Source organism: Sphingomonas sp. GW821-FHT10C01, assembly GCF_059415525.1.
The window spans coordinates 1,013,364-1,067,170 of sequence record NZ_JBWKNK010000001.1 but is presented as its reverse complement, the minus strand read 5'-3'; the positions used below and the strand labels follow the sequence as shown (position 1 = coordinate 1,067,170).

Annotated in this window: 54 protein-coding genes (1 of these 54 only partly in view); 34 read left to right on the top strand and 20 right to left on the bottom strand. The window is 66.4% G+C overall.

Annotated features, from left to right (window positions below; genetic code table 11):
- Nucleotides 1-34: 34 nt before the first annotated feature.
- The gene (locus AC07M1_RS05200; protein ID WP_495161502.1) at nt 35-1,849 is read right to left on the bottom strand and encodes a DUF885 domain-containing protein; all 1,815 of its coding nucleotides are present in this window, start codon (nt 1,847-1,849) and stop codon (nt 35-37) included.
- A gap of 306 nt (nt 1,850-2,155) precedes the next feature.
- Here AC07M1_RS05200 and AC07M1_RS05195 point away from each other — a divergent pair, with 306 nt between their 5' ends.
- Nucleotides 2,156-2,494, top strand: a complete 339-nt coding sequence (locus AC07M1_RS05195; protein WP_495161501.1) for a P-II family nitrogen regulator — start codon at nt 2,156-2,158, stop codon at nt 2,492-2,494.
- Nucleotides 2,495-2,565: 71 nt separating this feature from the next.
- Nucleotides 2,566-3,978 carry a type I glutamate--ammonia ligase gene (glnA, locus tag AC07M1_RS05190; protein ID WP_495161500.1) on the top strand — a complete coding sequence of 471 codons (1,413 nt, stop codon included), beginning with the start codon at nt 2,566-2,568 and terminating at the stop codon, nt 3,976-3,978.
- 134 nt (nt 3,979-4,112) lie between these two features.
- On the opposite strand, the gene AC07M1_RS05185 is transcribed toward glnA, so the two are convergent.
- Nucleotides 4,113-4,739: a TetR/AcrR family transcriptional regulator gene (locus AC07M1_RS05185; protein ID WP_495161499.1), complete on the bottom strand. Its 627-nt coding sequence runs from the start codon at nt 4,737-4,739 to the stop codon at nt 4,113-4,115.
- 97 nt (nt 4,740-4,836) lie between these two features.
- Here AC07M1_RS05185 and AC07M1_RS05180 point away from each other — a divergent pair, with 97 nt between their 5' ends.
- The 7 genes from AC07M1_RS05180 to AC07M1_RS05150 all read left to right on the top strand — a co-directional run bounded on the left by AC07M1_RS05180 (nt 4,837) and on the right by AC07M1_RS05150 (nt 14,198).
- Nucleotides 4,837-5,574, top strand: a complete 738-nt coding sequence (locus AC07M1_RS05180) for an SDR family oxidoreductase (RefSeq protein WP_495161498.1) — start codon at nt 4,837-4,839, stop codon at nt 5,572-5,574.
- Nucleotides 5,571-6,716 carry an MFS transporter gene (locus tag AC07M1_RS05175; RefSeq protein ID WP_495161497.1) on the top strand — a complete coding sequence of 382 codons (1,146 nt, stop codon included), beginning with the start codon at nt 5,571-5,573 and terminating at the stop codon, nt 6,714-6,716. Before AC07M1_RS05180 ends, AC07M1_RS05175 begins: the two co-directional genes overlap by 4 nt.
- A gap of 93 nt (nt 6,717-6,809) precedes the next feature.
- Entirely contained in the window at nt 6,810-7,343 is a 534-nt protein-coding gene (locus tag AC07M1_RS05170) for a contractile injection system tape measure protein (protein ID WP_495161496.1), read from the top strand.
- Nucleotides 7,344-7,491: 148 nt separating this feature from the next.
- Nucleotides 7,492-10,278 carry a TonB-dependent receptor gene (locus tag AC07M1_RS05165; protein ID WP_495161495.1) on the top strand — a complete coding sequence of 929 codons (2,787 nt, stop codon included), beginning with the start codon at nt 7,492-7,494 and terminating at the stop codon, nt 10,276-10,278.
- Nucleotides 10,278-11,327, top strand: coding sequence for a phytase (locus AC07M1_RS05160; RefSeq protein ID WP_495161494.1), 1,050 nt, complete (start codon nt 10,278-10,280; stop codon nt 11,325-11,327). Before AC07M1_RS05165 ends, AC07M1_RS05160 begins: the two co-directional genes overlap by 1 nt.
- A gap of 73 nt (nt 11,328-11,400) precedes the next feature.
- The gene (locus AC07M1_RS05155; RefSeq protein ID WP_495161493.1) at nt 11,401-12,867 is read left to right on the top strand and encodes a PQQ-dependent sugar dehydrogenase; all 1,467 of its coding nucleotides are present in this window, start codon (nt 11,401-11,403) and stop codon (nt 12,865-12,867) included.
- 38 nt (nt 12,868-12,905) lie between these two features.
- Nucleotides 12,906-14,198: a M20/M25/M40 family metallo-hydrolase gene (locus AC07M1_RS05150; protein ID WP_495161492.1), complete on the top strand. Its 1,293-nt coding sequence runs from the start codon at nt 12,906-12,908 to the stop codon at nt 14,196-14,198.
- Here AC07M1_RS05150 and AC07M1_RS05145 read toward each other — a convergent pair.
- A complete protein-coding gene (locus tag AC07M1_RS05145; RefSeq protein WP_495161491.1) occupies nt 14,195-15,169 on the bottom strand; it encodes a quinone oxidoreductase family protein in 975 nt (324 codons plus the stop codon). The genes AC07M1_RS05150 and AC07M1_RS05145 overlap by 4 nt on opposite strands.
- Nucleotides 15,170-15,257: 88 nt before the next feature.
- Between AC07M1_RS05145 and AC07M1_RS05140 the strand changes: the two genes are divergently transcribed.
- Nucleotides 15,258-16,682, top strand: a complete 1,425-nt coding sequence (locus tag AC07M1_RS05140; protein ID WP_495161490.1) for an aldehyde dehydrogenase family protein — start codon at nt 15,258-15,260, stop codon at nt 16,680-16,682.
- Between the two features lie 39 nt (nt 16,683-16,721).
- On the opposite strand, the gene AC07M1_RS05135 is transcribed toward AC07M1_RS05140, so the two are convergent.
- From AC07M1_RS05135 to AC07M1_RS05125, 3 genes are read right to left on the bottom strand one after another with little or no spacing between them, the layout of a single operon-like run.
- Nucleotides 16,722-17,084, bottom strand: coding sequence for a TFIIB-type zinc ribbon-containing protein (locus AC07M1_RS05135; RefSeq protein WP_495161489.1), 363 nt, complete (start codon nt 17,082-17,084; stop codon nt 16,722-16,724).
- A gap of 50 nt (nt 17,085-17,134) precedes the next feature.
- Nucleotides 17,135-18,907, bottom strand: coding sequence for an SLC13 family permease (locus AC07M1_RS05130; RefSeq protein WP_495161488.1), 1,773 nt, complete (start codon nt 18,905-18,907; stop codon nt 17,135-17,137).
- A gap of 59 nt (nt 18,908-18,966) precedes the next feature.
- Nucleotides 18,967-19,191 (bottom strand): hypothetical protein, encoded by a 225-nt coding sequence (locus AC07M1_RS05125; RefSeq protein ID WP_495161487.1) that lies wholly within the window; start codon nt 19,189-19,191, stop codon nt 18,967-18,969.
- Between the two features lie 180 nt (nt 19,192-19,371).
- Here AC07M1_RS05125 and AC07M1_RS05120 point away from each other — a divergent pair, with 180 nt between their 5' ends.
- Nucleotides 19,372-19,569, top strand: coding sequence for a hypothetical protein (locus tag AC07M1_RS05120; protein ID WP_495161486.1), 198 nt, complete (start codon nt 19,372-19,374; stop codon nt 19,567-19,569).
- A 4-nt stretch (nt 19,570-19,573) separates the two neighbouring features.
- Here AC07M1_RS05120 and AC07M1_RS05115 read toward each other — a convergent pair whose 3' ends face one another.
- Both AC07M1_RS05115 and AC07M1_RS05110 read right to left on the bottom strand, forming a co-directional pair.
- Nucleotides 19,574-20,710 (bottom strand): alpha/beta fold hydrolase, encoded by a 1,137-nt coding sequence (locus AC07M1_RS05115; RefSeq protein WP_495161485.1) that lies wholly within the window; start codon nt 20,708-20,710, stop codon nt 19,574-19,576.
- 59 nt (nt 20,711-20,769) lie between these two features.
- Nucleotides 20,770-21,390: a S24 family peptidase gene (locus tag AC07M1_RS05110; RefSeq protein ID WP_495161484.1), complete on the bottom strand. Its 621-nt coding sequence runs from the start codon at nt 21,388-21,390 to the stop codon at nt 20,770-20,772.
- Nucleotides 21,391-21,489: 99 nt separating this feature from the next.
- Here AC07M1_RS05110 and AC07M1_RS05105 point away from each other — a divergent pair, with 99 nt between their 5' ends.
- Both AC07M1_RS05105 and AC07M1_RS05100 read left to right on the top strand, forming a co-directional pair.
- The gene (locus AC07M1_RS05105; RefSeq protein WP_495161483.1) at nt 21,490-21,684 is read left to right on the top strand and encodes a hypothetical protein; all 195 of its coding nucleotides are present in this window, start codon (nt 21,490-21,492) and stop codon (nt 21,682-21,684) included.
- Complete coding sequence (locus tag AC07M1_RS05100) at nt 21,681-21,995, top strand: hypothetical protein (RefSeq protein ID WP_495161482.1); 315 nt, start codon at nt 21,681-21,683, stop codon at nt 21,993-21,995. Before AC07M1_RS05105 ends, AC07M1_RS05100 begins: the two co-directional genes overlap by 4 nt.
- Here the strand turns inward: AC07M1_RS05100 and AC07M1_RS05095 are convergent.
- Together AC07M1_RS05095 and AC07M1_RS05090 are read right to left on the bottom strand one after the other, a co-directional pair.
- Entirely contained in the window at nt 21,992-23,050 is a 1,059-nt protein-coding gene (locus AC07M1_RS05095) for a hypothetical protein (RefSeq protein WP_495161481.1), read from the bottom strand. The genes AC07M1_RS05100 and AC07M1_RS05095 overlap by 4 nt on opposite strands.
- Complete coding sequence (locus AC07M1_RS05090; RefSeq protein WP_495161480.1) at nt 23,047-24,261, bottom strand: TIGR04063 family PEP-CTERM/XrtA system glycosyltransferase; 1,215 nt, start codon at nt 24,259-24,261, stop codon at nt 23,047-23,049. Before AC07M1_RS05090 ends, AC07M1_RS05095 begins: the two co-directional genes overlap by 4 nt.
- A 105-nt stretch (nt 24,262-24,366) precedes the next feature.
- On the opposite strand from AC07M1_RS05090, the gene AC07M1_RS05085 reads away from it, so the two are divergent.
- Genes AC07M1_RS05085 through AC07M1_RS05075 form a run of 3 tightly spaced genes read left to right on the top strand, consistent with a single transcriptional unit; the run spans nt 24,367 to nt 27,627 of the window.
- Nucleotides 24,367-24,513 carry a hypothetical protein gene (locus AC07M1_RS05085; protein WP_495161479.1) on the top strand — a complete coding sequence of 49 codons (147 nt, stop codon included), beginning with the start codon at nt 24,367-24,369 and terminating at the stop codon, nt 24,511-24,513.
- On the top strand, nt 24,506-25,867 hold the full coding sequence (locus tag AC07M1_RS05080) for a DUF5935 domain-containing protein (protein ID WP_495161478.1): 1,362 nt from the start codon (nt 24,506-24,508) through the stop codon (nt 25,865-25,867). Before AC07M1_RS05085 ends, AC07M1_RS05080 begins: the two co-directional genes overlap by 8 nt.
- 17 nt (nt 25,868-25,884) lie before the next feature.
- Complete coding sequence (locus tag AC07M1_RS05075) at nt 25,885-27,627, top strand: asparagine synthetase B family protein (protein WP_495161477.1); 1,743 nt, start codon at nt 25,885-25,887, stop codon at nt 27,625-27,627.
- On the opposite strand, the gene AC07M1_RS05070 is transcribed toward AC07M1_RS05075, so the two are convergent.
- The 3 genes from AC07M1_RS05070 to AC07M1_RS05060 all read right to left on the bottom strand — a co-directional run bounded on the left by AC07M1_RS05070 (nt 27,624) and on the right by AC07M1_RS05060 (nt 30,403).
- Nucleotides 27,624-28,493, bottom strand: coding sequence for a dienelactone hydrolase family protein (locus tag AC07M1_RS05070; RefSeq protein WP_495161476.1), 870 nt, complete (start codon nt 28,491-28,493; stop codon nt 27,624-27,626). The genes AC07M1_RS05075 and AC07M1_RS05070 overlap by 4 nt on opposite strands.
- 85 nt (nt 28,494-28,578) lie before the next feature.
- On the bottom strand, nt 28,579-29,673 hold the full coding sequence (locus tag AC07M1_RS05065) for an MBL fold metallo-hydrolase (protein ID WP_495161475.1): 1,095 nt from the start codon (nt 29,671-29,673) through the stop codon (nt 28,579-28,581).
- 76 nt (nt 29,674-29,749) lie between these two features.
- Entirely contained in the window at nt 29,750-30,403 is a 654-nt protein-coding gene (locus AC07M1_RS05060; protein WP_495161474.1) for a DUF1013 domain-containing protein, read from the bottom strand.
- Nucleotides 30,404-30,607: 204 nt separating this feature from the next.
- Here AC07M1_RS05060 and AC07M1_RS05055 point away from each other — a divergent pair, with 204 nt between their 5' ends.
- The 4 genes from AC07M1_RS05055 (at nt 30,608) to AC07M1_RS05040 (ending at nt 32,873) form a co-directional block, all read left to right on the top strand.
- A complete protein-coding gene (locus AC07M1_RS05055) occupies nt 30,608-30,883 on the top strand; it encodes a hypothetical protein (protein ID WP_495161473.1) in 276 nt (91 codons plus the stop codon).
- Between the two features lie 61 nt (nt 30,884-30,944).
- Nucleotides 30,945-31,109, top strand: a complete 165-nt coding sequence (locus AC07M1_RS05050; RefSeq protein WP_495161472.1) for a hypothetical protein — start codon at nt 30,945-30,947, stop codon at nt 31,107-31,109.
- Nucleotides 31,106-32,047, top strand: a complete 942-nt coding sequence (locus AC07M1_RS05045; RefSeq protein ID WP_495161471.1) for an aldo/keto reductase — start codon at nt 31,106-31,108, stop codon at nt 32,045-32,047. Before AC07M1_RS05050 ends, AC07M1_RS05045 begins: the two co-directional genes overlap by 4 nt.
- 1 nt (nt 32,048) lies before the next feature.
- Complete coding sequence (locus AC07M1_RS05040) at nt 32,049-32,873, top strand: phytanoyl-CoA dioxygenase family protein (protein WP_495161470.1); 825 nt, start codon at nt 32,049-32,051, stop codon at nt 32,871-32,873.
- Nucleotides 32,874-32,896: 23 nt separating this feature from the next.
- Here the strand turns inward: AC07M1_RS05040 and AC07M1_RS05035 are convergent, their stop codons facing one another.
- Nucleotides 32,897-34,015: a GGDEF domain-containing protein gene (locus AC07M1_RS05035; protein ID WP_495161469.1), complete on the bottom strand. Its 1,119-nt coding sequence runs from the start codon at nt 34,013-34,015 to the stop codon at nt 32,897-32,899.
- A gap of 119 nt (nt 34,016-34,134) precedes the next feature.
- Between AC07M1_RS05035 and AC07M1_RS05030 the strand changes: the two genes are divergently transcribed.
- The 4 genes from AC07M1_RS05030 (at nt 34,135) to AC07M1_RS05015 (ending at nt 39,897) form a co-directional block, all read left to right on the top strand.
- A complete protein-coding gene (locus tag AC07M1_RS05030; RefSeq protein ID WP_495161468.1) occupies nt 34,135-35,031 on the top strand; it encodes a LysR family transcriptional regulator in 897 nt (298 codons plus the stop codon).
- A 142-nt stretch (nt 35,032-35,173) separates the two neighbouring features.
- On the top strand, nt 35,174-36,391 hold the full coding sequence (locus AC07M1_RS05025) for an FAD-dependent oxidoreductase (RefSeq protein ID WP_495161467.1): 1,218 nt from the start codon (nt 35,174-35,176) through the stop codon (nt 36,389-36,391).
- Between the two features lie 211 nt (nt 36,392-36,602).
- The gene (locus tag AC07M1_RS05020) at nt 36,603-38,333 is read left to right on the top strand and encodes a gamma-glutamyltransferase family protein (RefSeq protein WP_495161466.1); all 1,731 of its coding nucleotides are present in this window, start codon (nt 36,603-36,605) and stop codon (nt 38,331-38,333) included.
- Nucleotides 38,334-38,394: 61 nt separating this feature from the next.
- Complete coding sequence (locus AC07M1_RS05015; RefSeq protein ID WP_495161465.1) at nt 38,395-39,897, top strand: helicase HerA domain-containing protein; 1,503 nt, start codon at nt 38,395-38,397, stop codon at nt 39,895-39,897.
- A gap of 181 nt (nt 39,898-40,078) precedes the next feature.
- Here AC07M1_RS05015 and AC07M1_RS05010 read toward each other — a convergent pair whose 3' ends face one another.
- Both AC07M1_RS05010 and AC07M1_RS05005 read right to left on the bottom strand, forming a co-directional pair.
- Nucleotides 40,079-40,225 (bottom strand): hypothetical protein, encoded by a 147-nt coding sequence (locus AC07M1_RS05010; RefSeq protein ID WP_495161464.1) that lies wholly within the window; start codon nt 40,223-40,225, stop codon nt 40,079-40,081.
- A gap of 111 nt (nt 40,226-40,336) precedes the next feature.
- Nucleotides 40,337-41,098 carry a TlyA family RNA methyltransferase gene (locus tag AC07M1_RS05005; protein ID WP_495161463.1) on the bottom strand — a complete coding sequence of 254 codons (762 nt, stop codon included), beginning with the start codon at nt 41,096-41,098 and terminating at the stop codon, nt 40,337-40,339.
- 82 nt (nt 41,099-41,180) lie between these two features.
- Between AC07M1_RS05005 and AC07M1_RS05000 the strand changes: the two genes are divergently transcribed.
- Both AC07M1_RS05000 and AC07M1_RS04995 read left to right on the top strand, forming a co-directional pair.
- Nucleotides 41,181-41,723, top strand: a complete 543-nt coding sequence (locus tag AC07M1_RS05000; protein ID WP_495161462.1) for a glycoside hydrolase family 108 protein — start codon at nt 41,181-41,183, stop codon at nt 41,721-41,723.
- A 45-nt stretch (nt 41,724-41,768) separates the two neighbouring features.
- Nucleotides 41,769-42,182 (top strand): holin family protein, encoded by a 414-nt coding sequence (locus tag AC07M1_RS04995; RefSeq protein ID WP_495161461.1) that lies wholly within the window; start codon nt 41,769-41,771, stop codon nt 42,180-42,182.
- Between the two features lie 84 nt (nt 42,183-42,266).
- Here the strand turns inward: AC07M1_RS04995 and AC07M1_RS04990 are convergent, their stop codons facing one another.
- Entirely contained in the window at nt 42,267-43,421 is a 1,155-nt protein-coding gene (locus AC07M1_RS04990) for a Yip1 family protein (protein ID WP_495161460.1), read from the bottom strand.
- A gap of 87 nt (nt 43,422-43,508) precedes the next feature.
- On the opposite strand from AC07M1_RS04990, the gene hslV reads away from it, so the two are divergent.
- From hslV to AC07M1_RS04965, 5 genes are read left to right on the top strand one after another with little or no spacing between them, the layout of a single operon-like run.
- Nucleotides 43,509-44,060, top strand: coding sequence for an ATP-dependent protease subunit HslV (gene hslV, locus AC07M1_RS04985; protein WP_495161459.1), 552 nt, complete (start codon nt 43,509-43,511; stop codon nt 44,058-44,060).
- Entirely contained in the window at nt 44,057-44,440 is a 384-nt protein-coding gene (locus AC07M1_RS04980; protein WP_495161458.1) for a hypothetical protein, read from the top strand. Before hslV ends, AC07M1_RS04980 begins: the two co-directional genes overlap by 4 nt.
- 9 nt (nt 44,441-44,449) lie before the next feature.
- A complete protein-coding gene (locus AC07M1_RS04975; RefSeq protein WP_495161457.1) occupies nt 44,450-45,499 on the top strand; it encodes an aldo/keto reductase in 1,050 nt (349 codons plus the stop codon).
- 23 nt (nt 45,500-45,522) lie between these two features.
- Nucleotides 45,523-46,815, top strand: a complete 1,293-nt coding sequence (gene hslU, locus AC07M1_RS04970) for an ATP-dependent protease ATPase subunit HslU (protein ID WP_495161456.1) — start codon at nt 45,523-45,525, stop codon at nt 46,813-46,815.
- Nucleotides 46,816-46,856: 41 nt separating this feature from the next.
- Complete coding sequence (locus AC07M1_RS04965) at nt 46,857-47,876, top strand: hypothetical protein (RefSeq protein WP_495161455.1); 1,020 nt, start codon at nt 46,857-46,859, stop codon at nt 47,874-47,876.
- Between the two features lie 34 nt (nt 47,877-47,910).
- Here AC07M1_RS04965 and AC07M1_RS04960 read toward each other — a convergent pair whose 3' ends face one another.
- Both AC07M1_RS04960 and AC07M1_RS04955 read right to left on the bottom strand, forming a co-directional pair.
- Entirely contained in the window at nt 47,911-49,950 is a 2,040-nt protein-coding gene (locus AC07M1_RS04960) for a TonB-dependent receptor family protein (RefSeq protein WP_495161454.1), read from the bottom strand.
- Between the two features lie 65 nt (nt 49,951-50,015).
- On the bottom strand, nt 50,016-50,405 hold the full coding sequence (locus tag AC07M1_RS04955) for a hypothetical protein (RefSeq protein ID WP_495161453.1): 390 nt from the start codon (nt 50,403-50,405) through the stop codon (nt 50,016-50,018).
- 77 nt (nt 50,406-50,482) lie between these two features.
- On the opposite strand from AC07M1_RS04955, the gene AC07M1_RS04950 reads away from it, so the two are divergent.
- Nucleotides 50,483-52,006 (top strand): fumarate hydratase, encoded by a 1,524-nt coding sequence (locus AC07M1_RS04950; protein ID WP_495161452.1) that lies wholly within the window; start codon nt 50,483-50,485, stop codon nt 52,004-52,006.
- Nucleotides 52,007-52,008: 2 nt separating this feature from the next.
- Here the strand turns inward: AC07M1_RS04950 and AC07M1_RS04945 are convergent, their stop codons facing one another.
- Nucleotides 52,009-52,677: a TetR/AcrR family transcriptional regulator gene (locus tag AC07M1_RS04945; protein WP_495161451.1), complete on the bottom strand. Its 669-nt coding sequence runs from the start codon at nt 52,675-52,677 to the stop codon at nt 52,009-52,011.
- 127 nt (nt 52,678-52,804) lie between these two features.
- Between AC07M1_RS04945 and AC07M1_RS04940 the strand changes: the two genes are divergently transcribed.
- Together AC07M1_RS04940 and AC07M1_RS04935 are read left to right on the top strand one after the other, a co-directional pair.
- A complete protein-coding gene (locus tag AC07M1_RS04940; RefSeq protein ID WP_495161450.1) occupies nt 52,805-53,527 on the top strand; it encodes a sterol desaturase family protein in 723 nt (240 codons plus the stop codon).
- 38 nt (nt 53,528-53,565) lie between these two features.
- On the top strand, nt 53,566-53,807 hold the beginning of the coding sequence (locus AC07M1_RS04935; protein ID WP_495161449.1) for a DMT family transporter. 679 nt of this gene lie beyond the right edge of the window; 242 of the gene's 921 nt are visible here — the first part of the coding sequence; the start codon lies at nt 53,566-53,568; the stop codon falls past the right edge of the window.

Genomic DNA, 53,807 nt, shown 5'->3' with positions numbered 1-53,807 from the left:
GCCGGTGCCGCCGGTTCAGCTTCGCTGAACCGAACTATTTTGACGCCGCGATCCAGTCGTCGACCTTCTTCTCCAGCACCGGCATCGGCAGCGCGCCGGTGTCGAGCACCACGGCATGGAAGGCGCGCGGGTCGAACTTGGCGCCCAGCGCCGCCTTCGCTTTGGCCTTGGCCTTGAGGATGGTCAGCTGGCCCACCTTGTACGCCAGCGCCTGCCCCGGCATCGCGATATAGCGCTCGACCTCGGCGATCGCGTCGGTCTTGGGCATCGGCGAGTTGGCGAGCATGTAATCGATCGCCCGCTCGCGGCTCCAGCCCTTGGCGTGGAGGCCGCTATCGACCACCAGCCGCATCGCGCGCAGCATCTCGTCGCTCAGGCCGCCCATCCGCTGGTACGGCTCAACCGCGACGTCGAGTTCCTTGTACAGCGTCTCGGCATAGAGCGCCCAGCCTTCGACAAAGGCGGTGTTGCCGCCGAAGCGCATGAAGGCGGGAAGCTTGTCATTCTCTTGCGCCAAGCTGATCTGGAAATGATGCCCCGGCACCGCTTCGTGCAGGTAGAGCGTCTCCATGCCCCAGGTGTAGCGCACGGGCAGATCATGAGTGTTGTAGAAGAACACGCCCGGCCGCGAGCCGTCGGGCGTGCCCTGAACATAGCTGCCCGCCGCGTCGCCCTCGGCGCGGTAATCCGGGACCGGGCGGATCTCGAGCGGGGTCTTGGGGATTAGCGAGAATTGCTCGCGCACGCGCAGGTCCACGCGCTTGCCGATCGCCTCATAACCCTCGCGCAGCGCCTCGGCGCTCTTGGGCTGGAAGCGCGTATCGGTGCGCAGGAAGGTGAAGAATTCGGACAAGGTTCCGGTGAAGCCGACCGCTTTCTTCTGCGCCTCCATCTCGGCGAGGATGCGCTTGACCTCGGACAGCCCCAGATTGTGGACATAGTCGGCGGTCAGCGGCAGCGTCGTGTTGCTCTCGATCGCGTAGTTGTACACCGCCGCGCCACCGGGCAGCGCCGAAGTGCCGACGCTGTCGCGCGCGGCCGGGAGGTACTCGTTGGCCAGGAAGTCGCGCATCTTCTTGTGCGCCGGGATGATCACGTCCCTGATCTGCGCCGCATAGGCCGCGCGCAGCCGCGCCTGATCAGTGTCGCCGACACCGTCCGGGAACTTCTTGACCGGCGCGTAGAAGACCGAGTCCTCAACGCCCTGCGCGATCAGCTTGTCAAACTGCCCGACCATGTTGCGCACGACCAGCTTGGGTTGGACAATCCTGCGCTTGATGCCCTCACGGAACAGGTCGATTACCCGAACATAGGTCGCCGCATATTCCACGTTGCGCTTGAGGTTGTTGTCATAGTCCGCAACCGTCTTGAACGGCGCCGCTCCCTGCCCCGACGCAAAGTCGGGATAGAAGGTCTGGAAACCGGTGAAATGATCCATCGGCAGGTATTTGCTGACACCCATGATCGCAGGGGCGAAGCCCTTGAGGCTGCGCTCCTGATCCGCCTTGAACACGTCATAGGCGATCTTGTTCACCGCGTTCAGCTTCGTACGATCGATCCGCCTTAGCGCGGCGAGATCCGCCTCCGTCGCCGCTTTCTCCGCCGCGGTATAGGCATCGGTATAGTAATTGCCGAGGCGGTCGGCGTAGCGCAGGTCACCGCGGAAGATCGCCATCAGCGGCTGGCGCTTCAGCATCGCCTCGTCGCTCGCGTGGAACAGCGCCTTGAGCTTGGCATCCTCGGCGCTTTCGCCCGGCTGAGCCGCCGGAGCCTGCTGCGCGAACGCGGGAGCGGAAACAACGGCACTGCCGGCAAGCAGGCCGGCGAGCATCAGGCGAGCGTAACGCATATGGAGAAGTCCCCCGAACAGGTGTGATAGCAAACCGCTACACCTGCCCCATTCGCGCTGCAAGACTGCCCCGCAATCGCGCAGAATTTGGCCACACCTGCTCAATAATCAGGCAGCGGCGAACACTTCTTCGACGCCGCACAGCGGAATCTCTCGCCCGGGATTCTGGCACGCCTCGTGCAACCCGCGCGATAAGGGGCGTTTCGCTTGATCCCAATCCCTGCCTTCGCCAAGCATCGGCGCGGGACCAGGTGGAGTCGGGGCGAAGGAGAACAAGCCCCGCTTGAAACGAAGGAATGACAGGCCGTGAAAAAGATCGAAGCCATCATCAAGCCGTTCAAGCTGGATGAGGTAAAGGAAGCGCTGCACGAGGTTGGAGTTTCGGGGATCACCGTCACCGAAGCCAAGGGGTTCGGGCGCCAGAAAGGCCATACCGAGCTGTACCGCGGCGCCGAATATGTCGTCGACTTCCTGCCCAAGGTGAAGCTGGAGGTCGTGGTCGAGGACGCCCTGACCGACCGCGTGGTCGAGGCAATCGCCACCGCCGCGCAGACCGGTCGTATCGGGGACGGCAAGATCTTTGTCACCGCGATCGAGACCGCGCTGCGCATCCGCACCGGGGAGCGTGACGACAACGCGATTTGAGGCGCGTCATCCGGACGTGACGTACCGCAGTTATTTTCAGAAGACTTGAGTTGAGAAAGGGCTTGGTTCCAATGGCTAACACCGCCGCCGACATTCTGCAGATGGTCAAGGATCAGGAGATCGAGTGGATCGACCTGCGCTTCACCGACCCCAAGGGCAAGTGGCAGCATCTGACCATGGTCGCCAGCATCCTGGGCGAGGACGAATTGACCGACGGCCTGATGTTCGACGGTTCGTCGATCGAGGGCTGGAAGGCGATCAACGAGTCCGACATGATCCTGAAGCCGGATCTGGACGCCGTCTGGACCGATCCGTTCAGCGCCACCCCGATGTTGATCCTGGTCTGCGACATCGTCGAGCCCTCGACCGGTGAGCTCTACGCCCGCGACCCGCGCTCGACCGCCAAGCGCTCGGAGGCGTACCTCCAGTCGCTCGGCATTGGCGACACCGTCTATGTCGGCCCGGAAGCCGAATTCTTCATGTTCGACGACGTCCGCTTCGAGAACACCTATTCCTCGAGCTATTATCAGCTCGACGATATCGAGCTGCCGGGCAACTCGTCCAAGCAGTATGAGAGCGGCAATATGGGCCACCGCCCGCGCGCCAAGGGCGGCTACTTCCCCTGCGCGCCGGTCGACAGCGCCGTCGACATCCGCGGCGAGATGGTTTCGACCATGCTTGAAATGGGTCTGCCCTGCGACAAGCACCACCATGAGGTCGCTGCCGCGCAGCACGAACTGGGCCTGACCTATGGCACGCTGGTCCAGACCGCCGACCGCATGCAGATCTACAAGTATGTCGTGCATCAGGTCGCCCATGCCTATGGCAAGACCGCGACCTTCATGCCCAAGCCGATCAAGGAAGATAACGGCTCGGGCATGCACACCCACTTCTCGATCTGGGATGGCGGCAAGCCGTTGTTCGCGGGCAATGGCTATGCCGGCCTCAGCGAGATGTGCCTCTACTTCATCGGCGGCGTGATCAAGCACGCGAAGGCACTCAACGCTTTCACCAACCCGTCGACCAACAGCTACAAGCGTCTGGTCCCGGGCTATGAGGCACCGGTGCTGCTCGCCTATTCGTCGCGCAACCGTTCGGCCTCGTGCCGCATCCCTTACGGCGCCGGCACCAAGTCGAAGCGCGTCGAGTTCCGCTTCCCCGACGCGCTGGCCAACCCGTATCTTTGCTATGCGGCGCTGCTGATGGCCGGTCTCGACGGCATCCAGAACAAGATCCATCCGGGCGACCCAATGGACAAGAACCTCTACGACCTGCCGCCCGAGGAACTGGCCGAAGTGCCGACCGTGTGCGGTTCGCTCCGCGAGGCGCTCGACAGCCTGGAAGCGGACATGGACTTCCTGCTCAAGGGCGACGTGTTCTCGAAGGACCAGATCGAGGCCTATATCGAGATCAAGCGTGCCGACGTCGCGCGCTGGGAAATGACCCCCAGCCCGGTCGAGTTCGACATGTACTATTCGTCGTAAGACGACACCCCTTCCAAGCGCCCCCTCCACCGGACGGGGCGCCGGACAGCGAGACGCCCGGACCTAGCGGTCCGGGCGTTTTCGTATGCGCGCTCACGCGCGTTGGCGGACCCAATTGTCCGGGCGCTTTCGCATCAACTGTTCAGCCTCCGCAAGCCGCACCAGCCAAGCATGCCCCCGCGCGCCGCCGCCTCCAGCGCCGTGCGGTCCGCACCATCGCGCGCCAGGACCGACATCCCGGTCTGCACGCTCAGCAGGAACGCCGCGGCGCCCGCGACGTCGAAGCCAGCTGGCAACTCCCCATCGGAAACCGCACGCGTCAGCCGTTCGCCGATCTCGCCAAGGCTGGCGCGACGCCGCGCGCGTAGCTCGCCGCGCGCCGGATCGCTTTCGCCATCCTCATGCTGGGCACCCAGCACGATCAGGCAGCCGGCCGGATCACCTGGCGTCGAATAGGATCGCGCGGTCGCGTGCAGGAACGCCTCCACCGCGGAGTCGATCGCCGGGATGTCACGCAGCGCGTGCCAGATCTCGGTGCCGTGATGCTCGGCATAATGCGCCACCGCCTCCCGGAACAACGCCTCCTTGCTGCCAAACGCCGCGTAGAGGCTCGGCGCGTTGATCCCCATCGCCGCCGTAAGTTCGGCGAGCGACGTGCCCTCATAGGTCTTGCGCCAGAACAGCCGCATCGCCTGCTCCAGCGCCGCATCGCGGTCGAACCCGCGCGGCCGGCCACGCTCCACCCGTTCGATCTTCGTCACGCCGCCTCCTTTCTGTAGCAATCGATATAGAAAGTAGTTGACGCGGGAACAAGTCGATCCATATCTGTATCACTCACTACATAAATGGAGTTTTCAAATGCGATTGGAAGGAAAGCGCGCGCTCGTCACAGGCGGCAGCCGCGGGATCGGGGCCGCGATCGCGCGGCGGCTGGCGACCGAAGGCGCGGATGTCGCGATCACTTACGCATCTGCGACCGACGCCGCAGCCAGCGTCGTCACGGATATCGAGGCAATGGGCCGCACCGGACTCGCAATCGCGGCGGACAATCGCGACGCCACCGCGATCGAGGCAGCGGTGGCGCAGGCCGCACAGGCGCTCGGCGGGATCGACATCCTCGTCAACAACGCCGGCATCTTCATCGCCGCCCCGATCGACGAGCTCAGCCTTGAGGATTGGGATACGACGATGGCGGTCAATCTGCGCGCGGCCTTCGTCGCGGTACGCGCGGTGCTCCCGCATATGGGTGATGGCGGGCGGATCATCGCGATCGGCAGCAACCTCGCGCTCCAGGCCCCATCGCCCGGCCTGACCGCCTACAATGCCAGCAAGGCCGGCATCGCGATGCTGCACCAGGCACTGTCCCGCGACCTCGCCCCGCGCGGCATCACGGTGAACACCGTGAACCCGGGATCGACCGATACCGACATGAACCCGGCATCGGGTCCGCACGCCGCCGATCAGATTGCGCTGACTTCGCTCGGCCGGTTCGGCAGCACGGAGGATATCGCATCCGCCGTCGCCTATCTCGCTTCGCCCGAGGCACGATCGGTGACGGGCACCGGCCTGCTCGTCGACAGCGGCGCCAACGCGTGACCCGCATCGCGGCCGCGCCGCTTATCTTCGGCGCGGCCGTGATCGTGGCGACGGAGTTCGTCGTCATCGGCCTGCTCCCCGCCATGACGGCGGAGCTACATCTGTCGCCGGTTCAGGCGGGATTGCTCATCACCGTCTTTGCGCTGGCATCCGCCCTGTTCGGACCGGTGCTGGTGGCGGCAACGACACGATTTCCTACCAACCTCGTCCTCACCACGGCATTGCTGCCCTTCGCCGCGAACCTGCTCCTGCTCACGATACCCAGCTTTCCCCTCGCGATCGCGCTTCGTGTGCTCCAGGGCGCGACACTGCCCGTGTTCATGAGCCTCGCCGGCGTCCTGCTGGGAGCCAGCCGCGGCACCGGCAATGGGATCGCGCTCCTCTATGTGGGCGTGACCATCGGTGGAACCCTCGCGCCGCCGGCAGGCAATTTCATCGCCGCGTATCTTGGTTGGCAGGCACCGATGGTTGCAACCGGCGCGCTGGCATTGGCCGCGGCTGCGGGCTGTCTGACGGTATCCGGCACCAGTACCGATCGCGCCGAAGCCCCATGGCGCCTTCTGGGCCGCCCGGCGTTGCGACGGCACCTGCTCCTCTCCACCCTCGCCTTCGCGGCCATGTTCACGGGCTTCAGCTATATTGGCTTGCTGCTCCGCCAGACCGGGTTCGACGACGACGGTGTCACGCTTGCCTTGCTCGCCTTCGGCATCGCTGGGCTTGGCGGCAACTGGCTGGCGGGCAGGTTGGCATCGCACGCACTGGCAGCAACCGCCGCCTCAGCGCTTATCGCAGCGGGGATGGCGCTGCTGGTCGCCGCGGGCATGGCACGATTCGCGGCGGGACTCGCCGTACTGATCTGGGGCGCCGCGCATGCTGCCAGCTTTGTCTTCTGTCAGGTCCGCGTCATGAACGCCGCAGCGGACGCCCCGGCCTTTGCCGGCTCGCTCAATATCTCGGCAGCCAATATCGGCATCGCGCTCGGCAGCCTCCTCGGTGGCAAGACGATCGAACTAGGCGGCACCTTGAGCGCCGCGACAACCGGGGGGGTGCTCGCACTGCTCGCCGTCGCGCTCGCGATGGCGCTCGAAAGGGCCACCCTCGCGCCGGCAACGCCCCTCAACCCCGATATCGCGGCAGAGTGATCCGTCCCGGACATCGAGCGCCAAAGACATCACCCTTTCCTCCACCTAAGGTGCCGGCCGCGCGCGAGACCGCGCTTCCAGGGAGAAGGGTGGATGTCCGTAGAGACCGAAACAATCGAGCCACCCATCTACATCGACAATGCGGGGCTGGTTCTCCTTTCCCCCTTTCTTCCCCACCTCTTCGAACGGCTCGATTTGCTGGACGGAAAGTCGAACCCGCAAGTCAGCGATCCCGATAAACGGTCGCGCGCGGTCCACCTGCTCCAATATCTCGTCACGGGTCAGCTCGACACGCCCGAGTCCGAGCTGACCCTCAACCGGCTGCTGGCTGGGATCCCGGTCTCGGCGGCCATCGCGTCGGGCATCGACGCCTCGGCAGACGATCTGGAGATTTGCGACAGCCTGCTCGCCGCGACGATCGGCAACTGGCCGATCATTCGAGGCACATCGCGGGACGGCTTGCGTGAAACCTTCCTTCAGCGCGAAGGCCGTCTGCGACAGCTGGACGAGCGGTGGCAGCTCACCGTCCAGCGCAAGACGGTGGACGTACTGGTGGACCAGATCCCGTGGGGCTTCGCGACAGTCTTTCACCGCTGGATGCCCGGCGCGGTTCACGTCACCTGGTGAACCGGGATCGACCGTCGCCACCGCACCGCTGTGTCACCGGGGCAACGTCACGCAACCGTCATCATTCCGCAACCTAAGCGACACGGATATCGCGCGTGAGTGACATGCGCCGCGCCTAGGCGGCCCCTCGACTCAATCGGGGGACCCCATGAACCGCAATTCTATCGTCGCCGCCCTTGCGGGCGCCAGCCTTGCGTCCGTTGCCATCGCGACCGCCACACCCGCAGCAGCACGGGAAACGTCCGAGCCTGCTGCGGAGGGCGATGAAATCGTCGTCGTGGGCAGCCGGCCGATCGCAGAATCGGAAGCGGCGGCACTCGAAGTACAAAAGAATTCCGATTCGCTCGTCGCCGTCGCGGCTGCGGACGGTGTCGGTCGCCTACCTGATCAGAACATCGCCCAGGCGGCTAGCCGCCTGCCCGGCCTCGCCATCGAGCGCGACCAGGGTCAGGCGCGCTACGTGTCGATCCGCGGCGCTCCCAACTACTGGACGACGCTGTCCTTCGACGGGATCAACGTGGTCAGCCCCGAAGGCCGCGACGCGCGCTTCGATTCGATCCCCTCGGCGATCGCCTCAAAGATCATCGTGTCCAAGGCCGTGACCCCGGACATGCCGGGCGAGACCGTTGCCGGAAACGTCAACATCATCACCCGCTCCGCCTTCGACTATTCGGGCTTCCACTTCGCGGGCAAGCTCGGGGGCGGCTATGCCGAACTGGGCAGCCGCGGCGAGTATGAAGGTTCGGCGGTGGTCTCGAACCGGTTCGAGACCGGCATGGGCGAAATCGGCGTGCTGGTGTCGGGCAGCTTCTACCAGCGCGACATGATCACCGACAATTTCGAGACCGACTATGAGCGCGTTTCGCAGGACCAGCGCCCCGGCAGCGGTACGCGCTTCTGGGCACATGAGACCGAGAACAAGCTCTACCGCCTGACGCGCAAGAACTGGTCGGTCTCGGGCCGCCTCGACTGGCGCCCCAGTGAAGGCAACCGCATTTCGCTGCGGTCGATCTACACGATCTTCACCGATGACGAGAAGCGCGACAACTATCGCTTCGACCTCGACGATCGCCAGAGCGATCTGGTCGCGAACACCGCCGCCTGCTCCACCACGGTCAACCCGACGCCGACTACCAGCGGTTATGCCGATGTCTGCGTCGGCAACACCCCGCTCAAGGGCACCGTCTATGGTATCGACATCCGCCAGCGCTCGACGCTGCGCGCCTTCCGCCAGTCGATCTTCACCAACACGATCGAGGGCGATCACGAATTCGGCGACGGCTGGAAGTTCAACTGGCTGGGCAACTACACCGAATCCAAGGATGACCGCTCGGTGGTCGGCGAGGCGAGCTGGGACAGCCCCAGCACCCGCACGCTGCGTCCGACCGTCGCCTATGATTTCACCGATCCCAATCGCGGCAATTTGACGCTGTACACCACCCAGCAGCTCAGCGGCCCGACCCGCTACCAGGCGGGAAGCCAGGTCACCGCGATCGACAGCTTCACCAAGCCGCTGTCATCGCTGACCATCCTCGACGCGATCGATACGACTAAGGCGTATACCGGCCGCATCTCGCTGTCGCGTGAGACCGGCTTCCTCGGCGCCGATGCGGTGTTCAAGGCCGGATTCCAGTTCGACCAGCGCACCAAGACGGTCGACGAGAATCAGCTGACGCTCAACACCGCCGCCCAGTTCGCCGCGATCGGCATGCCGACCGACTATGCGAACTTCTCGCTCAGCGAGCCGTTCCAGGGCAAGATCCCGCTCGGCTACACCTTCCGCTATTTCGATGCGGACAAGATGCGCGCAGCCTCGAACAGCGCGCGCAGCCAGTTCGCCTTCGCGCCTGCCACCGCCAACATCTACGACGTGCGCGAGCAGGTCTATGCCGGCTATGCGATGGGCACGCTGCGCTACGACTGGGGTTCGGTGGTCGGCGGCGTTCGCGTCGAGCACGTCACCAACCGCGGCATCGCGGTGGCGACGGTGGGCGCGACGACCGGCCCGGTCACGGCGGAATCGAGCCAGACGCTCGCCTTCCCCAGCTTCCACTTCAACTATAATCTCGATGACACGAAGAAGCTGCGCCTGTCGTTCAACAGCGGCGCCGCGCGCGCCGACTATGATCAGATGCGCCCGAACGTCGTGGTCAACGACCCCAACGGCACCATCTCTGGCGGCAATCCGTCGGTGAAGCCGGAGCGCGCCTATGGCGTCGACGGCTATTTCGAATGGTATCTGCGTCCGCAGGGCTATTTGATGGTCGGCGCCTTCTACAAGAAGGTCGAGGACGTGCTGTACCGCCAGACCCGCACCTTCAACTCCGACGCGCTGAACAGCGGTGGGGTCGACCGTTCGGGCTATGCCTTCTCGGGCATCACCAACGGCGGCGGCGGACGTGTGTTCGGCGTCGAAGCCGCCGCGCAGCTTCAGCTCGAGCCCTGGACGGACTCGCTTGGCCTGCCCGACTGGATGGGCGGCTTTGGCATCTCGGCCAACATCACGCTTAACGACAGCGAAGTGACCAAGCCCGCGATCGGCACCGTTCCGGCGCGCAAGGTGCGCCTGCCCGGCACCTCGGACGTCGTGTACAATGTCGGCGGATACTATGAGAAATACGGCCTGTCGGTACGCCTCCAATATCAGCGGCGCAGCACCTGGCTGGACGGCATCGCCGACGACCTGACCGATGCGGGCGACACCTATTGGGCGGCGGACGACGAACTCGACTTCTCGGCCCGCTACGCGGTGACGCGGAACTTCGAAATCTATTTCGATGCGTCGAACCTGCTCAACAATCCGGGCCGCCGCTATGCCGAGCCGGGCAATCTCCTGACCGCCACCGGTACGAAGACGCCGCATACCGACTACCAGACGATCGAGTGGGAGCGGTTCGGTCGCCGCTTCAGCGGCGGCGTGCGGATCAACTTCTGATGATCCGGTGCAGCATCATCCTCAGCCTGCTGCCGCTCGCGGCGGCAGGCTGTGCCTCGACCAAGAACGCGGTTCCGGTCGTCCCCACCACCCCGGCCGCCAGCGTCCAGGCGCGCGGCGAGACCGAAGCAGTGGGCACCGCCAATGCCGATGCCGCGGATGATCCCGCGATCTGGCGCAATCCGGCGAACCCGGCGGCCAGCCTGATCGTCGGCACCGACAAGAAGGCCGGGCTTCACGTCTATGACCTGACCGGAAAGGACCGGTTCTTCATCGACGCGGGCCGAGTCAACAATGTCGACCTCAAGGATATGGGCGACGCCGGTGTGATCGTCGCGGCGAGCGACCGCAATGATCCGCGCAACGCGAAGCTCGCGCTGTTCCGGCTCGACACCGTGAACGCGAAGCTCGTCTCGCTCGGCGCCGTGCCGGTCGGCGCGGGCGAGGCCTATGGCGTCTGCCTCTACCGCACTGGCGGGAAGCTCCACGCCTTCAACGTGATCAAGGACGGTACGATCCGGCAGGTCGAGCTCGACCTCTCGGGCGCCGCGCCCACGGGCAAGCTGCTGCGCACGATGAAGCTCGGCACCCAGTCGGAAGGCTGCGTCGCCGACGAGCGCACGCATCGTCTCTATGTCGGGGAAGAGGATATCGGTGTGTGGCGCTTCGACGCGCGTGCCGAAGGCCCGGTCGCGGGAACCAAGATCGCCGCTGCGGACACCGAGAAGCTCGTCGCCGATGTCGAGGGCGTCGCGCTCGCCACCGAGGGCGACGGCAATGGCGGCTATCTACTGGTCTCCAGCCAGGGTGACCATGCCTATGCCGTCTACCGTCTGTCGGACGAGGCCTTTGTCGGCCGCTTCCGCATCACCCCGGACAAGTTCGGCTCGACCGAAGAAACCGACGGCATCGAACTGATCACCGGCGATTTCGGCCCCGACTATCCGGGTGGCCTGTTCATCGCGCAGGACGGCTACAACCCGCCCCGGGCCCAGAACTTCAAGTTCGCGGCCTGGGCCGACATTAAGGCCGCGCTCAAGCTCGATTGAGGCATTGCGAGCGCGGCGGCGGGAACAAAGCCGCGCTCGCGCGTTTCGCTCCTGTTACGGCAGGAGGGAAACGATGCGGCTCTTCGTCATCTGCACGACGCTGCTTGCCGCCGGATGCAACGGCGGCGGTGGAAGCACTCCGTCCCCCAGCCCAACGCCCGCTCCGGCCAACCGTGCACCCGCCTTCACCTCGGCGGCAACGGCTTCGGTGGTTGAGAATATCCCCACCGTCCTCACGGCAACCGCAAGCGATCCCGATGGCAACCCGCTCAGCTTCTCGATCGTGGGCGGCGCCGACGCCGCGCGCTTCGCCATGACTTCAGCGGGTACCCTGACCTTCGCGCCCGCGCCCAATTTCGACCTTCCGGCAGATGCCGATGGCGACAATGTCTATCAGATCCAACTGCGCGTCAGCGACGGTAGCCTGGCCGCGACGCAGGACGTGTCCGTCACGGTCACCAATAGCCGCGAAGGGATCGCCGTCCGCCGCGTCGGCACCGGCTTCACCCAACCGCTCTATGTCGCACCGATCCCGGGCGATACGCGAGTCTATGTACTCGAGAAAGGCGGCGGCATCTGGCGGCTCGATCCTGCAACGGGCGCCAAGGCATTGATCCGAACCATAGGAAGCCTGTCGACCGATGGCGAGCGCGGTCTCCTGGGTCTTGCCGTCAACACCAATGCGCTCGGCACCTATGGCGAAGCGTTGGTGATGGCGACCGCCCCGGATGGCGCAGTGGAGATCCGTTCGCTTTCGCTGAGCAGTCCGGCAACGCCTTACACCGTCGTCCTGAGCACGCCGCATTCGGCCAACAACAATCACAATGGCGGCTGGCTCGGTTTCGGCCCGGACGGACATCTCTATGCGGGCATCGGCGACGGCGGCGGGGGAGGCGACCCCTCCAACAATGCGCAGAACACCAATGTCCGTCTCGGCAAGATTCTGCGGTTGGCCCAAAGCGGAGGCAGCTATGTCGCCGCATCCGGTAACCCCTTCATCGCCGGCGGCGGCGACCCCTATGTCTTCGCGCTCGGCCTGCGCAATCCGTTCCGCGCCTCGTTCGCTCCCGATGGCCGCCTGATCATCGCCGACGTCGGTCAGGGCGCGCGCGAGGAGATCGACATTGTCCGCGCCAACCAGCCAGGCCTCAATTTCGGCTGGCGCTTCCTTGAAGGGACTGAGCCATTCAGCGGCACTGCGCCCGCCGGCGTCACTCCGCCCGTCACCGAATACAGCCACGGCACCGGCCCACGCCAGGGGCGCTCGGTGATCGGCGGCTATGTCTATCGCGGACCGGTGGCATCGCTCGCGGGTTCCTATGTGTTTGGCGACTTCATCAGCGGCAATATCTGGAGCGTGCCCTACGCGTTACTGGTCGCGGGCAGCACGCTCGCGTCGAGCAACTACGAGCGCCGAAATCAAGACCTCACGCCCGATGCGGGGACGATCAACCAGCTCGCTTCCTTCGGCGAGGATGCGGCGGGCAATCTCTTCATCGTCGACCTAGACGGCGAGATCTTCATGGTGACACCCGGCTAAGGGTTGCGGCGCGCGAGACCAGCCGCTTTAACGTGCGCATGCTTCGCGCCCTCACCCCGCTCGCCCTGGTCCTCGCCCTTCCCGCCGCCGCGCAAAGCGGCGCCGAACAGAAGATGGCGACCACCGTGAAGGCGGAGAGCGAGCGCCACGTCGCGCTGCTGGAGAGGCTGGTCAACCAGAATAGCGGATCGCTGAACATCGATGGCGTGACCAAGGTCGGCGCGATGGTCCGCTCCGAGCTGGAGCCACTCGGCTTCAAGGTCGAATGGATCGACATGAAGGAAACCGGCCGTGCCGGGCATCTGGTCGCGACCCATACAGGCAATGGCAAGGGTAAGCGCCTGTTGCTGATCGGTCATCTCGACACGGTGTTCGAGCCGGAATCGCCCTTTCAGAAATTCGTCCGCGCCGGCGACCGCGCGTCCGGCCCCGGCATCGGCGACGATAAGGGCGGGATCGTCGTGATCGTGGCGGCGCTGCGCGCGATGCAGGCTGCAGGCACACTCAAGGGCGCCGATATCAAGATCGTACTGACCGGAGACGAGGAACGCACAGGCAAGCCACTGGAGGTGGCGCGGCGCGATCTGATCGCGGCGGGCAAATGGGCCGATGTCGCGCTGGAATATGAGAATCTCGCGCGCGACAATAGCGGCGACATGGGCACGATCGCCCGGCGCAGCTCGGCGAGCTGGACGCTCACCACGACCGGCAAGACTGGGCATAGCAGCGGCGTGTTCGGCGCCTCGCTCGGCTATGGCGCGGCCTATGAGCTGGTGCGCATCCTTGACGAGTTCCGCCGCACGCTGCCCGAGCGAAATCTGACCTTCAACATCGGCACGATGGCGGCGGGCACCCCGGCAACGCTCGCGTCGAACAACTATCAGGTCAGCGCAAGCGGCAAGACCAACATCGTTGCGGAGCAGGCCGTCGCGCGCGGCGACCTGCGCGCGCTCACGCCCGAGCAGGAGGCGAAGACCCGCGCCGCAATGCAGGCGATCGTCACGAAGAGCCTGCCCGGTACCAGCGCGAAGATCGAGTTCGAGGAATCCTATCCGCCGATGGCACCGACAGCGGGCAACCGCGCGCTGCTGGCCAAGCTCAATGCGGTCAACCGCGACATGAAGCTCCCCGAGATGACGGAGATGGACCCCGCCAAGCGCGGCGCGGCCGACAGCGCCTTCGTCGCGGCGGATGTCGACACGCTCGCGGGCCTCGGCGTCGCGGGTGGCGGTGCGCATGCCGAAGGCGAGTGGGTCGACTTGACCTCGATCCCGCTCCAGGCGCTGCGCAACGCGGTGTTCATGACCCGGCTCAGCAAAGAGAAGCGCTAAGGGATCAGCAAGGTCGCGCCGATCGTCTCGCCCGCCGCGATCGCGCGGTGGGCTTGCGCCGCATCCTCCAGCGCGAACCGCTGACCGATCTCGACGCTCAGCACCCCGCTCGCGACCAGCTCGAACACCCGAGCAACACCCGCCGCGCGTTCTTCGGCGCTCGCATAATAGTCGTACAGCGTCGGCCGGGTGACGAAGAGGGATCCATGGCGGCTCAACACGCCGAGGTTCACCCCTTCGACCGGCCCGCCGGCATTGCCGAAGCTGACGATCAAACCGCGCCGGGCAGCGGATTCGAGCGATGCCTCCCAAGTCGATCCACCGACACCATCGAGCACCACCGGCACGCCCGCACCGTCGGTGATCTCGCGCACGCGCTCGACGATATCCTCGCGCTTGTATTCGATGACGTGAGCGGCCCCCAGCGCCCGCGCCCGTTCGGCCTTCTCCGCCGACCCGGCTGTGCCGATCACCGTCGCACCCAGATGCTTGAGCCACTGCACCAGCAACTGCCCGGTCCCGCCCGCTGCGGCATGGACGAGCACCGTCATCCCCGCCTGCACCTTCGCCGCGCGCTCGACCAGATATTCGGCGGTGCAGCCCTTGAGCATCACTGCCGCCGCAACCTCATCCGAAATCGCATCGGGCAGCTTGAACAGAATATCCGCCGGCACATTGCGCTCGCTCGCATAGGCGCCGAGCCCCGGTCCATAGGTCGCGACCCGATCGCCCGGCACCAGCGCGGTCACGCCCTCACCCACCGCCTCGACTACCCCGGCCGCTTCACTGCCAAGCCCGCTGGGCATCGGCAGCGGATAGAGGCCCGAACGGTGATAGGTATCGATGAAGTTAAGCCCCACCGCAGTGTGTCGCACCCGGGCCTCGCCCGCCCCGGGCGGCGGCAGGTCGCGCGTCGCCCAGCCGATCACCTCGGGTCCCCCCGTCTTCTCGATCACCGCCATACGCGCCATGCACTCGCCTCCAGTTTCAGGTTGCAACCCTTGCCCCGCATGGCCATCTAGATCGCCATACCCGATCTTGGAAAAACCGGAGGCGAGCATGCGGAGCTATCTCAAGCAGTATATTGGTGGCGCTTGGGTCGAAAGCGAGGGCGGCACGCGTCACGATGTGATCAATCCCGCAACCGAAGCGCCAGTCGCCGAAATCACGCTCGGCTCCGCGGCCGATGCCGACAAGGCAGTCGCAGCCGCGAAGACGGCGTTCGAGAGCTTCTCCCGCACCAGGGTCGAGGAGCGGATCGCACTGCTCGAAGCGATCCTCGCCGAATACAAGAACCGCGCCGGCGATCTCGCCGAGGCGATCGCCGCCGAAATGGGCGCGCCGATCAGCCTCGCCAAGACGGCGCAGGTGGGCAGCGGCATCGGCCATCTGATGTCGACGATCAACGCGCTCAGGAATTTCGAGTTCAGCGAACAGATCGGCACCAGCCTGGTCGTGCACGAACCGATCGGCGTCGTCGCGCTGATTACCCCTTGGAACTGGCCGCTCAACCAGATCGTCGCCAAGGTCGCACCCGCGCTGGCAGCGGGCAATACGATGGTGCTCAAGCCCAGCGAGGAAGCCCCCTCTTGCGCCGCGATCTTCGCCGAGATCATGGACAAGGCCGGCGTGCCTGCGGGTGTGTTCAATCTGGTCCAAGGCGACGGCCCGGGCGTCGGCAGCGCGCTTAGCGGCCACAAGGATGTCGACATGGTCAGTTTCACCGGATCGACCCGCGCGGGCATCCTGGTCGCCAAGAATGCCGCCGACACCGTCAAGCGCGTGCACCAGGAACTGGGCGGCAAGTCGCCCAACGTCATCCTGCCCGGCGCCGACCTGCCGCGCGCGGTCCAGACCGGTCTGTTCAGCGTCATCATGAATTCGGGCCAGAGCTGCATCGCGCCAGCGCGCATGCTCGTTCACGAAAGCCAGGCCGACGAAGCCGCGCAGATCGCCAGCGGCGTAATGAAGGCGGTCGAGACCGGCGATCCCGCGCAGGAAGGCCGCCATATCGGCCCAGTGGTCAACAAGACGCAGTGGGAGAAGATTCAGGGCCTGATCCGCACGGGGCTGGAGGAAGGCGCCAAGCTCGAGACCGGCGGCCCCGGCCGTCCCGACGGTGTCGAAACCGGCTATTTCGTCAAGCCGACCCTGTTCTCGGGCGTGCGCAACGACATGACCATCGCGCGCGAGGAGATCTTCGGCCCGGTGGTGACGATCATCCCGTACAAAGATGAGGAAGAAGCCGTCCGCATCGCCAACGACACCGACTATGGCCTGTCCGCCGTATTGTTCGGCTCGCCCGATGAAGTGAAGCGAGTCGCGCCCCGCCTGCGCGCCGGCATGGTCTATATCAATGGCGGCCAGCCCGACCCCAGCCTGCCCTTCGGCGGCTACAAGCAATCGGGCAATGGCCGTGAGCACGGCAAGTTCGGCCTTGCTGAGTTCATGGAAGTGAAGGCGATGGTCGGCGCGCTAGCCTGACCGAAAAAACCCTCCCCGTTTCCGGGGAGGGTTTGAACCTTAGTCGAACAGCTCTTCGAGAAAGCTCTTCTTGCGCTTGTGCTTGTAGCGCGGGTCGTAGCCATGCCCGTAGCCCTGATGGCCATAGCCTGGCTGCTGCGGCGGAGGATAGCCCCCGCCCTGCTGCCACGGACTGCCCTGTGGTGGAGACGGAGGGGCTTGCGGGGCCTGGGGCGCAACGGGGGCCGCAGGCACCTCGCCCGCACCGCTACGCTCGATGATCTTGTCGAGCTCACCGCGATCGAGCCAGATGCCCCGGCATTGCGGGCAATAGTCGATCTCGATCCCCTGCCGATCGCTCATGTACAAGCCCACCTTGCACACGGGGCACAACATTCCGGCAACGGCTTCAGCGGTTCGCATCGAATACTCCTATGGTGGTCGTTACCGGCAACCTAGGAAGCGCCAGCCGCTCACGCAACTGGCCAGGTCCACAAGATCAACGGCGTACCGACGAGCAGCACCAGCAACGACAGCGGCGCGCCCAGTCGCGCATAGTCGCTGAACTTGTATCCGCCCGGCCCCATCACCAGCGTGTTGCACTGATGCCCGATCGGGGTCAGGAAATCGCACCCAGCCCCTACCGCCGTAGCCATCAGAAACGCCTCGGGCCTTAGCCCGAGATCGCCGGCAAAGGTCGCGGCGATGGGCGCCATCACCAGCACCGTCGCGGCATTGTTCAGGAACGGAGTCACCGCCATCGCCGCCGCCATGATCAGCGCCACCGCGCCCCACGGAGGCAGCGAGGCAGCGGTCACCGAAAGCCAGCTGCCGATAATCTCCGTCACGCCAGTGGCGCGCAGCGTGTCGCTGACCGGGATCAATGCGCCCAGCATGATCAGGATCGGCCATTCGACGTGTTCGTATGCGTCGCGAACGGGTAGCGCACCGGTAAGCACCACCGCGGCGGCGGCGGCGAAGAAGGCGATCGCGACCGGCACCGCGCCCGTCGCGGTCGCCACCATCGCGACGGCGAGGATCGCGATCGGCAACAGCCCCTTGCGCGTGCTGCCCAGCCGCAACTCGCGCTCGGCCAGCGGCAATGCGCCCAGTTCGTTCAGCGTCTGCGGCAACCCGCCCAGCGACCCTTGCAGGACGATCACGTCGCCCTCCCGGAAGATGACATTGGGCATCCGCCGCACGATCCGTTCACCCTGACGGGAAACCGCGATCAAATTGAGCCCGAAGCGCTGGCGCAGCATCAACGATCCGGCGGTGCCACCCACCAAGGGCGACCCGGCGGCAACCACCGCCTCGATCACGCCGATCTCGTCGCCTTCAGGACTTGCCGGCACCTCACTTGTGCCGACGAAATCAAGCTTGTCGCGAGCAATCACGCGTTCGAGGCTGTCGGGCGCCCCGCCCAGGATCAGGATATCGCCCTCCTGCAGCACCGTGCCCGGCGCGGGAGTCGCGCGCACGCCGTCGCGCAGGAACATGGTGATCGTCACCTCCTGCTCGTGCCGGGCGATGAAATCCTCGACCCGTTCGCCCACCGCGGCCGATTGCTCGACAATCTTCGCCTCGGTCGCATAGTCGTGGATGTCGAGCGCCTCCCCCATCGTCGGCGCCGCGCGGCGGTCGAGCGGGAGCAGCCGGTAGCCGAAGCGCAGAAAGATCAGACCGACGACGGTCAGGCCCAACCCGACCGGGGCATAGTCGAACATGTCGAAGGGCTGGCCCGTCATCTCCTCCCGTACGCGGCTGACGATGATGTTGGGCGAGGTGCCGATCAGCGTGATGAGCCCGCCCAGCAACGACGCGAACGCCATTGGCATCAGGAAGGCGGAGGGCGAGGTGTCCGACTTCTTCGCCATCTGGAACGCGGCGGGCATCATCATCGCCAGTGCGCCGATATTCTTGACCAGGGCCGACCCGAAGCCGACGCTTGCGGCGAGCAGCAGCAGTTGCGACCGCACCGTCGTCACATGCCTCTGCAGGCGGCGCATCACCTGTTCGATCACGCCCGATCGCTGGACCGCGCCCGACAGCACCAGCGCCGATCCCACGATGATGACGATATCGTCGGAAAAGCCGCGAAAGGCGTCGGCCGGCTTGACGATCCCGGCGGCGATCGCGGCCAGCAGCGCCATCACCGCGACGACATCGTAACGAAACCTGCCCCACAGGAACATCGCCATCATGCCGATCAGCACGGCGATCGACAGAATCTGCGGCAGTGTCATGAAACCCCCATGCGCCCTAAACGCCGGGGAACGATCAGGTTTCCATCAGATGTCGGTGATCAGTGGACCGTTCCCACCGCGCGCTGGACGCTCATCAGCACGATCAGCCGCTCGATCTGGCGCCAGCGGCAAAAGTGGATGTGGTTGCCCAGGTCGCGATACCGGTCCGCGCGGGCAGCCGCTTCGAACCCCGCATCGTCGCCGAACATCGCGATGAGTTCGGCAGCGTCGGTCACATGGGCACGATCGGCGAGATAGGGGATGGTCGATATCGCAGGCGACATAAGCGGGGGGCGCTCCGAATGATGCTGCACAGTCACGCATCGCCCGTGCCATGCCCGACAGAGTCTTACATTCCCGCGCATCACGAGGGTAAACCTACGGAAACCATAAGCTTTTCCACCGTACCGCGCGTTCCGCATCGGGACGGTGGCGTCCCGGCGCGGGACGTGGCAAGGGGGGCTATGGACCGCAAGCCCTCCTCCGCCCCGCGTGGCGGCACTCCCATCGCGGGCGGCGCGCTGCTCGCGCTCAGCCTGGTCGCCGGCACGGTGATCGGCGTGCTCAAGGGCCAGCCTTCACTCGGTTTCATCGCCGGACTTGGCGTCGGCCTCGCATTATTGTTGATCGTCGCGTTGATCGACCGCGCCCGTCGGGGCTGACCCGCTAGATCCTGCCGCAGTCGCTCGGCGCGCGCTGACCGGCGAACCGCGCATCGATCCAGTCGAGCGTCGGCTTCGCCTCGGTCCGCGCCACCGTCGCATGCTCCCCGCCGGGGATGGAGATGTAGCGGACGGCCTTGCCCGCTCGACAGGCGCGCTGTGCGAAATCGCGTACCACGGCGGGCGCCACGATGGTGTCGGCAGAGCCCGTGGCGACCAGCAGCGGCGAAGGAACACCCGCAGCCGAGACGCTGTTCTGGTGGATCAACCGCGCCCATTGCGGGTGCTTGGTCAAATCGAGATTGCGGGTCGCACGCTCCGCGATCGCGATCCCCAGTATCTGGCCCAGCTTCGGCTTGGCGAATGAGGAGATGCAGTTATTGTCGGCGAGCCGCAGCATCACATTCTGCGTCGATCGGTTGCCGAACGTCGCCATCGGCGCACCGTAGAGGCGCGACCAGCTCGCGGCGGTGAACGCAGTCAGGATCGTCCGCGCACGCTTGTCGCTCCCCTCAACCATGTTGCGGGCAAGGTCGGTGGGCGGCACGATCGCCGCGACCCCGACGAGGTTCAATTCGGGGGCGTAGCTCCGCGCCAGTTGCCCGGTCCACAGTGCCGCGAAGCCGCCCTGCGATTCGCCCCAGACCGCAAAGCGCAACCCGGCGTTGACACCGCGAATGTCCCGTGCCGCCCGCACCGCGTCGAGCACCGAACGGCCGGTGGGCACGCCGGCCAGGAAGGGGTGCATCATGTCCGATCCGAGGCCCGGATAGTCCGGCGCAACCACGGTATAGCCCCGCGCGATCACATCCGTGAGCGACGGGATGACCTTGAAATTGCTGTCGTCCAGCGACGGCGCGCACCGCTGCGCGACCCCGATCGCGCCGTGCGTCCATGCGATCATCCGTCCCGGCCCAGGTGCGGGCCGCGCCGGCGCGATCACCATGCCACTCACCTCGATCGGCTGGTTGCGGTCGCTCGTCGTCCGGTAGACTACCCGCCAGGCGCGCATCCCCTCGGGCGCGCTGCTGACCGGTTCGGCAGAGACCAAAGTCCCGGCACGTTGAGCGAAGGCGGAGGCCGGCGTGGTGAGCAGGGCCGCCGCAACGATGCTGGCCAGACTGGCGCGTGCACGGTGCATGGCGTTGAAATACCACAAGCGCAGCCGAAACGAAAAGCGTGGCAACGATTTTACGCGCGCTAAACCAGCGCCCGGTGCAGCCACACCACCCGGCCCACCACGTCGATCGCACGGACCGGTAGCACCTCACGCGCGAACGCCGGATTGTCGCTCACCACCTCGACCTCGGCACCCATCGCGCGCAACCGCTTTACCGCCACCAGCCCATCACGCCGAAAGACATAGATCGCTGGGCGCGCGCCCAAGGCCCGCCGCGCGCCATCAACGAGGATCTCGTCGCCGTCGCACAGATTGGGTTCCATCGACGCACCCTCGACCCGGATAGTCGAGGCCATGTCCGCGCGCACCCCCAGCCGCCGCAGCAGCGCGGGATCGAGCAGCAATTCGCTGCGCAATTCGGTCTCGACCAGTCGCCCCCGCCCCGCTGCCGCGCCCGCATCGACGCGCGCGACCGGCACCAGCCCTTCGACCGCAGGCCCGCCCAGCGCCGCATCGCTCAACCCCAGATAGCGCGCCAGCTTGCGCCGGTCGGCCTCCGCCAGAAGTCGCGGCGAGCCGCGCGTCACAAACTGCTGAAGATAGGCGGCATTGCGCCCAATCAGCCTGGACAGCGCCGCAAGCGATTCTCCCCGCGCCACCGCCGCGCGCTCCAGCGCCTCGCGTTGTTCGATCGATTCCATGTTTCGACCATAGCCGTAGGATTTTTCCTAGACAAGTTGGAAATGGGAACATTTAATGAACATTCGAAAGCGAGCGAGTCGGGAGAACAGGAGTGATTGATGGCGATTTTGGGCAAGGTGGAACGGTATCTGCGCAAGCATGGAATGCCGGCCACCAAATTCGGGCGGCTGGCGATACGCGACCCGCGATTGGTGGGCGACCTGCGCAATGGCCGCGAACTGCGAATGCGGACGCTGGCGCGGGTCGAGGCATTTCTCGCCGCGCCGCCACCCCCACCGGAAATGCGGCCATGAGGCGCTGGCCTGATCTGGGCGTCCAGTTGGAACGCGCGCTGGTGCGAAACGCCGCCGACGCCGGATTCGCGCTTGCCGTCACCGCCGCCACGGCAACGCCCTGGGCCAGCGTGACCTTCACCGGCGCGCGTCACCGGCTAACGCTGACGGCAGCGCCCTCGCCCTCGCTGGATGCCTGGCTGGCGAGCCTGCCCGAGGCCGAGTTCCGCCCGCGCGGTCATCTGGTCGCGGATCTTGCCGTGGTCGGGACGGCCCATGCCGCCGAACGGATCGAGATCATCCTCGAACTGCTGACGGTGGAAGATTGCTAGGCGCGAACCGCCATCTTGCGCAACGCGGCGAGCGCGCCTTCCAATCCGGGCGGCAACGGCTCACGCACTGGTTCTGGAGCGGGTGGAGCGGGTGGAGCGGGTTCGGGTGCCGGTTCCGCCTGCTGAATCGGTGCCGCCTCAACAACAGGCGCCGGGACCTGATGCGTGCGCCGGGCGATGCCGCGCTCCAGCCGGTCGAGCAGCGCGTTCACGCTGGCGTCGGTCTCGGGCGCGGACAGGCTCTCGAGTTGCGGCGTCGATGCGGGCACTGGCGCCGGGGCCGGGCGTACCGGCGGGCGCAATTCGAACGTTTCGAACCGCTCGCCTTCGGCAAGCGTGGGCGCACGGTTGAGCGGCGCCAGCGGCGGTGGCGGCGTCCGCGGAAGATCGGGAATCGCGCCCGGGTCGAACGCCGAGAGCGGCTGATCGAGATCCGCGGGCAGCGGCTGGGGCGTTGGCGGCGGCGGCGCCTTCAATTCAACATGCGGCAGCACGATCGACGGCACGGTCTCTACCGGCGGCGCGGGGGTGCCCATCGCGATAATCGGTTCGGGCGGCAGTTCCGGGAGATCGAGGTCATAGGCTTCAGCCGCTTCCCGATCGTGCTGCGCGGCGGCATGAACATCGGCTTCGATCGCTTCAGGCACGACGGCCTCCCCCTTCGCGCGGAAGGGCATGCCAAGGTCGCGAGTCGCCAGCAGCGGCGCGCGCGGCGGCGCGTCGGGATGGGCATCGGCGCGGCGCACCACCGGAGGGCGTTCACCCACCTCGGCCTCTCCACGCGACTCGCGCCACATCAGCAACGCCGACAGCACGAACCAGGCGACGAGCGCCGCGGCTCCGCCCGCGAATACACCGACCGTGATTCGCGCAGTCATGCCTAGCGGCGGTTCGGCGGCGGGAATGAAGGCGGCGATGCCACTCGTCACCACGATATCCGAAAGCAGCCCATAGGGAATCGCCAATGTCGCCAACGCCACGAACGCGCCAACGCCCCCCGCGCCGGCAAGCGCGAGATTGGGTGTCAGACGTTGAACGAGGCTGTTTGCGATCATTTCCTAGACCGTAGACCTGTTTCAATGAGCGTTTGGTAAACAGGTTCGTAGCGTGAAATGTTTGACGACCAGTTACGCTCCTTTTCAACGAACATCCGCGCCCGTTCGCGCTGCGCGTCCCAGCCGCCGCGATTCTCGAAGACCTTCGCCACGGCCTGTGCGAGCGCGGCGGGATCGTCGGGCGGGAACAAGGTGCCGGTGTCACCGTCGCGAATCAGTTCGCGATGCCCGCCCACGTCCGACGCCGCGACCAGCCGCCGCTGCGCCATCGCCTCCAGTGGTTTCAACGGCGTGACCAGATCGGTCAGCCGCATATGCTTGCGCGGATAAACCAGCAGGTCGATCAGCGAATAATAGCGTTCGACCTGCTCGTGCGGCACACGCCCGACGAAATGGATCGCCTGCGCCGCACTCGACGCCTTGGCCTGCGCGCGGAGTTTCTCCTCCATCGGCCCGCCGCCGACCATCAGCAGCCGCGCCTTGGGGCGCGCGGCGACCAGCGCCGGCATTGCCGCGATCAGGTCGTCCAGCCCCTCATAGTCGTAGAAGCTGCCGATGAAGCCGATCACCTCGGCATCGTCCAACCCCCATTCGGCCGACAATTCCGCGTCGCGCGCCGGCGGCTCGCCGAACAGATGCAGGTCGACGCCATTGGGCGAGATCATGATCTTGTCGCCGTCGATCCCGCGCGCCACCAGATCGCGCTTCAGCCCGTCGCAGATCACCGCGACGGCATCGGCACGCTTGCAGGCATAGGTCTCCAGCCCCCGGGTCGCGCGATACTTCATTGATCCTTCGGTCCCGGTGCCGTTGCCCACCGCCGCATCCTCCCAGAAGGCGCGGATCTCGTAGAGCAGCGGAATCCCGCGCTTCCTCGACGCGCGCATCGCCGCGAGCGGATCGATCACCGGCGAATGCGCGTGAAGGATATCGGGACGGAAACGCTCGACGACCTGGTCGATCCGTCGTGCGAATGCCGCGATCTCCGCCATTTCGCCCAGCACCGGGGGCAGCCGCCGCATCTGTTTGGTGCGGTGGAAATCGATGCCGTCGAGCGTCTCGAACGGCGCGTCGCCGGTGTGGTAGCGCGGCCCGGTGACCCCGGCGACCGTCCAGCCACGTTCCATCTGCGCCTTCAGGATCGCGCGGGTGCGAAAGGTGTACCCGCTATGGAGCGGAAGCGAATGATCGAGGACGTGCAGAATGCGCATGATATGAAGCCCTTGCCACGCCAGCACTTAACGCCGCGTCAACCTCGCCGCGCTAGGGAAAATGGTGGATTGGGTCCGAATTGAGCGCGTAAGGGGACGGCAGCGATGATCGACACTCTTGTGCTGGGCCTTACCCATGGGCTGCTGCTGCTCACCGCCTGGCGCCTGACCAACAGCCCCCGGCTCGACGACGAGAATGCGCCGCCTCCGGGTGAAAAAACCCCCAATCGCTGGGGCCGCAAGCGTGCGTGATCTCGCCTTCATCGCATTTCTGGTGGCAATCTTCGGGCTCGGCTTCCGCCGACCGTTCATCTTCGTGCTCGCCTATGTCTATATCGACGTCGTCTCGCCCCAGCGGATGAGCTATTTCCTGCTCAACGCCTTCCCGATCTCGGCGATGGCGGTGGGGTTCGCGGTCCTCTCCTGGCTCGCCTTCGACGACAAGAAGGATACGCGCGTCGCCCCGCGTCAGGGGCTGATGCTGATCCTGCTCGCCTATTGCTACTGGACCACCACCAAGGCGGACTTCCCGATCGACGCGATGTACAAATGGGATTGGGTGTGGAAGGCGCTCGCCTTCGCGATCTTCCTTCCCCTCACCTTGCGCACCAAGCTTCGGATCGAGGCGCTGCTGCTGTTCATGCTGTTGTCGCTATCCACGATCATCATCAACGGGGGGCTCAAGACCGCGCTGGGCGGTGGCGGCTACGGCCAGCTCAAGCTGTATGTCGACAATAACTCCGGGCTGTTCGAGGGCAGCATCATCTCCGCCGTCTCGATCTGCGTGATCCCGCTGATCCTGTGGTTCACCCGCCATGGTACGATCTTCCCGCCCGACTGGCGCGTTAAGACCTTTGGCTATCTGCTCATCTTCGCCTGCCTGCTGATGCCGATCGGCACCCAGGCACGCACCGGCCTGCTGTGCGTCGGGCTGCTCGCGATCCTGATGCTGCGCGACGTCAAGCGGCGCATGGTCTATATCGGCGGCGCGGCGGCGCTGGCGCTCGTCGCGATCCCCTTCCTGCCAACCGCATTCAGCGAGCGGATGGGGACGATCCGCACCTATCAGGCCGACGCCTCCGCCTCGACCCGGATCGCGGTGTGGCAATGGACGCTCGACTATGTGACGGACCATCCGTTCGGCGGCGGGTTCGAGGCATATCGTCAGAACGAGATCAAGTACGACAAGATCGAGATGGTCGGCGAAGGCGCCAGCGTCACGGTGGTCCGCACGCCCGAGATCGACAAGTCGCGCGCCTATCACTCTGCCTATTTCGAGATGCTGGGCGAACAGGGCTGGCCGGGCTTCGCGCTCTGGCTGATGATCCATCTGGGCGGCATCATCCGCATGGAAGTTCTACGCCGCCGCTACATGAAGGCGCCGCCCGATCAGGCATGGATCTCGCCGCTCGCCACCGCGCTCCAGCACGCGCACATGATCTATCTGTTCGGGGCGACCTTCGTCGGCATCGCGCTCAACCCGTTCGTCTACATGCTGGTCGGCGCACAGATCGGGCTCGACACCTATCTTGCCCGCAAGCGCGCCGAGGAAGGCATGAAGCCGATGCACAAACGGCGCGATTCCCCCGCGCCAGCACCGGCATGATGGGCTAAGGCACAGAAATGTCCGGCCTGTTTCTCGCCCGCAACGACAATCCCGACTTCGCCGCCAGCGCATTGACGGCGGCGCGCGAAGCCTATGCGGCGCAGGGTTTTTCCGCTCCCGCCGAGCACGCCCTGCCTGGCTGGTCGCTGCTACACTTTCCCTACATCATCGGCGGCCCGGCAGGCCTGCTGGTTCGCGGGGAGAATCTCGCCGTCGCGGCCGGCACCCCGGTGATCGACGGCAAGTTCGGTACCGCCGCGCTCGAAGCCCTGCTCGGCATGAACCCGCTCGCGCTCGACTGGAGCCGGATCGGCGGGCAGTTCGTCGCGCTGGTACGCCGCAACGGCCGCACTTTCCTGTTCGGCGACTATTTCTCGGCTTTCCAGCTGTTCCGCGACACCGGCGACCGGCTTTTCTCGACCTCGCTGCTCGCCGCCGCCCAGGCGATGCCGCGGCTCAGCTTCGATCCGCAGGGGGTGTACGAGCTCGCCTTCAACGTCATGCCGATCGGCGACGATACGGTGTTCAGCGAACTCAAGACGCTCTCCCCCTTCACGGTGATCGAATTGACCGATCAAGGCGCCGTCCATCACCGCGTGGAAAAGCCCCTTCCCGACACGCCATCGCGCCTTTCGCTCGCCGAGCAGATCGAGCGCCATCGCGCTCCGCTCGCGGCGATCGTCGGAGCGCATGTCGCGCAATTTGGAAACCAGGTCCGCAGCCCGCTGTCGGGCGGACTCGATTCCCGCCTGGTCCTCGCCGCGCTGCGCCAGGCCGGGTGCCAGCCCGAACTCTATGTCTATGGTCTGCCCGGCGACGAGGATGTCGAAATCGCCCAGGCGATGGGCAAGGCTTGCGGGTTCGAGGTCCATTGGACGGACAAATACGCCGAGACTCCGCCGCCCGATGCCTTTCCCGAGCTGGTCGCGCGCAACTTCCATCAGTTTGACGGCCTGCCCACGTTCGGCAACATCTTCGATAATGGCGCGCATGGCGAAGCGCAGCTTGCGCGCCATGCCGGCGGCGCGCTCGCGGTCTCGGGCGGGTGCGGTGAAATCTACCGCAACTTCTTCTACCTGCCCGACCGCCGTTTCACCGCGCATGACGTTGCCCGCACCTTCTTCGCGCGCTTCACGCCGGGCGACGCAACCGATGGGTTCGACGCCGGCGCCTTCCTAGATGGGATCGCCGCGCGCATACGCGAGGCGATCGAGCCGCCCGCCGCCACCGGCCAGCTCGATCGCACGCGGATCGAGCAGATCTACCCCCGCATCCGCTGTCGCGCGCTGTTCGGACGCGAGATCAGCCTGGAGGGGCGCTACAGCCCATATCTGATGCCCTTCCTCGACCATCAGGTCGTGGCCCAGGCGATGACGATCCCGCTCGGGCTCAAACACGCCGGCCGGTTCGAGGCAGCGCTGCTCAACGCGATCGATCCGCAACTCGCCGCCCAGCCGTCGGCCTATGGGCATGATTTCACCGCCGGGCCGGACCGAAAGCACCGGTTCACCGAATGGTCGACGCGCATCCGCCCGGTCTGGGTTCGCCAGCACACCTATGCGCTGCGCCGACGCATGGGTCCGATGGGCGACGAGCATGGCGGGCTGTTGTCGCCCGGCTATATGCATCGCGTGATCGACCCGGAATTCCCGGTGATGCGCCGTTTCTTCCGCATGGACGCGATCACCGACAGCGGCCTGTGGCGCCGCATCGCCAATCTCGAATATCTGGCGGCAGAACTCGGGTCGAAGCTGGTCTAGGCTAGGCTCTTCCCAAACAGGGCCAGCAGCCGCCCCCATGCCTTCTCAGCCTGAACCTGATTGTACACCGGGCTGTCGGGCGGGCACCAGCCGTGCAGGGCGCCGGCATAGACCTCGATCTCGGCGGGCAGCTTCGCCGCCGCGAATGCGGTGCGCAGCGTTTCCTTCTCCTGCGGGAAGCGCTTGTCGTCATTCTCGGCGACGGCGATCAGGAAGTCCGCCTTCATCTTCGGGATCAGCAGATGCGGGCTATCCGGTTTGTCCGTGGCCAGTCCGCCGCCATGAAACGACGCCGCCGCGCGGATGCGGCTCGGCAACGCCGCCGCGGTCTGCATGATGATCGGGCCGCCCATGCAATAGCCGGTGGTTCCGGCGCCGCGCTTCGGATCCACCTCGGGCTGCTTGTCGAGAAAGGCGAGGAACGCGCCGGCATCGCGCGCGATCGCGTCGGCGGTCAACGCCTGGCGCCACGGCAGAATCCGCCCGCGCACCTCCGGCTGATCCCAGGATTCCCCCTCCTTGAAAATCGGCAGCCCGCTGGTGCGGTAGAATTGATTGACCGTCAGTACCGCATAACCCGATTGCGCCAGCCGCTCGCCCATCTTGCGGAATGCGGGGCGCAGGCCGAACACGTCGGGCCATACCAGCACCGCGGGATGCCGGCCCTTGGCGGGGGCGGTGAAGTAGGCCTGCGCGACGCCGTCCGGCGTCTTGATGGTGATGTCGCGATGCTTCAGCGTCTGCGCATTGGCCGGGGCTGGCAGCAGCGCCGCCAGTGCCGCCGCACCAGTCATCCCGGCGAATTCGCGCCGCGATACCTTGCCGAAGGCGCGTTCATTGTCGGCGTCGGTCAGATCGTCACACATCGCTCAGCTCTCCCTGAATCGGCTCGGCGTCTATCCTAGGCGGCCTTCCTCGCCGCACAAACCCGGTTCGACGAACGCCACGTGGTCAGGGCGCGCGATACCACCAGACGCCGTCGCGCTCCTCGCGCATCGCACGTCCCTCGACCTCCAGCCGCCGCAGATGCGCCAGCGTCTCGCCGGTCGCCAGGCCGATCATGGTGCTGTCGATCTTCCGCCGGAACATCCGCCCGAAACAATCGACCGCCCGTCGCGGCTCGGTGAGATGCGCGTCCAGGATATCGAGCCGCTTCAAATGCTCGTCACGCAGCGCCGCCAGCCGCGCATGCAATCCGGTGAAGGGCTCGCCATGCGCGGGCAGCACCAGCAGATCTCTAGGCAGCCCCATCAGCTTGTCGATCGAGGCGAGCCACTCGCCCAGCGGATCGGCCTCCGGCTCGGTCAGCCCAAGCGACACGTTCGAACTGATCCGCGGCAGCACCTGATCGCCCGCGATCAGCACGCCTTCGGCTTCGTTCCACAGGCAGGCATGTTCGGGGCAATGGCCCGACGCGATCACTACGCGCCAGTCCGCGCCACCGATCGCGATCAACTCGGCGTCGACGATACGCCGGTAGGACAGCGGCAGCGGCGCGACCATCTTGCTCATCCGCCCGAACCCGCCGGCCGAGGCCTCGGCGATCTGCGCCTCGTCCCATCCCGCCGCCCGCCAGAAGGCGACCTGCTCGTCGGGCACGACGTCGCGCGCGTCAGCGGTCAGTACCCGCAAGGTCAGCCATTCCCCGCGCGTCATCCACAGTCGCGTCTGGAACTTGCGGCACAGCCAGCCGGCAAGTCCCGCATGATCGGGATGGAAATGCGTGCAGATCACCCGCCCCACGGGCCGTTCCGCCAGCGGCGACGCCGCGAACAACGCGCGCCACGCCTCGACCGCATCGCCGATGTTGAGCCCGGTATCGACCGCCGTGGTCGTTTCGCCGTCATCGAGCAGCCAGCAATTGATGTGATTGAGCGGCCCCGGAACCGGCAACCGGATCCAGCGCACGCCGCGCGCGATCTCGATGGCCTCGCCAATCGCCGGCACACGCTCGCCGAACGGATAGGTCAGTCCGCGATGGCTGGTCGCGACGAAGCTCTCGTCCTGCGTCAGCGAAACATCGGGTGAAATGGCAGGACGATCCATACCGCAAACAGTGACGGCGCGGAACTCGCTTGTCGAGTCGCCGCGCCGTCACGATACCGGAAAATGGAAAACCGGATCAGCTCTTGAACAAATTCTCCGCGGTCGGCTCGGGCGCGCCCGGCTCGCGGGTGGCCGCGTCGCGCTCGGCGCGCAGCTGCTCGAGCAGCGCCTCGCGATCGCCTTCCAGGCGGGTGTCGACCGGCGCCTCGATGCCCGCGGCCTTCGCCGCCTTGGCGACCGCCGAGTCCAGCTCGCGCTGGCTGGTCAGGCCCAAAGTCACCGGATCCTTCGGCGTGATGTTGGCGATGTTCCAGTGGCTGCGGTCGCGGATCGCCGCGATCGTGTTGCGCGTGGTGCCGATCAGCTTGCCGATCGCGCCGTCCGAAATCTCGGGATGGTTGCGGATGATCCAGGCGATGCCGTCGGGCTTGTCCTGGCGCTTCGACACCGGCGTGTAGCGCGGCCCCTTGGTGCGGCGGACCTGCTCGGGACCCTTGCTCATCTTCAGGCGATAGTCGGGATCGGCCTGGCCCTTGTCGATCTCTTCCATCGTCAGCTCGTGCGCACGGACGGGATCGCGGCCGGTCAGCTTGGTCGCGGCGGTATCGTCCGCGATCGCCTGCACTTCCAGGATGTGGAGGCCGCAAAAGTCGGCGATCTGCTCGAATGAGAGCGCGGTATTGTCGACCAGCCAGGAAGCGGTCGCATGCGGCATGAGCGGCTGGGCCACGTCAAAGTCTCCAGAAACAATAAGGGCCGCCCTCATCGGGCGGCCGTTCACGCTGTCCGATTTACGCGCAAGGGCCGCGCGAGGCAAGCGTCTTGGGCATTTCGCCTCACCCATGGGTTCGAACCTTGCCCCTGGCGGCGCGGAGACATAGGTTCGCGCCAGGGCGCCTCACGGCGACCCCGCCACGTCAGAGAGGAATCCCGCATGAAACGAGTCCTTCTTCCCATCGCCGCGGTCGCGGCGCTCGGTCTCGCCGCGTGCAGCGAGAAGGCGAAGAACGAAGCCGCCGAAGCCGCCAATGCGATCGGCGCCGACGTCAACGCCACCATGTCCGACGCCGAACAGGACGTCAAAGCCGCCACCGAAGGCGCGCTCGGCGATGCCCAGAACACCGCCGACAGCATCGGCAACACGGTCCACGAAGGCGCCGACAAGGTCGGCAACGCCGTCGAGGCCGCGCACGGCGAGCTCAAGAAATAAGCGCTGCGGGGCCGCCGCGATGGCGGCCCCATCCATTCCCCGCCGGATCCGAGGTGTCGTGATGCGTGCCCTTATGCTGCTCCCGCTGGCACTGCTCGCGGCGTGCAATTCGACTGACGACGCGACCGGCGTCACCGCGGACGAAGCCGCGCAGCTCAACGCCGCCGCCGATATGCTCGACATCAACGCGACCGAACCCAAGGCCGCCCCCGCGGAGGAGAAATGACCATGCGGCGGCTCGGCGTCACCGATATCGAAACCCCGCCAATGGTGTTCGGCGGCAATGTCTTCGGCTGGACCGCCGATCGCGAGACAAGCTTCGCGCTACTCGATCGGTTCGCCGGCGCCGGCGGCACGCTGGTCGACACGGCGGACGTCTATTCGGCCTGGGTTTCAGGCAACAAGGGCGGCGAATCCGAAGTCCTGATCGGCGAATGGATGCGCGCGCGCGGCAAACGCATCGGCGTCGCGACCAAGGTCGGCATGCTGCCCGGCGAAGGCGGCGAGAAGCTCGCCCCCACCCGGATCGCCTCCGCCTGCGACGCGTCGCTCAAGCGGCTCGGGGTCGAGACGATCGACCTTTATTACGCGCATCAGGACGACGAGAGCGTCCCGCAAGAGGAGGTATTGGTCGCCTTCCAGAAGCTGATCGACGCGGGCAAGGTGCGCCACATCGCCGCGTCCAATTTCTCGGCGGCACGGCTCAAATCGGCGCTCGACATCGCCGCACGCGACGGCCTGCCGCATTATCGCGCGCTCCAGCCCGAATATAATCTCGTCAGCCGCCACCGTTATGAGGGCGAGCTTCAGGATCAGTGCGTCGCGCACAATATCGGCGTGCTGCCCTATTACGGCCTCGCCTCGGGCTTCCTCACCGGCAAATATCGTGGCGAAGCCGATATCGGAAAGAGCGTGCGCGGCGGCCGGATGACCGCCCTTCTCGAAGGCAAGGGCCTGCCCGTCCTCGCCGCGATGGATGCCGTCGCCGCGGAGACCGGCGCCACCCTCTCCCAGATCGCGCTCGCCTGGCTCGCCGGACAGCCGGGAATCACCGCGCCGATCGCCAGCGCCACCAGCATCGCGCAGCTCGACGAGTTGATCGCCGGCTGGGATCTCACGCTTTCACAGGATCAGTTGGACAGGCTTACCGCTGCAGGAGTGTAGAATGGATCATGTCGCCGCGTATCTGGACCAGGGCTATGCCATCGTCCGTGGCGTGTTTTCTCCCGACGAGATCGCGGCGATCGGCGCCGCGATCGACCGGATCCATGAAGAGGGCGTCGCGCATGGTCGCAGCTTCCGCCACGGCAATCTCTTCTACAATGTCGCGCCCGATGCCGACGGCACGCCGCTGGTGCGCATGGTCCAATGGCCGTCCTATCACAATGCCGTGCTCGACGCGGTTCGGCTCGATCCGCGCTATCTCGACATCCTTCAGCCGCTGATTGGCCCCGATCTCAAGCAGATCATCAACCAGCTCCACTGGAAGGCGCCGGGTTCGCTCGGCGATTTCGCCTGGCATCAGGATTCGCGCTTCCGCAAACCCGACGCCGCCTATCGCAACCTCGGCACCTCCTACATCCAGACCGGCCTCGCCATCGATCCGCATACGCCGCAGAGCGGCGCAATGCGCTTCATCCCCCGCAGTCACACCGCCGGCCCGCTCGATCTCGACACCTCCACTGAAGTGCTCGGGACGGAGATGAGCGACGACGCGCTGGCTGCTGCCGGTATCGATCCTGCCCATGTCGTCGACCTCGTCCTCGATCCGGGCGATCTCGCGATCTGGAACCCCTATCTGGTTCATGGTTCGGGCCGGAACCGGGCCGACCACCAGCGCCGCCTCTACATCAACGGCTATGTCGCCGCGGCGGATTGCGATCGCGGCGAATGGGCGTTCCGCGACGGCCATCCCGTGCCGCTCGGCCCGGAAGCCGCGATCGTCCATTATGAGGAGTTGCGGGAGAATCCGCACCCCCATTATGTCTAGACAAAATTAGCCGGATTGACCGCTCAAGCCGCCATGCGCACGCGCCCGCCACCATGCGCCTTGGCGCCGTAGAGCGCCATGTCGGCGCGGAGCAGCACCGCCTCAATCGAATCGTCCTCGTCCATCGTCGCCGCTCCCACGCTCACGCCGATCCGCGCCGTGGCGCCGTCGTAATGATAGGGTTCGTCGGCGATCCGCGCGACGATCCGCGCGCCCAATCGCTCGATCGCGCCTTCGCTCATCACCGGCATCAGCAGCACGAACTCGTCGCCGCCCAGTCGCGCCGCATGGCCATGCGGCCCTGCGAGCCGAGCCAGCCGTTCCGCAACCTCGCGCAGCACCTGATCGCCCGCCGCATGTCCATGGCGGTCGTTGACCTGCTTGAACCCGTCAAGATCGATGTAGAACAGCGTGCCCCCCACCCCGCCGCGCCCGGCGGCGGCCAGGTTGAAGCCCGACCGGTTGAGCAACCCGGTCAGCGGATCGTGCGCTGCGCGATGGGCATGGGCCGCCTCGGCTTCCATCGTCGCGATCATCATGCCGTTCAGCCGCTTCGCCGCCTGCGACATGCTGAACAGCGCCAGCGGCGCCTGGATCATGGTCACCAACAGCACCGGATCGTCCGCCAGCGCGGCACTCGCGGCCATCGGCGCCAGCGTCGCGGTGCAGACCAGCAGCACGAAGCGCGGCGCGCCGAAATAGCGGATGCTCATGCCCCCGGCGATGCACGCGGTGGCGATATTGACCACGATCGCCGCGGCATAATCGCCGCTTAACGTCGTGATCGCCGACCCGAAGCCCAATGTGGTCGCCCAGACCAGCGTCAGCATCAGATAGAGGTCGGTGCCCGTCGCCGCGCCGCGCCTTGCCGCGCGCTGGTCGCGGTTGAGCAGCAGGATGCGCAACCCGATCGTCCCAAGCTCCAGCGCCAGCCACATCGCGAACAACGGCGTCTGGTGCCGCCACCAGACCACCGCCGCGCAGATCAATGTCGCGATCGCGGCCGAATAGAAGATCGGCAGCGAGCTGTAGAGCGTGCTCACTTGCGCCACGTGAATCGCCCGGCTGACCGGACGGCGGGTCCGGGTCAGCCAGTTCGTCACGCGCCATCGCGGCAGGCTGTACTTCAGGTCGCCGTCCAAACTGTCCTCCGGTGATTTCCGTTCCGTGGCAGTAACGACATCGGGTTAACGTAGCGTTGGCCAAGCACCCCGCGCGACAAGGTCATTGCCCCGGGCGCCCCCTTGCCTAAGATGGCCGGATGCGTTTCCGTCAGCTCGAAGTCTTCCACGCCGTCTATCTTCACGGCTCGATCAGCGCCGCGGCCCGCGCGCTCGGCGTCTCCCAGCCCTCGGTATCGAAGACGCTGCACCATGCCGAGGACAGTCTCGGCATCCCCCTCTTCCAGCTTTCGCGCGGCCGCCTGATCCCGACCGACGAGGCACATGCGCTGATGCGCGAGGCCGGCGACCTGTTCGAACGGCTCGACACGCTGCAACAGACCGCGCGCAATCTGGCACAGGCTGGCGGCGGGCATATCAGGCTCGGCATCGTCCCCAGCCTCGCGCTCGACATCGTGCCCCAGGCGATGGCGCAGTTCCGCCGCGAATGGCCGCGCGTGACGTTCGAAGTGCACACCCACCATCATGACGACCTTGTCCGCTCGCTGATCGGGCGCGAGATCGATCTCGCCATCGCCTACACTCCGCCCCCGCACCCGCGCCTGACGCGTCAGGTGCTGGCCGAGGGTGAGCTGGTGGTGATGTTCCCCGACGGCATGTTCGCGCCGACCGGCCCGCGCTTCCCGCTCGACCTGCTGGCCGATCGCGACGTGATCGGCGTCGCCGCGACCGGTCCGATCGGCGACGTGCTGACCCGCGCGGCCCGCGAACGCGGCCTCACCTTCCGGGAGACGGTATCGGTCCAGACCTTCTTCATCGCCGCGCGCCTCGCCCAGCTCGAAGGCGGCGTCACCGTGGTCGACGAGTTCACCGCGCGCGCCTGGGCCGCGCCCGGCTTCAAATGGCTGCCCACCGATCCGCCGCTGCGCTTCACCATCTCCTGGACCACGCTCGAGGAACGCCAGCCCTCGCGTGTCGCCCGCCTGTTCCTTCGCACGCTTGAGACCACTCTCAACGACAGCCGTCTCCAGCCATAACCTGTGGCTATGATCCGCTGATCGATTCCCGACTTCGCAGGCACGGGCCGAGCGATCATCCTCTAGTCGCGCAATCACTAGGACGGTTGCGCGGGGGAGTGCGCAACCTGATCCGACCGACCGCCTCGAACCGGTGCATGCAATGAGCCGCCGCGAGGAGATCATCGTCCTCGGCGCCGGTGTCGTCGGCATGGCCACCGCGCTGACGCTCGCCGATCGCGGACATCGCGTCACGGTGGTCGATGGCGCGCGCGGCCCCGGCCTCGGCACCTCGTTCGCCAATGGCGCGCAATTGAGCTTCGCCTATACCGACGCGCTCGCCAGCCCATCGGTGCTCGGACAGATCCCCCGCATCCTGCTCGGCCTCGATCCGGCGCTGCGCGTCCAGCTGCATCTCGATCCCGATTTCCTGCGATGGAGCCTCGCCTTCCTGCGCAATTGCGGCGCGGGCGCGTTCCGCCGCAACACGCTGGCCGGCCTGACCCTCGCCGCCGAATCCCGCAGCGCGCTCCAGGGGCTCACCGAACGCCACGCGCTCGATTACGGCCATGCCACGCCGGGCAAGATCCATATCTATCGCAGCGCCGCTTCATTCGCGGCGGCGGAAGCGGCGGTCGCGCTCAAGCGGGAGGGTGGCGTCACCCAGACACTGCTCGACCCCGACGCCGCGGTCGCGCTCGAACCGATGCTCGCACCCGTCCGGAACGAGATCGCCGGCGCGCTCCACACCGCGGACGAGGCGATCGGCGACCCGCACCGCTTCTGCACCGCTGCACATGAGGCGCTGATCCGCGCCGGCGGTAGTTCGATGTTCGGCTTTTCGGTCGCGCGGATCGATGCGAAAGGCCGCGCGCCCGCAATCATCACCCAATGCGGTAGCCGTGTTCCCGCCGACCGCATCATCCTCGCGGCCGGTCCGGGGGCGCCGCAGCTCGCCCGCACCCTCGGCGCACGGCTCCCGGTCCAGCCGATGAAGGGCTATTCAATCACCGCGCCCACCGGCGCCGCCGCACCCTCGGCCAGCATCACCGACGTCGCCAACCGCGTCGTCTTCGCGCGGTTGGGCAACCGCATGCGGATCGCGGGACTTGCCGAGCTCGGCAAGCGCGACACCGGCGTCGATCCCAAACGGGTTCGCGCCCTCATCGACAGCGCCCGCGCCGCGCTGCCCCAGGCCGCGGACTACGACCATATCGAATCGAGCTGGGCCGGGCTTCGTCCGATGACCCCCGATTCGCTGCCGATCACCCGGGCCATCGCGCCGGGTGTGATCGCCAACACCGGGCATGGCGGGCTCGGCTGGACCTATGCTGCAGGCTCGGCCGAGCGCGTTGCGCAATTGATCGACGGGATGGCCTGATGGTGCGCCGAGATACCACTATCGCCATGATCGAAACCCGGAATATCCAGGCTGTCCGCAATCCGCTTCGCGCTGCAAGGCGTGGGCAGTTGCGACCTTCGACCACCACAAGGTTGCGGCATGTGCGGCAAACGTCCATCGGATCGCAAACCGATGGACGGCGACCGCCTGGCATGCTGACCATCACCCCCGGCGCAAAGGCGATCGAATCATGAAGTTGCAGATGAAGCCCTTCCTTGCCGCGTTTGCGCTCGCCGGTCTCGCCGCCTGCACCCCGCGCGCGGCGCTGCCGCCGACGGCCGCCCCGGTGCCGGTCGCGCCCGTCACGCCGCCCAAGGAACGCCAGGCCTTCGTCGCCGCCGCGCATCCGCTGGCGGTCGAGGCAGGGCTTGAGGTGCTGCGCAAGGGCGGCTCGGCGGTCGATGCCGCGGTCGCGGTTCAGGCGATGCTGAGCCTGGTCGAACCGCAGAGCAGCGGCCTTGGCGGCGGCGCCTTCATGGTCCGCTACGATGCCAAGACCAAGGGGATAACCGTCTATAACGGCCGCGAGACCGCGCCCGCCGGTGCCACCCCCGACATGCTGCTCGGCCCCGACCGTCAGCCGCTCCCCTTCGGTACCGCGGTCGTCTCGGGCCGCGCCACCGGCGTCCCCGGCGTTGTCCGCATGCTCGCCCTCGCTCAGTCGCAGCACGGCAATCTCGCCTGGAAGGATCTGTTCGGCGACGTCGTCCGCACCGCCGATCAGGGATTCACCGTCACCGATCGTCTCGCCGACATGATCGCCAGCCGCGCTCCGCAGGCACGCGGCACCGACGCCGTCGCCTATTTCCGCAACGCGCAGGGCGACCAGATCAAGGCGGGCGATACGCTCCGCAACCCCGCCTACGCCGCCTTCGTCCGCCGCCTCGCCGCGCAGGGGCCCGACGCGATGTACAAGGGAGAGACCGCCCGCCGCATCGTCGAGCGCCTGCGTCAGGGCGAGCTCGCCAGCACGATGACCGAGGCCGATATCGCCGGCTACAAGCCGGAAGTGCGCGACGCGGTGTGCAACCCCTATCGCGTTTATATCCTCTGCGCGCCGCCCCCGCCCTCCTCGGGTGTCGGCCTGCTTCAGTTGATGGCGATGATCGAACGTACCGATATCGGCACGCGCGGCCCCAATGACCCCATTGCCTGGGTCAAATACGCCGAGGCGAGCCGCGTCATGTACGCCGATCGCGACGCCTATGTCGGCGACGTTCCGACCGTTCCGGTCAAGGGCATGCTCGACCCGGCCTATGTCGCCAGCCGCGCGGCCCTGATCGCCGACCGCGCCGGTCCGCCGCCACAGCCCGGCACGCCGCCGGGCGCCGTCACCGCACGCATCGATGCCACCAATGAAGTCGCCGGCACCTCGCACTTCATCGTCATTGATGGTGAGGGCAACGCGGTATCGATGACCACCACGGTCGAAAGCCTGTTCGGTAGCGGCCGCATGGTCGACGGCTTCTTCCTCAATAACCAGATGACCGATTTCTCCTTCGTCCCCGAAGGCCCCAACGCGATCGCGCCGGGCAAACGCCCGCGCTCATCGATGGTGCCGACGATCATCCTCAACCCCGACCGCAGCCTTGCCGGCGCAATCGGCTCGCCCGGCGGCAACGCGATCCTCGCCTATGTGTCCAAGGCGCTGCTCGGCATCGTCGAATGGAACATGCCCGTCGCCGATGCCATCGCCCTGCCCAATCTCGTCGCCCGCGGCTCGAGCTTCAACGGCGAGGCGAGCAAGTTCGCGCCGTCGATCTTCGCTGCGATGGCCGAACGCGGAGTCACCATCCGCGGCGGCTCGGGCGAGAATTCCGGTCTGCACGGCGTAATGCTCCGAAACGGCGGCTTCGACGGCGGCGCCGACCCCCGCCGCGACGGCGTCGCCCGCTCGATCACGCTGCCGCCGCGAAAATAGCGGGGGACAACGGCATCGCGCCCTTGCCCCGACTCCCCCCGATGCGCCAAAGCAGCCCGCAATGACTGCCCGCATCGATATGGGGCTCGACAGCGGCGGCAACCCGGTTGCCGTCGATCTGGAAGAGCTGCTTGCGACCCGTCTGCTCGTTCAGGGCAATTCGGGCTCGGGAAAGTCGCACCTGTTGCGCCGCCTGCTCGAGGGCAGCGCCGGCCATGTCCAGCAGGTAGTGATCGATCCCGAGGGTGACTTCGTCTCTCTCGCCGACGCCTTCGGCCACATCGCGGTCGATGCCGCCGAATATAGCCTGACCGAATTGGGCCGCGTCGCGATGCGCGTCCGTGAGCATCGCGCATCGGTCGTGCTCAACCTCGAGGGGCTCGAGATCGACGGCCAGATGCGCGCCGCCGCCGCTTTCCTCTCCGCGCTGTTCGATGCCCCGCGCGAATTTTGGTACCCGGTGCTCACCGTGGTCGACGAGGCGCAGCTCTTCGCCCCCGCTGCCGCAGGCGAGGTCTCGGAGGAAGCCCGCCGTACCTCACTCGCCGCGATGACCAACCTTATGTGCCGCGGCCGCAAGCGCGGCCTTGCCGGGGTCATCGCCACCCAGCGCCTCGCCAAGCTCGCCAAGAACGTCGCCGCCGAGGCGTCGAACTTCCTGATGGGCCGCACCTTTCTCGACATCGACATGGCGCGTGCCGCCGACCTGCTCGGCATGGAGCGACGTCAGGCCGACACGATCCGCGACCTTGCCCGTGGCGAGTTCCTCGCGCTCGGCCCCGCCATCACCCGCCGCCCGATCAGCGTGCGGATCGGTGAGGTCAAGACCGGATCCAAGGCGGTCAGCCCCAAGCTGATGCCGCTTCCGACCGCCGCGACCGAGGATATGCGCGACATGCTGTTCGCGCCTGGTGCGGAGGACGAGGTTCCACCACCGCCTCCACCGGCACCGGTGCCGATGTCCGATCTGATGCGCAGCATCGCGACCCCCGCCCCCGCGCCGGTTCCCGACATGCCGGTGCTGGAGGAAGGCGAGCAGGAAGAGGTTCGCCGCGCGATCCTGGCCGAGATCGCCGGAGAAGAAAGTCGCCAGCCGCTCCCCGCCATCTTCCAGGATTACACCGTTCGCTGCCGCATGCGCGGCATCGAGCCGAGCATGGACCTCATTGCGTTCCGCTCGGCGCTCGCGCTCGCCCGCGCCGGCATCACCGACGCGGAGGGCTGGGACGAAGTCCTCACCCTCGCCGCCTCGCTGCCCGAGGAGATGCTGACGCCCTTCCTCGGCATCGCCCGCGCCGCCCGCGCGAATGAGCCGTGCCCGTCCGACGCGCAGCTCGCCGCGCTCTACGGCACCAGCTCGCTGGGCCGCGCCAAGCGGATGATGGCGCATATCGAGGAAAAGGGCTTGATCGTCGCTCGCACCGACCTGTCGGGCAAGCGCAGCGTCAGCCTGCCGCACCTCGGCTGGACCACCGCGCCATCGTGGCCCGATCCGTCCAAGCCACCGCCGGTGGGCCGCGCGGTGGTGCGCTCTGCGGAACGACTGCGCAATGGATATGGGTGATCAGGCGCGAAGGATCAGGTATCTCTGACAATGGCCGACGAACCCCTTCCGTCCTGCCACTTCAGCTCCAGAACATAGACGTCCAGGATTAAAAATCCAGGCGATCGCGGCGATAGACGCGAACAGCCCCAGACATCTCAGGACCAAGGCCTTCGGATTCGTCCGACCGGCTCCATTCGCCTCAAGAGCCGAAAAGGGTCACACCCACGAGTATCAGCAGGCCACAGGCGGCGATCGCCTCGACATAGCAGAACATCCGGCTCGGCGCATACGGCTCTGCCGCATCGTCAAATGCGTCGGTTGCCTTATTGTTCAGTACGTTACGCATCTTTCCTCCCCCCAGAGTAGGAAGGATGCTGCCCCCGGTCCTCACATATGTCGAGTCATTGTTTCGTCATGTGACGGATCGTTTCATCATGTGACGGATCGATTGTACCGCCTATGGGCGCTCAGCCAACTCGCCCGCTTGCCCCGCCCGCGCGGCTACCAGAAACTCGACATTCCCCTCCGGCCCGGTGATCGGGCTGCGCGTCACACCCGCGACCGTCCAATCTCCGGACTCGAGCCAGGCGACGACCTCACCGCACACCCGTTCATGCACTGCCGGGTCGCGCACCACGCCGCCCTTGCCCACCTCGTCACGGCCCGCTTCGAACTGCGGCTTGATCAGCGCCACCACCCATGCGCCTTCGCGCACGAAGGCGAAGGGGCGCTCCAACACTTTCGCCAGGCCGATGAAGCTTGCGTCGCACACCACGATATCGACCGGCTCGGGAATATGCGCCGCGGTCAGCACCCGCGCGCTGGTCTGCTCGTGCACCACCACGCGCTCGTCCTGTCGCAGCTTCCAGGCGAGCTGGTTGGTCCCACTATCCACCGCATAGACGCGGGTCGCGCCGCGCGTCAGCAGCACGTCGGTAAAGCCGCCGGTCGATGATCCGACATCGATCGCCACCATCCCCGTCGGGTCGATTCCGAAATGGTCGAGGCCATGTGCCAGCTTGACGCCGCCGCGCGAGACCCAGGGGTGATCCCGCCCCTTCACCTCAAGGGGCGCGTCGGGCGCGATCGGCTGGCCGGGCTTGTCGACACGCTTGTCGCCGCTGAACACCAGCCCGGCCAGGATCAGCGCCTGCGCACGCGTGCGGCTCTCCGCGAGCCCGCGTTCGACGAGCAGCTGATCGGGTCGTGTCTTTGCCATGGGCGGCGCACTACCACAGAAAGCATTTTCCTACAACGAACCATATAGGTTATCATGAGTCGTTCAACAGGAGCGATTTGAAATGACCATCGACCAACTGATCGAGGAGGTGATCGCCCGGGAGGGCGGCTATTCCAACCACCCCGCCGACCGCGGCGGACCGACCCGCTGGGGAATCACCCAGGCGGTCGCGCGCCAGCACGGCTTCACCGGCGACATGCGCGTCTTCCCGCGTGAGGAAGCGGTCGCGATCTACCGGCGCCTCTACTGGTTGCGGCCTCGCATCGCCGACGTGGCGAACCGCGCTCCGGTGCTGGCGGCGGAGCTGTTCGACACCGGAATCAACATGGGCCCGGGGGTCGCCGCGCGCTTTCTCCAGCGCGCGCTCAACGCGCTCAACCGCAATGGGAAGGACTATCCCGACATGGCGGTCGATGGCGTGATCGGCCCCGCCACGCTCGCGGCGCTCACCGCCTTTCTCGACCATCGCGGTCGGCCGGGCGAAGCGGTTCTGATCAAAGCGGTCGAAGCGCTTCAGGGCGAACGCTACCTCACGCTCGCCGAATCCCGACCGGCCAACGAAGCCTTTCTCTACGGCTGGCTGGCAAACCGAATTGGTTCGTAAGTAAAAAAATGAGCCGAGCACCCTTCACTTTGACGAGGACATGACATGAGCATCATCGCAGGCATTATCGGCCCGATCGCGGGCCTGATCGACAAGATCATCCCGGACCCCAAGGCGCGCGACGCGGCCAAGCTCGAGCTGCTCAAGCTCGAGGGCACGCACGAGCTGGAATCGATCCGCACCCAGCTTTCGGCGATCGTCGCTGAAGCACAGTCGACCGATCCCTGGACCAGCCGCGCGCGCCCGAGCTTCCTCTACGTCATGTACGCGCTGCTGCTCTGGGCAATCCCGATGGGGCTGATCGCCGCGGTCCAGCCGGAGATGGCAAAGGGGATCGCGACCGGCATGAACGCCTATCTCGCCGGCATCCCGGAGCCGCTCTACGCGCTCTTCGGCACCGGCTATCTCGGCTACACCGCCGCGCGGCAATGGGGAAAGATCAGGGGCGTGGAAAGATGACGGCGTTGACGGAATGACACGCGTTTCGCGTAACTTCGTCAACTTCGAAGGGGAGCGAGGACCCGCTCCCCTTCGTCGCTGGTATCAATTGGCCAGCGCTTCCAGCTTGCCCGCGTCCACCGCAGCGACCAGCGCCTTCAACGTGCCGATATCGGGCGCCCCGCCCTCGGCCTCGACCAGGAACCGGTCCTTCAGCAGCACGCCATAGCTGCCGCGCCCGTCCTTGTTCCATTTCTCCATCGTGTAGCGGCCGTCGATCAGGCCCGATTTCTCGTAACCCTGATCGTTCTCGCTGCTGGCCTCGACCTTGAACGCGCTCGCCATCGCCGCGAACGCGCCGGCAGCGGCAAGGTCGGCGACCTTCAGCCGCACGCTCTGGCCATTGGCTTCGTACCGCGCCTCGGCCTGCGATCCGCCCATTCCGCCCGCGCTGGCGGTCGAGCTTTCGAGCGCGGTGCGCGTCCAGCCGCCCGCCGATGCCGGCAGCAGCGCCGCGAGCGCCTGTCGGTCGACCGGCGTCGCGGTCTGCGCCCGCTCGGCGGCGGCCTCCATCTTCTTGGACGCCTCTTCCAGCTTGCTGAGGTCGACCTTGCCGACGCCGGGCACGCTGACCTCGCCGCCCATCGTGGCCGAAGTGATCGCTCGCGGCGCCAGCAGGCTGGTCAGCGCGCCCGTGACCACGCTGACCACGAAGAACAACACGATCGCGACGACCACCGTCACGATCGTATAGCCCATCGCCTTGTCCTCGGGCGCCTTCATCAACCGCGGCAGCCCCAGATAGAGGAGATAGAGACTATACAGACCGAGGATGCCGAGAATGCCCAGCGCGGGGATGATCTGGAAGATTCCCGCCAGATAGGCCGCGGTACCGCTGTACGCGGCCACCTTCATCGCCTGCACCGGGTTCTTCTGCCCGCCGAAACTGGGGGCCAGTGCGTCGATGATCTTGGAGAACAGCCATGCGCAGAGCAGTGCCAGCACATAGCTGACTACCGCTCCGGTCACCGCCATGGTCACGCTCGGGCGGATGGTGATGCCGAACATTCCGCCATAGCCAAAGACAAGCCCGCCGATCAGCCCCGCGACTGGCCCGATCGCCGCGAGCGGGACGACCCATCCGGTCATCAGCCCGCCAACGGTCGCCGGCTCGGTATCGATCCGCTCCCATTCCTCCTTGGGTTTCAACAGGATGTTCTTGATACGCTCGATCAGATTGTTCGAAGTTTCGCCGGTCATACCGTGGCCCTCCCCGTTCGTGCTGCCATCGCTATACACGAAAAATCGCGATTGAACCCACGCGACGCACCCCCAATATGCGGCGCCATGAGCGACAAAATGACGTGGCACGGCACAACCATCCTTTCCGTGCGCCGCAATGGCCGAGTAGTGATCGCCGGCGACGGCCAGGTGAGCCAGGGCAGCACCGTGATGAAGCCCAATGCACGCAAGGTCCGCCCGATCGGCGACGGCAGCGTGATCGCGGGTTTCGCCGGCGCCACCGCCGACGCCTTCACCCTGTTCGAACGGCTCGAGGCCAAGCTCGAACGCCATCAGGGCCAGCTGATGCGCGCCGCGGTCGAGCTCGCCAAGGACTGGCGGACCGACAAGTATCTCCGCAATCTCGAGGCGATGCTGATCGTCGCCGACAAGGAAGTGACGCTGATCATCACCGGCAATGGCGACGTGCTTGAGCCCGAGGCCGGCGTGGCCGCGATCGGATCGGGCGGCAACTTCGCCCTCGCTGCCGCACGCGCGCTGGTGGACTATGAACAGGACGCCGAAACGATCTGTCGCAAGGCGATGAAGATTGCCGGCGAGCTGTGCGTCTACACCAACGATCGGCTGACGGTGGAGACGCTGGACAGCGCCACGTGAGCTTCCGGCTCGACTATGATCCCACCCGCAACCTGATGCGCGTCGACATCCGCGATTTCTGGACGGTGGAGACGGTCCACGCCTTTGCCGCCGCTGCCGGCGCCAAGGCGATGGAGGTGCGCGCGATCCGCGACGATTACGACGTGCTGATCGACTCGCGCGCTTTCCCCGTCCAGGCCAACGACGTCGCCGACCTGCTGCCCCGGATCGCCGAGGGCGGCCTAGCCCTTACCTCCGGCCGCGCCGCGTCGGTCGTCGGCAGCCACCTCAACAAGCTTCAGGCCGAACGCACCCAGACCCATCCCCGGCTCAAGATCTTCCTGAAGATGGAAGACGCGCAAGCCTGGCTTGCCGCCGCGCCCGTTCCCACCGCCGCATAGGAGATCGCGATGCTCTATTCCCGCCTCGGCGACAGCGGCCTGATCGTTTCGCGCCTCTCGCTCGGCACCATGACCTTCACCCGTGGCGGCGGCCTCAAGGCCATCGCCAAGACCGACCTCAAGGACGCGGCGGCGCTGGTCGATCACGCGCTCGCGGCCGGGATCAACTTCATCGACACCGCCGACGTCTATTCGGACTTCGAGTCAGAGGAGATGCTGGGCAAGATCGTCGCGGGCCGCCGCGACGAGCTGGTGATCGCGACCAAGGCGGGCTGGCGCACCGGCCAGCCGCTCAACCGCTCGGGCCTGTCCGCCGCCCACCTCCACTGGTCGATCGACCATAGTCTCAAACGGCTCGGCACCGACTATGTCGACGTCTATATCGCGCACCGCGACGACCGGAACACGCCGCTGGAGGAGACGCTCCAGGCGCTCGACGCCATCGTCCGCGCGGGCAAGGCGCGCTATCTCGGGGTATCCAACTGGCCGGCCTGGAAGGTCGCGGCGGCGATGGAGCTGCAGCGCGCCAATGGCTGGGCGCCCTTCACCCATGCCCAGATGCTCTATTCGCTGATGCACCGCGATATCGAGCAGGAATTCCTGCCGATGGCGCGCCGCTACGGCCTCGGTATCACCCCATGGAGCCCGCTCGGCGGCGGCTTCCTGACCGGCAAGTACACGCGCGAGAATGCCGGCGGCGCCGACGACCGGCTCGCCAGCCATGACGACATCCCGCTCGACAAGGAGATGGGCTATCGCCTGATCGACACGATGCGCGGCATCGCCGACGGGCATGGCGTCAGCATCGCCCAGATCGCGCTCGCCTGGTTGCTCAGCAAGGATCAGGTGTCGAGCATCCTGCTTGGCGCGACCAAGCTGCATCAGCTCGACGACAATCTCGCCGCGGTGAACGTCAGGCTGAGCCACGACGAGATCGCCGCGATGGAAAGCATCAGCGCCCAGCGCCGCGCCTATCCGGGCTTCTTCATCGACCGGATCGACCAACCAATCGCCCAGGCACTGGCTGCCCGCCCCGGCGCTCCCTATCTCCCCGAATAACCCTGAGAAACGAACCCCTGAGAATGAACGACAATCTGACTCCCAAGACCATCGTCGCCGCGCTCGACGCGCATATCATCGGCCAGAAGGAAGCCAAGCGCGCGGTCGCCGTCGCGATGCGCAACCGCTGGCGCCGCCAGCAGCTCAAGGCCGATCTGCGCGACGAGGTCACGCCCAAGAACATCCTGATGATCGGGCCGACCGGCTGCGGCAAGACCGAGATCAGCCGCCGCCTCGCCAAGCTCGCCGACGCGCCCTTCGTGAAGGTCGAGGCGACCAAGTTCACCGAGGTCGGCTATGTCGGCCGCGACGTGGAACAGATCGCCCGCGACCTGGTCGAGGAGGCGATCCGGCTGGAGCGCGAACGCCGCCGCACCGCGGTCAAGGACAAGGCCGAGGCCGCGGCGATGACCCGCCTGCTCGATGCCCTCACCGGCAAGGATTCCTCGCAAGCCACCCGCGAAGCGTTCCGCGAGCGCCTCAACGCCGGCCATCTCGACAATAGCGAGATCGAGATCGAGGTCGAAGCCGCCGGCGGCATGCCGTTCGAAATCCCGGGCGCCGGTCCGCAGATGCTCAACCTCGGCGAGATGATGAAGGGCTTTGGCGGCCCGCAATTGAAACGCCGCAAGATGAACGTCCACGCCGCCTGGGCCAAGCTGGTCGAGGAGGAAGCCGACAAGCGCCTCGACCAGGACGACGTCGCCCGCGTCGCGCTCGCCGATGCCGAGGCCAATGGCATCGTCTTCCTCGACGAGATCGACAAGATCGCCGTGAGCGACGTGCGCGGCGGTTCGGTCAGCCGCGAGGGCGTGCAGCGCGACCTGTTGCCGCTGATCGAAGGAACCACGGTCTCGACCAAATACGGGCCGATGAAGACCGACCATATCCTGTTCATCGCGAGCGGCGCTTTCCACGTCGCCAAGCCCAGCGACCTGCTGCCCGAGCTTCAGGGCCGCCTGCCGATCCGCGTCGAATTGAAGGGCCTGACCGAGGACGATTTCGTCTCGATCCTGTCGGACACCAAGGCGTCGCTGCCCGAACAATATAAGGCCCTCATCGGAACCGAGGGCGTGACGATCGATTTCACCGACGACGGCATCCGCGCGATCGCGCGCATCGCCGCCGAGGTGAATGCGGAGGTCGAGAATATCGGTGCCCGCCGCCTGCAGACGGTGATGGAAAAGCTGCTCGAGGAAGTGAGCTTCGATGCCGAGGATCGCAGCGGCGCCTCGCTGGTGGTCGACGCCGCCTATGTCGACGGCCAGCTCGCGAGCATCGCCCGCAACACGGACCTCAGCCGCTACGTGCTGTGACCTTGCTTGCCGCCGCCCCGCCCAGACGGCAGGGTGGCGGCATGCACAAGGGGATCATCGCGCTCGCAGCGTTGCTGCTCGGCTGGACCGGCAATGCCGCCGCGCAGGATCGCCCGCCGTGCCGTGAAGTCGGCGACCTGCCCCATATCGTCATCGACCCGCTGGCCGCGACCCAACTCGCCCAGATCGGCCTCGACCGGGCCGAGATCTTCCAGCGGATGCGAGGGACTTCGATCCCCGAGACGATGGGCTGCTGGGCGATGCCGGTCGGCAATTTCGACAGCCAGCTGGTCTCGGTCGGCATGTCGCAATGGAATTACGGCACCGGCAGCCTCCAGCCCGTGCTGAAGGCATGGCGCGACAGCTTTCGCGGCCGCGGCCGCTTCAAGCGCGAGCTGAAATCACTCGCCCCGACCTACGGCAAGCTGTTCTTCTCGAAGGACTGCCTCGACACTCCGGTCCGCGACAAATGCCGCGCCGCGATCCTCGCCGCACACGGCCCTGACGGCAAGCTCAACCCGACCGCGCTCGCCGAACTCACCCGCATCTTCGAGCATGACGCGATGCTTCAGGTACAGACCGACACCTATGTCGCGCTGCTGCTCGAAGTCCGTGGCGAGCTGTTCCGCCTCTGGCCCACCGGCCCGATCACCCCGCGTAAGGTGCGCTGGGCGATCGACACGCGCGTCCAGCAGAAGACGCTACCCAATGACGAGGACGCCGCCCGCCTGCGCCGCAAGCTCGCCGCCCTACCCATCGCCGAGCGCCCGACCCGGCTCAAGGCGATGCTCGCCTGGTACAAGGGGTTGAGCGAAGCCGTCGACCAGGACGGCGTGTCGCGCGACTATCAGTGGAATGTCGATCAATGGACTTGCCTGATCGACACCGGCCGGGTCGACGACGAGCAGTTCGAGCTGCTCCACCTCACCTACCTGCGCAGCCGCACCGCTATCGGCAATTCGGGCCGCTGGCAGGCGCTGACCTTCTCGCGCCGCGCCAAGATCATCCTCGGCACCGGCAGCGTCAGCGGGGTCAGGGACGGGGGATGCGAACCATCCTAAGCCCCTCCCCTTCAGGGGAGGGGCTTGCCCAGTATCAGAACCGCACGCGCACACCGCCGAACAGCGACCGCCCCTCGCCGGGATAGTAGACCGCCTGGTCGGCGCCATTGGCGTTCACCACCGCCCCGAACTCCGGCACATGCGTCTTGTCGGTCAGGTTGCGCGCATCGGCGAACAGCGTCACGCCGCCAGGCAGGTCGATGCCCGCCGACAGGTGCGCCAGCGCATAGCCCGGTGCCTTCAACGTGTTGCGATAGTCCACCCACATATCCTTGGGCCGCCAGTCGAGCATCGGCTCGATCCACGCGCCCGCGGGGTGCTCATAGCGCAGCGACGTGCGCAGCTGATGCTCGGGCACCACCGGTAGCCGGTTGTCGCCATAGGTCCGGTCGCCGGCGAAGGTGAAGTCCGACCAAGCCCAGGTCTGGCGCAGCCGCAGCAGCGTTCCGCCGCTATCGACGATGCGCCAGTCGACGCTCGCCTCGACACCCTGATGCCGCGTGCGGTCCGCGTTGAACGTCGCCGCCGGGATATTGGGCGAAACGGTGAAGTTGAGCATCTCGCCCCGCACCGCGGCGCGATAGGCGGCCACGTCCCATGAGAAGGCACCGCTCCGTCCGCGCGTCCCGATCTCGACCGTCCAGGCGCGTTGCGGATCGACGGGCACGAAGGCAAAGCCCGAATAGCCCGACTGCGTCAGCGCACCGAAGGCGGGCGGCTCGACCGATTTGGTGACATTGAAATAGACCTGAGTCCCGCCGCGTTCCCACAGCGCACCGAAGCGCGGGGCAAGCCATTCGAAGTCGGTCTCGTCGCCGCGATTGGCCAGACGGTTGGTAAAGTCGCGGCTGGCATGGCCCCAGCTCGCACCCGCGACCAGCGCCAGCGCGTCGGTCACGAAGAACCGCCCCTCGGCGAACAGGTCCAACCCGCTCGCCTTTTGCAGCACGTCGCCCATCTTCATGCCGTTGTTGCCGGCATTGTTGGCGTAGATCTGCTGATCCACCGCGCCGGTGCGGAAGCTCGCGCCGAAGAACAGATCCGCACGATGCCCGCCAATCTCGCCCGACAGGTCGAAGCGGCCGAACGCGCCCTCGGTATGGATGTCCTGCTCGATCACGATGGGGATGGGGTGGCGCAGGTCGGTGCCGGTGGCATAGACCCCGCCCTCGAACACCAGCCCCTCGGACAGGCGCAGCCGGGTCTGCAGCGTCACGCGCCGCACATCCTGATCGCGCGACCAGCGGCCCGCCAACGCCGCCGCGCTCGCCTGGCGCGGGTTGGCGCGTGTCTGCGCCAGCGTCAGCGTGCCGGGCACGCCCTGCTCGATCGTCGCGGCGGTGGCGATCAGCCGGATCTCACTATCCTCGCCCAGCCGGTAGCCGAGGTTGATCGTGCCGCGTAGCTGCTCGCTATCGGATCGCTCGCGATAGCCATCGGCCTTATAGCCGTTGATCGAGCCATAGAGGTCGAACTTGCCGATCACCCCGCCCGCCGCGGCCTGGCCGCGCCAGCTGTCATAGCTTCCGCCCTCCGCGCGGAGCAGCAGCGTGGAGGGCACGGTGCGGCCATTGGTGGTGACCAGGTTCACCGCCCCACCCAGCTGCGCCCCGCCGAAGCGCAGCGCGTTGCCGCCCTTGTACACCTCGACCAGCCGCGCGGTGAGCACGTCGACCTTCTGGAAGTCCGAGAACCCGTCGGCATCGGCGAACGACACGCCATTCTCCGCGATCAGCACGCCGCGCTGGTGGAACCCCTGCCCGATCCCCGATCCGCGGATCGACAGGCGCGATTCCTCGCCATAGCGCTTGTTGGCGAGCACGCCGGGCACGTCGCGCAGGATGTCGGGCATGCCGATCGCGAGGCGATCCTCGAACGTCTCGGCCGCGACCACCGCGACCGCGCCCGGGGTGCGCGACAGCCGCTCGCGGGCTTCGGCGACCACGGGCGGGTCGTCGGGGTTGGCCTTGCCGGTCACGATGATCTCGGGCTCGCGACCCTGCGGGTCTTCGGCAAGAGCGGGCGCGGCAAGGCAAGTGGCGGCGAGCAGCGCCGCCGCGATATGGTTCTTCATGTTGAATAGTCCTGATCGGCGCGCGGCACCTGCCACGCGCACGTTTCGTCAATTGGGCGAAAGGATCAGGCGGTGCGCGGCGGCCCGCGCAACGGCGGCCTCAAATACGGGATGCGCGCCAGCAACGGCGCCGGAACGGCGGCAAAGCCAAGCGCAAGGATGAAGACCAGCGCCGCCGCCAGCAACACCGGGTCGGCGCCCGGCAGCCACGCCAGCCCCAGCCCCGCGAAGGCGCAAGGCTGGTCCATCTTGGCGCCGTCTTCGGACTTGGCCGGAATCCCCGGCACGTCGATCGCGACATGCTGCGGGCCGAACTCGGTACAGACCAGCACCATCATCTGCCCCGGCACCGCGACGGGCATGAACCCCGCCGGCACCACCACCTTCATCGCCAATGCCAGCGCGATCAGCGCGGCGGCGATGCGGGGGTGGTCGAGGATCAGGCGCCGGAACACGCCGCGCGGTTAGCGGGTGGCGCCCGGCCTGTCATCCGCTAAAGGGTCCCGCAAAACAGACATGCAGGGACATGCACATGACCGTCACGATCAAGGCCGCCGATCTGATCGACAGCGTCGCCGACGCGCTTCAGTTCATCAGCTACTATCACCCGATGGACTATATCCGCGCGCTGGGCACGGCCTATGAAGCCGAACAGTCGTCCGCCGCCAAGGATGCGATCGCCCAGATCCTGACCAACAGCCGCATGTGCGCCGAGGGGCATCGCCCGATCTGCCAGGACACCGGCATCGTCAACGTGTTCGTGAAATGGGGCATGGACTGCCGCCTCGACGACACCTCGCGCAGCCTGCAGGAGGTGATCGATGAGGGCGTGCGCCGCGCGTACCTGCACCCTGAGAACAAGCTGCGCGCCTCGGTCCTCGCCGATCCCGCCTTCACCCGCCGCAACACCCGCGACAACACGCCGTGCGTGCTGCATGTCGAGATGGTCGCGGGCGATCATGTCCATGTCGACGTCGCGGCCAAGGGCGGCGGATCGGAGAACAAGTCCAAGTTCAAGATGATGAACCCGTCGGACTCGATCGTCGACTGGGTGATCGAGATGCTGCCGCAAATGGGTGCCGGCTGGTGCCCGCCGGGCATGCTCGGCATCGGCATCGGCGGCACCGCCGAGCATTGCGTCCTCCTCGCCAAGAAGGCGCTGATGGAGCAGATCGACATGGCCAGCCTCAAGCGGCGCGGCCCGCAGAACGATATCGAGGCGCTGCGCATCGAGATCTTCGACAAGGTCAACGCGCTCGGCATCGGGGCGCAGGGGTTGGGCGGCCTCGCCACCATCCTCGACGTCAAGATCATGGACGCGCCGTGCCACGCCGCGGGCAAGCCGGTGGCGATGATCCCCAACTGCGCCGCCACCCGCCACGCGCATTTCAGCCTCGACGGCTCCGGCCCGGCCTATCTCGAGGCGCCCAAGCTCGACGAATGGCCCGACGTCAACTGGGCGCCGGACAAGGCGGCGATCCGCGTCGATCTCGACGCGCTGACGCCTGAAGTGGTCCAGTCGTGGAAGCAGGGCGATCGGCTGCTGCTCAACGGCAAGATGCTCACCGGCCGCGACGCCGCGCACAAGCGCATCGCCGACATGCTGGCGGCGGGTCAGGCGCTGCCCGTCGAGTTCAAGGGCCGCGTCATCTATTATGTCGGCCCGGTCGATCCGGTGGGTGAGGAAGTGGTCGGCCCCGCCGGCCCCACCACCGCCACGCGCATGGACAAGTTCACCCGCATGATGCTCGATCAGGGCCTGCTCGCGATGGTCGGCAAGGCCGAACGCGGCCCGGCGGCAACCGATGCGATCCGCGACGCGAAGAGCGCCTATCTGATGGCCGTCGGCGGCGCCGCCTATCTGGTGGCGCGCGCGATCAAGGGCAGCAAGGTCGTCGGCTTCGAGGATCTCGGCATGGAAGCGATCTACGAGTTCGAGGTGCAGGACTTCCCGGTCACCGTCGCGGTGGATGCCGAGGGCAATAATGTCCACCAGCTCGCCCCGCTGGTCTGGAAGGAAAAGATCGCGAAGGAGCGGCTGCTCGAAGGCGCTTGAGTTCAGGCTCCGAAGGCGGCCTTGATCATCTCGCGATAGAGTCGGACCTGCCGGCCCAGCAGCGCGGGTTCGTCCAGGGCCCGTGCGACGATGATCGCGCCTTCGACCATCGTCGTGAAACCGTCGGCCAGCGCCTCGCGATCGATGGGGCGGGCGGGCGGATGCCCCGCCTCCGCCTCCTCCAGCCAGGCAGTGAAGCGCCCGCGCCATTCCAGCACCGCGTCGGCGTTCATCCGCCGCACTTCGGTATCGAACATCTGGTCCTGATAGGTGATCGCCGCGACCAGGCAGCCGGGATGCTGGTCGGGCATCGCGTCGAGCATTTCGGCATAGAGGTTGAGGAAGATCAGCAGGCTGTGCAGCGGATCGTCGCTCAGCGCCCGGGCGCGGGCGGTCATCGCGTCCATGATCTCGCGATCCTCGGTCACGAACCGCTCGAGCAGGGTCCGGGCAAGCTCGTTCTTGTCGCGAAAGTGATAGAAAAAGCCGCTCTTGGTGATCCGCGCGGCCTCGACCAGTTCCTCGATCGACGTGCTGGCAAAGCCCTTCCGCACGATCGAGTCATAGGCGATGTCGAGCAGCCGCTCGCGGGTCCGCGCGCCCTTGCCCGCGGCATCCGCCTTCGCGGACTGTACCGCCAGTACGGTTTTCTCCGTCGCCGCTTCCGCCATGACTTGCCCTTCCAGCGCCCAACTCCGTGAGAATACGCGCGAAATATCGAATCGCGAAAACAGACCGCGATCCCGCTATAGTGAAGCGATCCGGAACCGTAGCAATATGCCGCACAGAGGAGCGCATATGATCGGGATCTATCACTATATCGCGTTCGGAATGTTCGTCGCCTTTTGCGTGCTGGACGGTCTGGCCCATGCCCGCGCTTTCCCGAAGATCGATCGCTGGAAGATCAAGGGCGCCGCCTTCACCGCACTCTATTTCGCGATCGCGACCTATGCGCCGCTGATGTGGGACGCATTTCTCGGCCAGTATCAGCTCTTCAATGCATCGTCCTTGCCCTATTGGGCACAGGTCGTGATCGGCTTCTTCGTGATCGAAGCGCTGATCTACGCCTGGCACCGCACGATGCATAACGTTCAGCCGCTATGGCGCTGGTTCCACCAGATGCATCACAGCGCCGAGCGCGTGGACATCTGGGGCGCCTTCTACTTCCACCCGTTCGACATGATCGGCTGGGCGCTGCTGGGCAGCTTCGCGCTGGTGCTCGGCGTCGGGCTGACGCCGGAGGCGGCGATCGCGGTGGCGGTGCTGTCGACCTTCTGCACCATGTTCCAGCACACCAATATCAAGACGCCGCAATGGCTCGGCTATCTCGTCACCCGGCCGGAAAGCCATTCGGTGCATCATCAGCGCGGGCACCATGCCCATAACTATGGCGACATCCCGATCTTCGACATCCTGCTCGGCACCTTCCGCAACCCGAAAAGCTGGGAAGGGCAGGCGGGCTTCTTCGACGGCAGCTCGAAGCAGGTCGGCCCGATGCTGATCGGTCGCGAGATCGCCTGACTTGCATTCGCCCCGTCCATCTCGGATGGGCGCAAGCTATGATCACCTCCCCCATCTGGCTTCCCGCCACGCTGATCGCCGCGGTGTTCCAGCCGTGGCGCACCGCGGTGCAGCGGCGGGTGAGCAAGGATCTGTCGATCAATGCCGCGGGACTCGTCCGCTATCTCTACGGTCTGCCCTTCGCGCTGGCGATGATGGCGACCTATCAGTTCGTGCTGTTCCCCGCCGCCTTCCCCGCGCTCGGGCCGTGGTTCCTGATCTATTGCCTCGCGGGCGGCCT

Excerpts from the sequence above, each read along its gene's own strand:
- AC07M1_RS05200 (WP_495161502.1), bottom strand. The coding sequence starts at position 1,849 with ATGCGTTACGCTCGCCTGATGCTCGCCGGCCTGCTTGCCGGCAGTGCC.
- glnA (WP_495161500.1), top strand. The coding sequence starts at position 2,566 with ATGGCTAACACCGCCGCCGACATTCTGCAGATGGTCAAGGATCAGGAG.
- AC07M1_RS05180 (WP_495161498.1), top strand. The coding sequence starts at position 4,837 with ATGCGATTGGAAGGAAAGCGCGCGCTCGTCACAGGCGGCAGCCGCGGG.
- AC07M1_RS05170 (WP_495161496.1), top strand. The coding sequence starts at position 6,810 with ATGTCCGTAGAGACCGAAACAATCGAGCCACCCATCTACATCGACAAT.
- AC07M1_RS05165 (WP_495161495.1), top strand. The coding sequence starts at position 7,492 with ATGAACCGCAATTCTATCGTCGCCGCCCTTGCGGGCGCCAGCCTTGCG.
- AC07M1_RS05160 (WP_495161494.1), top strand. The coding sequence starts at position 10,278 with ATGATCCGGTGCAGCATCATCCTCAGCCTGCTGCCGCTCGCGGCGGCA.
- AC07M1_RS05155 (WP_495161493.1), top strand. The coding sequence starts at position 11,401 with ATGCGGCTCTTCGTCATCTGCACGACGCTGCTTGCCGCCGGATGCAAC.
- AC07M1_RS05150 (WP_495161492.1), top strand. The coding sequence starts at position 12,906 with ATGCTTCGCGCCCTCACCCCGCTCGCCCTGGTCCTCGCCCTTCCCGCC.
- AC07M1_RS05145 (WP_495161491.1), bottom strand. The coding sequence starts at position 15,169 with ATGGCGCGTATGGCGGTGATCGAGAAGACGGGGGGACCCGAGGTGATC.
- AC07M1_RS05140 (WP_495161490.1), top strand. The coding sequence starts at position 15,258 with ATGCGGAGCTATCTCAAGCAGTATATTGGTGGCGCTTGGGTCGAAAGC.
- AC07M1_RS05135 (WP_495161489.1), bottom strand. The coding sequence starts at position 17,084 with ATGCGAACCGCTGAAGCCGTTGCCGGAATGTTGTGCCCCGTGTGCAAG.
- AC07M1_RS05130 (WP_495161488.1), bottom strand. The coding sequence starts at position 18,907 with ATGACACTGCCGCAGATTCTGTCGATCGCCGTGCTGATCGGCATGATG.
- AC07M1_RS05125 (WP_495161487.1), bottom strand. The coding sequence starts at position 19,191 with ATGTCGCCTGCGATATCGACCATCCCCTATCTCGCCGATCGTGCCCAT.
- AC07M1_RS05120 (WP_495161486.1), top strand. The coding sequence starts at position 19,372 with ATGGACCGCAAGCCCTCCTCCGCCCCGCGTGGCGGCACTCCCATCGCG.
- AC07M1_RS05115 (WP_495161485.1), bottom strand. The coding sequence starts at position 20,710 with ATGCACCGTGCACGCGCCAGTCTGGCCAGCATCGTTGCGGCGGCCCTG.
- AC07M1_RS05110 (WP_495161484.1), bottom strand. The coding sequence starts at position 21,390 with ATGGAATCGATCGAACAACGCGAGGCGCTGGAGCGCGCGGCGGTGGCG.
- AC07M1_RS05105 (WP_495161483.1), top strand. The coding sequence starts at position 21,490 with ATGGCGATTTTGGGCAAGGTGGAACGGTATCTGCGCAAGCATGGAATG.
- AC07M1_RS05100 (WP_495161482.1), top strand. The coding sequence starts at position 21,681 with ATGAGGCGCTGGCCTGATCTGGGCGTCCAGTTGGAACGCGCGCTGGTG.
- AC07M1_RS05095 (WP_495161481.1), bottom strand. The coding sequence starts at position 23,050 with ATGATCGCAAACAGCCTCGTTCAACGTCTGACACCCAATCTCGCGCTT.
- AC07M1_RS05090 (WP_495161480.1), bottom strand. The coding sequence starts at position 24,261 with ATGCGCATTCTGCACGTCCTCGATCATTCGCTTCCGCTCCATAGCGGG.
- AC07M1_RS05085 (WP_495161479.1), top strand. The coding sequence starts at position 24,367 with ATGATCGACACTCTTGTGCTGGGCCTTACCCATGGGCTGCTGCTGCTC.
- AC07M1_RS05075 (WP_495161477.1), top strand. The coding sequence starts at position 25,885 with ATGTCCGGCCTGTTTCTCGCCCGCAACGACAATCCCGACTTCGCCGCC.
- AC07M1_RS05070 (WP_495161476.1), bottom strand. The coding sequence starts at position 28,493 with ATGTGTGACGATCTGACCGACGCCGACAATGAACGCGCCTTCGGCAAG.
- AC07M1_RS05065 (WP_495161475.1), bottom strand. The coding sequence starts at position 29,673 with ATGGATCGTCCTGCCATTTCACCCGATGTTTCGCTGACGCAGGACGAG.
- AC07M1_RS05055 (WP_495161473.1), top strand. The coding sequence starts at position 30,608 with ATGAAACGAGTCCTTCTTCCCATCGCCGCGGTCGCGGCGCTCGGTCTC.
- AC07M1_RS05050 (WP_495161472.1), top strand. The coding sequence starts at position 30,945 with ATGCGTGCCCTTATGCTGCTCCCGCTGGCACTGCTCGCGGCGTGCAAT.
- AC07M1_RS05045 (WP_495161471.1), top strand. The coding sequence starts at position 31,106 with ATGACCATGCGGCGGCTCGGCGTCACCGATATCGAAACCCCGCCAATG.
- AC07M1_RS05040 (WP_495161470.1), top strand. The coding sequence starts at position 32,049 with ATGGATCATGTCGCCGCGTATCTGGACCAGGGCTATGCCATCGTCCGT.
- AC07M1_RS05030 (WP_495161468.1), top strand. The coding sequence starts at position 34,135 with ATGCGTTTCCGTCAGCTCGAAGTCTTCCACGCCGTCTATCTTCACGGC.
- AC07M1_RS05025 (WP_495161467.1), top strand. The coding sequence starts at position 35,174 with ATGAGCCGCCGCGAGGAGATCATCGTCCTCGGCGCCGGTGTCGTCGGC.
- AC07M1_RS05020 (WP_495161466.1), top strand. The coding sequence starts at position 36,603 with ATGAAGTTGCAGATGAAGCCCTTCCTTGCCGCGTTTGCGCTCGCCGGT.
- AC07M1_RS05015 (WP_495161465.1), top strand. The coding sequence starts at position 38,395 with ATGACTGCCCGCATCGATATGGGGCTCGACAGCGGCGGCAACCCGGTT.
- AC07M1_RS05010 (WP_495161464.1), bottom strand. The coding sequence starts at position 40,225 with ATGCGTAACGTACTGAACAATAAGGCAACCGACGCATTTGACGATGCG.
- AC07M1_RS05005 (WP_495161463.1), bottom strand. The coding sequence starts at position 41,098 with ATGGCAAAGACACGACCCGATCAGCTGCTCGTCGAACGCGGGCTCGCG.
- AC07M1_RS05000 (WP_495161462.1), top strand. The coding sequence starts at position 41,181 with ATGACCATCGACCAACTGATCGAGGAGGTGATCGCCCGGGAGGGCGGC.
- AC07M1_RS04995 (WP_495161461.1), top strand. The coding sequence starts at position 41,769 with ATGAGCATCATCGCAGGCATTATCGGCCCGATCGCGGGCCTGATCGAC.
- AC07M1_RS04990 (WP_495161460.1), bottom strand. The coding sequence starts at position 43,421 with ATGACCGGCGAAACTTCGAACAATCTGATCGAGCGTATCAAGAACATC.
- hslV (WP_495161459.1), top strand. The coding sequence starts at position 43,509 with ATGAGCGACAAAATGACGTGGCACGGCACAACCATCCTTTCCGTGCGC.
- AC07M1_RS04975 (WP_495161457.1), top strand. The coding sequence starts at position 44,450 with ATGCTCTATTCCCGCCTCGGCGACAGCGGCCTGATCGTTTCGCGCCTC.
- hslU (WP_495161456.1), top strand. The coding sequence starts at position 45,523 with ATGAACGACAATCTGACTCCCAAGACCATCGTCGCCGCGCTCGACGCG.
- AC07M1_RS04965 (WP_495161455.1), top strand. The coding sequence starts at position 46,857 with ATGCACAAGGGGATCATCGCGCTCGCAGCGTTGCTGCTCGGCTGGACC.
- AC07M1_RS04960 (WP_495161454.1), bottom strand. The coding sequence starts at position 49,950 with ATGAAGAACCATATCGCGGCGGCGCTGCTCGCCGCCACTTGCCTTGCC.
- AC07M1_RS04950 (WP_495161452.1), top strand. The coding sequence starts at position 50,483 with ATGACCGTCACGATCAAGGCCGCCGATCTGATCGACAGCGTCGCCGAC.
- AC07M1_RS04945 (WP_495161451.1), bottom strand. The coding sequence starts at position 52,677 with ATGGCGGAAGCGGCGACGGAGAAAACCGTACTGGCGGTACAGTCCGCG.
- AC07M1_RS04940 (WP_495161450.1), top strand. The coding sequence starts at position 52,805 with ATGATCGGGATCTATCACTATATCGCGTTCGGAATGTTCGTCGCCTTT.